Here is a 57,671-nt window from a genome sequence, read left to right as displayed (position 1 = left end):
TTTGGTTAGGGAGGTATCCTTTAAAAGGAATATTTGTAGATCATAAAAAGATGTATGAAGATACAAAGAAAATATTTAAAGAGTTGGAAATTGATGTAGATCCAAAAGCGAAAGTTTCAACATTATCTGTATCACAGATGCAAATGGTTGAGATAGCAAAGGCCTTTTCATATAATTCTAAAATAATAGTAATGGATGAGCCTACATCCTCTCTAACAGAAAAGGAAGTTGGACATCTTTTTAAGATTATCAAAAAGCTTACAGATAGAGGTTGTGGTGTTGTATATATATCACATAAAATGGAAGAAATAAAAGAGATTTGTGATGATATAACAATACTAAGAGATGGACAATGGGTTACTACAACTAGTTTAGAAGGATTATCAACTGATGAGATAATAAGTATGATGGTTGGAAGATCTTTAACTCAAAGATTTCCTGAAAAAACAAATATTCCTCAAGAAGTGGTACTTCAAGTAGAAAACTTAACAGCTAAAAATCAACCATCTATAAAAGATATAACATTTGAATTGAAAAAAGGAGAAATCCTTGGAGTAGCAGGATTAGTTGGATCTAAAAGAACAGATATAGTTGAAACTATATTTGGAATTAGAGAAAGAGAAAGTGGAAAAGTAATAATAAATGGAAAAGAAATAGAAAATAAAACTAGTTTAGAAGCTATAAAAAATGGTTTTGCACTTGTAACAGAGGAGAGAAGAGCTACAGGTATTTTTCCTCAGTTAAATATTGAATTTAATTCTTTAATATCTAATATGACTAATTATGAAGGGAAAAATAAAATTTTGAACTCTTCTAAAATGTATGGAGATACGAAATGGGTTATTGATTCAATGAGAGTAAAAACGCCAAACCAAAAAACTCCTATTGGGAATTTATCAGGTGGAAATCAACAAAAAGTAATAATAGGAAGATGGCTTTTAACTAGTCCGGATATACTGATGTTAGATGAACCAACAAGAGGTATAGATGTAGGGGCTAAATATGAAATTTATCAGTTAATGCTAGACTTGGCAAATAAAGGAAAAGGAATAATTATGATTTCTTCTGAAATGCCAGAGCTTTTAGGGGTTACAGATAGAATATTAGTTATGAGTAATGGAAGAGTAGCTGGAATTGTAAATACTCATGAAACAAGTCAAGAAGAGATTTTAAAATTAGCATCATTATATTTATAAGTTAGGGGAGGACAAAATGGAATTTTTTAAAGGTAAAGATACAAAAAAACTTCTATTGGATGGAGGGTTATATTTAGTATTGTTGATACTTATAGCAGGAATAATTATAAAAGAACCATCTTTTCTAAGTTTTAGAAATATGAGAAATATATTAACTCAATCATCAGTTAGAACAATATTAGCTTTAGGAGTAGCTGGAATAATAGTTACTCAAGGAACAGACTTATCTGTAGGAAGACAAGTAGGATTATCAGCAGTAATTTCGGCGACACTATTACAGGCAATGACTAATGTAAATAAAGTATTTCCTAATTTAGATACATTACCAATTCCAGCTGTTATAGTTATAATAGGAATTATAGGAGCATTTGTTGGATTTTTAAATGGATTTGTTGTAGCATACTTAAATGTAACTCCATTTGTTGCAACGCTAGGTTCGATGATTATAATTTATGGTGCAAACTCTTTATATTATGATTATGTTGGAGCTTCACCAATAGCAGGATTCTCAAAGAGTTTTACTAATTTTGCTCAAGGCTATTTTACAATAGCAGGATTTAGATTTAACTATCTGATTATTTATGCAGCATTAGCAGTATTGTTTATATGGATTTTATGGAATAAAACAACTTTTGGAAAAAATTTGTTTGCAGTAGGAGGAAATCCTGAAGCGGCTAAGGTATCAGGAGTAAATGTAAAAAAGACATTAGTGCTAGTTTATACATTATCTGGAATATTCTATGCTTTTGGTGGAATGTTAGAGGCTGGAAGAGTAGGAAGTGCTACAAATAACCTTGGAAATATGTATGAGATGGATGCTATAGCAGCTTGTGTTGTAGGAGGAGTTTCGTTTTCAGGAGGAGTAGGAACAGTTCCAGGAGTATTAATAGGGGTTATAATTTTTACTGTAATAAACTATGGACTAACTTTTATAGGAGTAAATCCATATTGGCAATATATAATAAAAGGATTGATAATAGTTATGGCAGTTGCATTAGATACATTAAAATACGTAAAGAAAAAATAGATATAATGAAAAGAATCTAGAGGAGCATGCCTCTAGATTCTTTTTTAATCTATATATTTGATGGTTTCTTTTAACTCTAAACTTTTTTTTATATTAATAACTCTTTGATTTTTACTTCCACGCCATTTTAAATTTAAATCCTTTTCTTCTATACAAAATTGTCCATCAATTAAGACATCACATAATTCAATAAGGGATAAAAGTTTAGGACTAGCAACAATAGTTTCCCAAGTGAATCCAGACCAAATCCAAATATCTTTTGTTGGAAAGTTTTCTTTAAACTTTTTTAGAAAAGATATAAGAGGCTCAATATTAGTAATGTATGTAGGATCTCCTCCTAATAATGATAAACCTTTAATACTTTTATCGTATTTTTTAAAGTGATTTAAAATTTCGCTTTCAATTTCTTCAGTAAATGGAGAGCCATAGTTTGGATCCCATGTATCTGAGTTAAAACAATCTTTACAATAGTGAGAGCATCCACTAACAAAGAGACTAACTCTAATACCTTCTCCATTTATCATATCTGTATATTTAATACCAGAATAATTCATAATCAATCTCCCATCGTTTTTACATATGTTTAACTCTGTTTATAACCTCTTTTTGCTTTCCTTTGTTAAAAGGTCTTGAGTCAGGTTGAGCTAAATAACCACAAACTCTTCTTATAACATTCATTTTAGTAGAGTCATGATTTCCACATTGTGGGCATTCAAATCCTCTTTCTGTTGCTAAAAATTCTCCATTGAAGTTACAAACATGACATTTATCAACTGGTTGATTAATTCCCATGTAGTGGATTCCAATTGATTGAGCGTATTTTAAAACTTGATATACAGCTTCTAAATTTTTCTTTAAAGAGTCAGTTTCAATATAACTGATATGTCCACCAGCAGCTAAAGTATGTCCAGGAGCTTCTAATCTTAATTTTTCAAAAGGATTTATTTTGATTTTAGAAGAAACATGGAAAGAGTTATCGTAATACTCTTTATCAGTGATTCCTTCAATTGGACCAAACTCTTTTAAATCTATTTGAGCAAATCTATCACAAAGAGATTCAGAAGGTGTAGAATAAAGAGCAAATCCTAATTTTGTTTCATCTTTAAATTCTTTAACTTTTTTAGAAATATATTCTAAAATTTTAAATGTTTTATCGTATGATTCTTCATCTAAGGCAAAGTTTTTACCATATATAAGTTCAGAAACTTCGCTAAGACCAATATAACCGATAGATACAGTAGCATATCCGCCCCAAATTAAATTTTTGATTGTTTCTTTAGCTTGTTTCTCAGAAAGAGCACCAGCCATCCAAAGAATTGGAGCAATTTCTGCAGGAGTATTTTCTAAATATTTAGCTCTGAATATACTGTTTTCTTTACAAAGATTTAAAATTTCATCTAATTCTTTATAGAATCCAGCTTCATTACCTCTATTTTTTATAGCAATTTTTGGTAAGTTAATTGTAGTAGCTCCAATATTAAATCTACCTGAGTATTTTTCATTTCCATTTTCATCCCACCAAGGAGATAAGAAAGCTCTACATCCCATAGGATAAACAACAGTGCCATTTTTAACTTGTTCTGGTGTAACGAATAAGATATCGGGATAAACAGACTTTGTCATACATTCAAAAGCAAGTTGAGATATATCCCAGTTTGAATCTTCGGGATTGAAGTTTAATCCATCACAAATAGCATAAACGATTTTAGGGAATATAGCAGTTTCTTTTTTAGCTCCAAATCCTTCCATTCTAGTTTTGAATACAAATTTTTGAACTAATTTACCTTCCCAAGATGTTTCAGTTCCTATTCCTATAGTAGTAAAAGGAGTTTGGCCATTAACTGTAGATAAACTATTGATTTCATATTCTAAACCTTGCATGGACTGTTTTACAGACTCCTCAGTCATGTCTACAGTATAATCAAAAGCGTTTGGATATTTTGCTTTTAAAGATTCGTTAGAGTAGTTGATATCAGTTGCAGAAATAATTGAATCAATTTCATTTTGAGTTAATCTTTCTATATACTTTAATCCCTTAGCAAAATGCTTTTTAAATGTTTTAACAATGTATGGAACTAAAGCTCTATCAAGATAAGGAATAGAGCATCCACCATAAGTATTCGAAGAAACAGAAGCGATAATTTGTACAATATGTCCAACTGCAACTTCAACAGAGTTAGGTTCTAACATTTTAGCATTACCGATATTGCATCCACCTTTTAACATTTGTTCAATATTAACTAGCTCACAATTTGTTTCTCTGAAAAGAAGATAGTCTAAATCATGAATATGGATTCTTCCACTTTCATGAGCTTCTTTTAAGTGTTTTGGAAGAATTCTATTTAAATAATAGTCTTTTGATGAAATACCAGCTAATAAATCTCTTTGAACTGAGATTGTTTTTCCATCTTTATTGGCATTTTCATTTAACATATCTTCATTTGAAGCATCAATTAATTCACCGATTTTTTTATATATAACTTGTTCTTTTTTTCTTAATTCATTTTTTATAGTACGGTACTCTTGATAAGAAAGTGCAATATCTTTTTCAGAAGAACCCATAAGTTTTTTTACAACAATATCCTGAATCTCCTCAACATGCATCTTAGGAATATCAAGATTTTCAATTTGAGACGCTATTTTCTCAATAAGTTCTATATTAACTGATTTTTCTTTTTGATTAAAAGCCATAGTAATTGCTCTAACAATTCTATTTTTATCAAAATTTGCAGTCGACCCATCTCTTTTAATAACTTCCTTCAAAAAAATCACCCCATTTTTTATTTTTTCTTCAACTATTATACACATTTTTATTTAATTCTACAAATCTGTAAAAAAGTAAAAATGAGTAAAAAAATGGTTAAAAAAAAATATTTGACAGTAAAAGATAGAGTTATTAAAGTAAAATAAAGTTAAAAAAATAATCAAACAAAAAAAAATCGAGCAAAAAAAATTCAAAGAAAAAAATAAAAAACACAATATATATTGTTTGTTTTAAAAAAATGACACAAGATATTGTGTTTTTTTAATTTTAAAGATTATATACTTTAAAAATATATAAAAAAGATTAAAAAAATATGATATAGTATTTTTAAAATACCAATATAAAGGGAGGGGTTTATATGTTTAGTAAGGATATTTATGTTTCAAGAAGAAAAAAATTAAAAGGGTTAGTAGAAGAGGGAGTAATTATAGTTATGGGAAATTCCGAATCACCAATGTCTTATAAGGATAATTCTTATAATTTTGTGCAAGATTCTACATTTTTATATTACTTCGGATTAAATTCTCCAGATTTAATTGGAGTAATAGATATAGATAATGAAAAAGAATATATATTTGGAAAAGAATTTACAATAGATGATATAGTTTGGATGGGACAACAAAAAACATTTAAAGAAAGATCAAAAGAAGTGGGAATTGAAAATTTTTTAGAAGATGAAGAATTAGAAAAACTATTAGAAAAGGCAAAAATAAACAATCAAAAGATTCATTTTACAAATCAATATCGTATAGAAAATACTTTAAAACTTTCTAATTTATTAGGAATAAAATTAGAGGATGTAAATAAGGAGTTCTCAGAAAAATTATTAGCAGCAATCATTGAAATGAGAAATTTAAAATCTGATTATGAAATTATAGAATTAGAAAAAGCTACAAATATAACAAGAGAAATGCATTTAACAGCTATGAGAAATGTAAAACCAGGAATGAAAGGTTATGAATTAGTTGCTTTATTAGAGTGTGCAGCTAAAAAATACAATGCTACAACTTCTTTTCATACTATTTGTACAACGAATGGTCAAATTTTACATAATCATTTTCATGAAAATATTTTTAAAGAGGGAGATATAGTTTTATTAGATTGTGGAGCAAGATTAGATAATGGTTATTGTGGAGATATGACAACGGTGTTTCCAGTTTCAGGAGAGTTCTCAGATATCCAAAAAGATTTTTATTCTCTTCTAATAGAAATGTTTGATAAAGCAGAGGAATGTACAAAGCCTGGAGTTACAAATAAATATGTTCATTTAGAGGTTTGTAAAGTTTTAGCTAAAGGTATGATTCAAAGAGGAATCATGAAAGGAAATGTAGAGGAGATAGTAGAATCAGGAGCCCATGCTTTATTTTTCCCTCATGGATTAGGACATATGATTGGATTAGATGTTCATGACATGGAAAATTTTGGGGAAAATAGAGTTGGTTACGATGACAAAACAAAAAGAGAGACAAAATTTGGATTGAAATCTTTAAGAATGGGTAAGGAATTAAAACCAGGATATGTTTTGACAATTGAACCAGGAATTTATTTTATTCCAGAATTAATTGAAAGATGGGAGAAAGAAGGAAAATTTAAAGAGTATATAAGTTATGAAGAAGTAAAAAAATACTTGAATTTTGGTGGTATGAGATATGAAGGGGATTTTTTAGTAACAGAAAATGGGAACAGAAGATTAGGGGATAAAATGCCAAAATATTATTATGAAATAGAGGATATTTTAAAAAATAACAATTAATCAGCTGTTATACGAACAGTTGTGTTCTGTAGTGGTAAACGTATAAAAAAAATAAATCTATTTAAAAACATGGTTGACATTTTAGTACGAATATAGTATTATTAATTGAAACCGATGATTAAGTAAATTTAATACCCCCCAAAAAATTTATTTAAATCTTTTTATTTTAACACTCCCCCGTGTTATAAAAAACTCCTTTTACCCCAAAAGGAGTTTTTTTATTGAAAAATTTTATAAAAAATCCTCCTTGTTAGAGGAGGATTAAATTACATTTCAAATATATTTGTTATTTTTAATTTATTTCTATCAGAAAGTTCAAACTCAATATAGGTATAAATATCTTCAATGCTATCTTGAGTTTTATTTTCAAAAGCGATAACACCTTCATTTAGACAATCTTGAATTTCCTTTTCACTTAAATCATTGTGTATACTATAGTAATTATTTTCAATCATAAAGTTATTTAACTCTTCCAAAGTTAAAATTTTTCCAATTAAAGAAAGTTCCTGTTTTAACATAAATTCCTCCTATAGATTTAGAACATAATAGCATAATGAATTCCAAAAGACTCATTATTTTTATTTGAAGTGTATTGGTCAACTTGAGAGAAATGATTATTTATTTGATAAGTATAACTTAGAGAAAGATTATTATTTAAATAAAATCTAATTTGGTTTTGCCATTGTAAAGAGTCGTGAGTTTGAATGTCTGCTTTAGAACTATTTTTAGCACCAAAATCATAATCTAACCATCCACTAAATCCAAATCTCATACCATTTTCAAATTTATAAATAGTACCACCATAGGCAATATTAAATAGATATCCATCCCATTGATCTTCATTTCTACCATAATTTTTATCAACATATCTAGCATATAAATTTGTTTTAAAGTAATCAAATTTTAAGTATTTCATTTCTGGAATTGATATGTAGTTACCAATACCTACGTAATATTTTCGAAGCCCTTCATTTTTTTCAGGATTATATTTGCTCTTTCCATGAACATTATCGAAATCAAATTGAGTAGCAATAAACCATTCAGATATTGGACCAATAGAAAGATCTTTGTTAATTAATCCATCTATAGAGAGTCTAGGAGATATTTCACCATACGTATAGTTGTCATCGACCCCATTTTTGTCACTTAAACTACGGCTTTTAAAAATATTAGATCTGTCAACAAACCAGTATAAATCTAAAAGATTATATCGAGTAGTTCCTTGTATTTCAAAAATAACATCTTTTTGTGAGGTCCCCCAACCATTGGGAAGAGCATTTCCCTTAATTAAACTAGCTTCTAAAACCGTAAAATTCCAAGGCTCATATTTAGCAAAAGATATTGTAGATAAACCAATTGAGCCTAAAAGTAAAATTTTTTTTAACATTTTTCCTCCGTGATTAATATTGTTGTATAAATTTATAAATTTCTTGTAATAGAAAATCTATATTTTCTTTTGTTAGTACACAAACTCTAAAAAAATTATTATTTAAATTATCAAAAGATTCAGCTTTTCTAATGATAATTCCTTTTTTAGATAAAAAATGATAAAGATCATTTGAATTATATTTTGAATTCAGAATTTCACATAAAATAAAGTTACTATTAGAGTTATAAACTTTAAAGTCTTTAAATTTATTTAAACCATTATAAAGTAAAGTGAAGTTTTCTTTAAAATTTTTATGACACATACGTATAAAGTCATAGTCTTTAAACATAGCTTCTCCCATAATATCGGCAAAAATATTTATATTCCATAAATTTGGAATAGAACTCATAGCATCTAAAATAACTCCTTTTGAAATAATAGCATATCCTAATCTGATACCTGGGGTTGAAAAAAATTTTGAAGTACCCCTTATGACTATTATTTCTTGACATATATCAATTAAATTTATAGCAGAAGTTTTTGAAAAGTCTGTGAATTCTATATACGTTTCATCGATCATAATAGGTTTTTTAAAATTTAAATATAATTTTTCGATATCTTTAAGAGGAATTAAAGTTCCTGTGGGGTTATTAGGATTACAAATAATAATCATATCAAAATTAGACTTCTGAACAAGAGCTATAATATCATCAATATTTATTTGAAAATTATTCTCTTTTTTATAAAAAAATTTAGTGATTTTAGAGTTGATATTTTTAAGTTCTTTTTCATATTCAGAATATGCAGGAGCTAATAGTAACGTATTTTGGGGATTAATAACTTTTATGCTAGAAGTTATTAATTCAGTTGCTCCACTACCTAAAATAATATTTTCTGGATTACATTTACAATACTCAGAAATACTAGCTTTTAAATCTGTATAATTAGGATCAGGATAGATAGTTGCTAAATTAAGATTATTCTTTAAGTTCTCTAACCCTTTAGGACTAAGGCCAAAAGGATTTATATTTGAACTAAAATCTATAATTTTATTTTCATTAATACCAAGTTCTTCAGATAGCTGATGAAGATTTGCTCCATGATTACTTTTCATAAAACCCCTCCATTATTTAAAATATATAACTATTTTAACAAATATAGTTTTTTTTTGCAAAAGAATGTTATAAAATATAGGTATAATAAAAATAAAAGGGGAATAGATTATGAGAAATCCAAAAGTAGTAGTAATAGGAGGGGGAAGTGGTTTATCTGTTGTTTTAAGAGGATTGAAGCATTTTCCGATAGATATAACAGCTATAGTTTCTGTTGCTGATAGTGGTGGAAGTAGTGGAATTTTAAAAAAAGAATTTAATATACCTGCTCCAGGGGACTTAAGAAATGTGATGATAGCGCTAAGCAATGTAGAACCTTTAATAGAGGAAGTTTTTCAGTATAGATTTAGAGAGGATTCTTCAATAGGAGCTCATCCATTAGGAAATCTATTGATAACAGCCATGACAGAAATAACAGGAGATGTACAAGTTGCGCTAAGAAGACTTAGAAAACTTTTTAATATTAATGGGAAAATACTTCCTGCAACTTTAGAAAAAATAGAATTAATAGCAGAAAAAACAAGTGGAGGATTTGTATTTGGTGAATCAGATATACCAGTTTTAGGAGAAAAAATAAAACGAGTTTTTTATGATGGAAAAGTAAATAGCCCAAAGGAAAATATTAAAGCAATAGAAGAAGCTGATTTAATTGTTTTTTCTATTGGAAGTCTTTATACAAGTATTATTCCGAATTTACTTTTAGAAAATATGCAAGAAGCTTTAAAAAAATCAAAAGCGCAAAAGATTTATATCTGCAATGCTATGGGACAAATGGGCGAAACAGAGAATTATAGTGTTGCAGATCATATAGAGTCAATAAATAGGCATGTAGGATTTGATATGATTGATAAAGTTATTGTAAATTCTGTTGAAATACCAGAGGAGATAGTGATAAGGTATAGAGAAGAAGGAAGTACTCCAGTGGAACTAGATATAAATAGATTAAAAAAAATGAGAGTAAAAGTTATAAAAGAACCTTTAATAAAAATTGATTCAGAAAAAAGAGTTAGACATTTATCATATAAATTAGCTGCAGTTGTATATTCTCAAATAGACAATTTAGAAAATTTTTATGAGGAATAAATATATAAAATAGGAGGAGAGAATGTTATTAAAAAAAGAAAATGGATGGAAGAATGAAAAGTTAAACAAAAATGATATCTTTGAATTTTGTCAAGGATATAAAAACTCTTTGGATTTGGGGAAAACAGAGAGAGAGTATGTTAAATTTGGTTTAGAATTAGCAAAACAAAATGGGTTTGTATGTGCTAGTACAAAGAAAAAGTTAAAGAGTGGAGATAAAGTTTTCTATGTAAATAGAGACAAAAATTTAGTTTTAGTAGTTATAGGAAAGGAAGAGATAACAAAGGGAATAAATTTTGTTGTTTCTCATATAGATTCACCAAGAATTGATTTAAAACAAAATCCATTATATGAAGAATTAGAGTTAGGGTATATGAAAACCCATTATTATGGTGGAATAAAAAAATATCAATGGGCTTCGATTCCATTATCATTACATGGAGTTGTTATATTAGAAAATGGTGAAAAAAAAGATATTATAATTGGAGAAAAGGAAGATGATCCTGTTTTTACAATACCAGATTTACTTCCACACTTAGCTGCTAAATATCAGGGAGAAAGACAAACAGCTGAAGTTATTAAAGGAGAGGAGTTGCAGATTATAGTTGGATCTATTCCCACAACTATAAAAAATGCAGATATAAAAGAACTAGTAAAATATCATATCTTGGAGGAATTAAATACTACCTACGGAATGATAGAAGAGGATTTTATATCAGCTGAGTTTCAACTAGTTCCTGCGTTTAAAGCAAAAGATATTGGTTTAGATAGATCTCTTATTGGTGGTTACGGTCAAGATGATAGAGTATGTGGCTACACATCTTTAAGAGCGATATTGGATTTAAAAGAGGTTCCAGAAAAAACAGCAGTTTGTTTTTTAGCTGATAAAGAAGAGACTGGCTCTCATGGATCTACAGGATTACAATCTAATTATTTAGAATATTTCACAAGCGATCTAATAAGTAAAGTTAAAGGTGATTATAGCGATTTAGATTTAAGAAAAACTCTTTGGAATTCTAATGCTCTTTCATCAGATGTGAATGCAGCAATGGATCCTATATTTAAAGGAGTTCATGAAGCTCAGAATGCAGCAAAATTAAACTATGGTATAGTTGTAACAAAGTTTACAGGTGCTAGAGGAAAGAGTGGAACAAATGATGCAGATGCTGAATATGTTTGGAGTATAAGGAATTTATTGAATACCCATGGGATAACTTGGCAAATTGGAGAATTAGGAAAAGTTGATGAAGGTGGAGGAGGAACTGTTGCAATGCTTTTAGCTGAGGTAGGGATAAAAACTATAGATGTAGGTCCAGCTCTTTTAGCTATGCACTCACCATTTGAAGTTTCATCAAAACTTGACGTTTATGAAACATATAGAACATATAAAGTTTTTTTTGAAAATATGATTTAATAAAGCAAAGCTCTCTATTCTAGACAATCATTTCTAGATTAGAGAGCTTTTAAAAGTTTGTTTGTTTTTTATAAAAGTTTTTTAGTTTGCTTTCCTTATAGTCAAAAAAATGATGTTATGAAATAGCGACTTTAAGGAAAAAAATATAAAAAGTTCATCATAATAAATTCCTCCCTCGAAGATAATATACAAAGACAAATATCCTGACTCTTTTCATTCTACTCGTAAACCTTCCCAGATAAAATCCAGTGGTACAAAATACTTTCGTCCAAATTACAGTGGCGGGGCCGTAGAGGAATCAAACCTCATTTCCTTATCTATGTATCCTGTTATATTATTAACATTAATATGACTATACTCTATGTAAGATATAAAGTCAATAGTGAAATTTAATAAAAAAAGTTTCCATTTTTTGATAACATGTGTTATCATAACATGTGTTATTATACTTGGAGGTGAAATTAGTGAGAATAGGAGATTTAAATATAGAGGTACCAATAATTCAAGGAGGAATGGGAATTAGGGCATCAATGTCAAGATTAGCTTCAGCTGTTGCAAACCAAGGAGGAGTGGGAGTTATATCGGGAACAGCTATTCCAGCTGACGAGTTTAGAGAAGAAATTAGAAAAGCTAAAGAGATGATTATAGAAAAAGGTGGAGCATTAGGAGTTAATATTATGGTTGCTGCATCGAATTTTGCAGAAGCTGTTAAAGTTTCAATAGAAGAAAAAGTTGATATGATAATATGTGGAGCAGGATTTTCAAGAGATATTTTTGAAACAGTAAAGGGAACAGGAGTAAAAATTGTTCCAATAGTTTCAAGTTTAAAATTAGCTAAAATTGCTGAAAAATTAGGCGCAGATGCTATTGTTGTTGAAGGAGGAAATGCTGGAGGACACTTAGGAACTGAAAAAGATTCATGGGATATAGTAGAAGAAATTGTAAATGGAGTTTCTATTCCTGTGTTTGGAGCAGGGGGGGTTATCACTCCTCATGATGCAGAAAGAATGATGTCCTTAGGTGTGGATGGAGTTCAAATGGGAAGTAGATTTATTGCAACAAATGAATGTGAAGTGAGTCAAGAATTTAAAGAGGTATATGTGAATTCAAAAGAGGGAGATGTAGTTCAAATTATGAGTTCTGCAGGTCTTCCTGCTAATGCAATTGTTTCTCCATATGTAAAAAGGGTAATTAACGAAGAAAAATTAACACCTAAGAAATGTACAAGCTGTTTAAAAAAATGTAGTAGAAAGTTTTGCGTAAAAGATAGTTTAATAAAAGGTCATGAAGGAAACTCTTTAGAAGGAATCTTCTTTGCAGGAAAAGATGCATGGAAAATAAATGAAATTTTATCAGTAAAAGAGGTTTTTGATTTATTTAGAGATAAAGTATTAAAATAATAAATAGTAAAAAAATCTAGTACCTAAATACTAGATTTTTTTTTAATTCATGATATAATCAATTGATAAAAATGAAATAGGAGGATCATAGTTGAAAGTTATATTTTTTATTCTAACTTTTTTTGCGGTTTTAGGAGCATTAGATAGGAGTTTTGGTAATAAATTAGGATATGGAAAAAAGTTCCAAGAGGGTATTTGTGTGGCAGGTCCTTTAATACTAGCTATGTTAGGTATATTATCAATAAGTCCTTTAATATCAAAATTTTCCAAGCCTTTTGTTGAAAAACTTTATCTTATGACTGGAATTGATCCATCAATATATATAAATTCTATTTTAGCAACAGACATGGGAGGATATTTTTTAGCAAAAGACTTAGCAATAAATAAAAATTTAATAGATTTTTCAGGAGTTATATTAGGATCGATGTTGGGAACAGTGGTTATTTTTACTATGCCTGTAGCTTTTGGAATTATTGATGATATGTCTAAGGAAAATTTTTCAAAAGGAATATTAAGTGGGGTTGCAACTATTCCCTTAGGATGTTTAGTTGCTGGAATAATAATGGGACTTGAACTTGTATTGATAATTCATAATTTAATTCCAGTGGTTATTTTTTCAGGAGTAATATGTGCAGGACTTTGGTTCTTTCCAGAAAAAACATGTAAATTATTTGATAGGTTTGGAAAAGGAATGACGATAGTAATAACTTTAGGTCTAGTATTAACAATTATTGAGACGATGTTTGGATATTCAGTTATTGAAGGTTTAAATCCTATAGATGAAAGTATGAAAGTTGTAACTAGAGTAGCTTTAACGTTAAGTGGAGCATATCCATTTTTATATTTTATAGAAAAATATTTTAAAAATACTTTAAGAAGAATGGGAAAATTATTAGGAATAGATGAAAGTGGAACAGCAGGATTTATGGCTTCTTTAGTTAGTAGTATTCCTATGTTTGGAATATTTAATAAAATGGATAATAATAGTAAAATAATAAATAGTGCTTTTGCAGTTGCAGGATCTTATGTCTTTGGAGGGCAATTGGGATTTGTTGCAGGAGTATCACCAGATAATGTATTGCCGTTTATAGTGGCTAAATTAGTATCAGGATTTAGTGCAATTTATCTAGCTAAAATTATGTTTATAAACAAAAAGGAGAGAAAAAATAACTTTGTTTTAAATAAAAGTTTTAAAATAAACTAGGAGGGATAAATTTGGAAAAAATTATAATGGAATTAAAAGAGAGATATGCAGAAATTTTTGAAGAATTAAAAGATTTAAACAAGTATTTGTTTGAAAATCCAGAATTAGGTTTAAAAGAGTTTAAAGCTAGAGATAAACATTGTGAATTATTACAAAAATATGGTTTTTTTATAGAAAAAGGGTATTGTGGAATAGAAACAGCCTTTTTAGCAAATTACATAGGAGAAAAGCCAGGACCAAGAATAGCTTATTTAGCTGAATATGATGCTTTACCAGAAATAGGTCATGGATGCGGACATAATATTTTAGGAGTCACGAGTAGCGCTGCAGGAATACTTTTAAGAGAGTTTGTGAATATTTACGGTGGAGAGGTTTTAGTAATTGGGACACCAGCTGAAGAAACAGATGGTGCAAAAGTTGCCATGGTAAAAGCAGGAGCTTTTAAAAATGTAGATTTAGTTATGATGGTACATCCCACTAGTGGAAATATTCACTTAAGAAGTACTTCAAGTCAAGCTATGGAAGCTTTAAAGTTTATATTTAAAGGGAAAACATCTCATGCAGCTGGATCTCCTCATTTAGGTGTCAATGCCTTAGATGGAGTAATAACTTTATTTAATACCATTAATGCTTTGAGACAACAGATTCTTCCAAGCGATAGAGTTCATGGAATTATAACAAATGGAGGAGAAGCTGCTAATATAATTCCAGATTTAGCTATAGCTAATTTTTATGTTAGATCAAGAAATAAGAAAGAGCTAGATATTCTTTTAGAAAAAGTTAAGAATTGTGCAAAAGGTGCTGCAATATCATCGGGAACAAAATTAGAAATAGAAAATTATGAAACAAGTTTTTTAGATTTAATAACTAATAAAACATTAATGAGTATTTATGAAGAGAGTCTAAAAGATATTGGAATAAAAAAAATTGAAGATTCAGAAGATAGTGGATCTACAGATGCAGGGGATGTAAGTCATGTTTGTCCAACTATTCATCCATATATGCCATTATATAAAGATGTAATTAGTCACAGTAGAGAGTTAGCTATGTGCACTATAGAGGACGGAGCGTATAAGGGAATGGAAGAAGCGGTGTTAGCATTGACTTTAACAGGGATTAAACTATTAAAAGATGAAAAATTAATTGATAGAATAAAATTAGAATTTGATGAAAAATAAAAAATAAAAAGGATTACTCAAATTTGAGTAATCCTTTTTATTAAAAAATTATTTTTTTGCTAAAAGATCCCTTATTTCTGTTAAAAGAATCTCCTCCTTAGTAGGAGCAGGTGGAGCAGGTGGCACATCGTCTTTTTTACGAAGTTTATTAATAGCTTTTACCATAATAAAAATACAAAATGCAATTATTGTAAAATCAATAACAGATTGTATAAAATTACCATATTTAATTGCAGATTCTGGAATTGTTCCTTGGGCAGGTTTTATAACAAATTTTAGATTACTAAAATTAATTCCGCCTAAAATTATTCCAAGAATAGGCATTAAGATATCGTTGACAATAGAACTTACAATTTTTCCAAAAGCTCCTCCGATTATAACCCCAACAGCTAAATCTACTGCATTACCTTTAATAGCAAACTCTTTAAACTCTTTTAAAAACATTTTAATTCCTCCTTAATTAAGAAATCTCAATAGCTTTAATTACATCGCAATCAAGGGCGTTACGGTATAGACTTAACACTGTAGGAATTCCATCTGATTCATCAGCTTTAGATACCATGAATTCTCTAATTCTAATTTTATGACATTTTTTACATTTATATATATAGTATAGCTGGCACATTTCATTACCATAGTCATCAGTAAAATTCTTTTTAGCTAGTCCTAAGAATTCAAAATCGTGTACAAAATGTAGCATAAGATTTCCCTCCTTTTATAAAAAGTATTATGTTAAATATATACTAAATAAAAGTTTATTTCTTTTTCTAGCTAAAAAAAATTATAGTGTTTTATTTACTCTTTTTTTGAGAGCTACTATTGTTCCTGTTAAAAAAGTCATAAAATCTGCAAAAGGTAGAGAAAGCCAAACACCGTCAACACCTATAAAAGTAGGAAGAGTAAAAATTCCAATAGTAATAAAAATAAAACTTCTACCAAAAGATAAAAAATTTGCGAAAGTAGCTTTTTCCATGGATTGTAAATAAGAGATATTAATAAAATTAGCACCTAAAAATATAACTGCAGATGAATAAATTAAAAGACCTCTTGAAGCTAATTTAACTAATTCTAAATCTCCATTGAAAAATTCAATAATAAAATTCCTTTCAAAGTAAACTAAAAAAAGAATAGATAATGCTACAATAAGAGAAATTTTATGACCTAAAATTAAAGTAGCTTTTATTCTTTCAAGATGTTTTGCACCGAAATTATAACTTATAATAGGTTGTATTCCTTGGGCTAACCCATTAAAAATCATTCTAAACACATAAAAAATATAGGCGATTATACTAAATGCTGCTACTCCAATTTCTCCAGTTAGAACCATTAATGTGGAATTAAATAAAATTGTAATGACAGCTACTGCAAATTCTAAAACAAAAGATGAAAAACCATTTAAACAAATTCTTTTTAAAATTTGAAAATTAAGTCTTTCTTTTATAAATTTTATATTACAGTCCTTTTTTAAAAAATATGATAATAAAAATAAAGCAGATGCCATTTGTGCTATTCCAGTAGCATAAGCTGCACCATACATGCCCCATTTGAATTTTATTATAAAAAGAGCATCTAATACAATATTAACAATAGCACCTATTCCCATAGATGCCATGGCGAAATTAGGACTATTATTATTTCTTACAACAGCGTTTAAAGAGATTGAAAGCATAAAAAATATACTAAAAATAACACCAGGAATTAAATAAGATTTTGTTAGATAAAAAAGTTTATCACTGCTTCCTAATAAATATACTATTTTGTTTTGAAATATGAGAGTTAATGAGCAGATAATAATATAAGATATTATGTTTAAAGTAATCATATGTGAGAAATAACGATTAACTTCTTTTAAATTCCCTTCGGCTTGCTTTATTGAGATAACGGTTGCCCCTCCAGTGCCAAACATTAAACTTAAAGCAATAGTTAAGGTGATTATAGGGTAAGCTAAATTAATAGCAGCTAATCCATCACCTCCAATACCTCTTCCAATAAAAATACCATCTACAATAACATAAAAAGCTGATATTAACATTCCCATAACAGCAGGAAAGGAAAAATTAAAAAATAACCTGCCAATAGAATCTTTTTCTAAATCAATTGAATGAAATTTCATTATCTACTCCTTTTAAAATTTTACATCGAGCTAGATTATAGCATAAAAAAAAGAGACTGGTAAGTCTCTTTTTGATTTATATTAAGCAATGAAGATTGGTGTATTAACATGCTCTAAAATATTTAATCCCATTCGATTAGTTATTTTTTCTAAAAAGAAAGAGTGACTAAGATTTCCCATGATTAAAAGAGAGGACTTATTAAGTTCAAAGTAAAAGTCTTCAATGCTATCTAAAGAAGGAGAATAGCCTCTTAAATGAGGTAAAACTCCTTTATCGTGTATAAGTTCTAAAAGAGTATGTTCTTGTTTTTTATAGTCCCATGTAAAAACATCTATTTTTTCTAAATTTATACTAGAAAATAAACTCAAAAAATTGTAAACACTTTTATTAACCTTAATTCCATCATCAGATGTAATACATATATTTTCAAAACTAAGAGGTTTTCCTCTTAAAACAATAATAGGTCTATATATAGTTTTTAAAATTTCTAAGAAAAGATCTCCTAAAAAAAGTCCCTCTTGATATACAAGAAGATCATTTAATCTTAAAAGATTTTTTAAATTTTCTGTTGTAACTTGAACGATTGTAAGAAGATGAGCATTTAATTTATGTTCAATTAGTTTTTCTTTTGTTTTATCTAAAAAGTCATCTTGCAATTCGGAAAAATCTTCAAGAAGATTAGCTTCATCTTCAGAGTTGTTGATAAATGGATTTACATTTAATGCATAAACAGGGGTTATTTCAAATCCGAATTCCTTTTTTAATGATAAACAACTTTCAATAATTAAATCTAAATTATCTCCACTTTTAAAAATAACAAGTGCTTTTTTCATAAAAACCTCCCAAAATTTAATAATCTCTATAATTATTTTATGAGAAAATAGTATATTTCCTTTTAAATTTTAAAAGAAATCCATTGGATTTCATAGTTTTCAATATCGATGTAATAAAAACCATATAAATTATTATTGCTAATATTTAATATTAAATTTATAAAAAGTGAAATTTGTAAAGATGCTATTATAGAAACAATAAAACAGAGATTTCCTAATTTATTTTCAATACCACTGCTGTGTTCTTTGGGATAAATTTTTTTTAAAATAGGATATTCTGGTAAGATACAAGCAACTTGACCAAAGTATCCAGCAACAGCACCGTAAATTAATGGGATTTTAAAAAACTGACATTGGTTTTCAATATTTAACTTAGTTTTAATATTATCACAACAATCAAAAACCACATTAACATTTTTAAATAAAAAATTAAAATCACACTCTTCGAATTTATTACAAAATACTTCTACTTCAATGCATGAATTCACAGAATTTATATATTTTTTTGCTTCAATAGCTTTAAAAGACCCAATATTTTTTTGTGTTGATAAAAGTTGTCTATTTAAATTAGAGGTATCAAATGTATCGAAATCGAGTAACTTTATTTTTTGTACCCCTAATCTGCTTAAAAAGTCTACGACAAACCCTCCGAGACCCCCTAAACCTATAATTAAAACAGTTGTTGTATTTATTTTAAATTGATCATCTTCAGTAAATGAATTTAAATTTTTTAAGTATCTTAAATCCATTATCCACCTCCAACAGGAGGAAAAATAGAGATTATATCTCCATCTGAAATTTCAACATTAAGTGAAGAATGGAATCCGTTGACTAGAAATATAGAAACATCTTCTTTTAATATTGAAAATAATGTAAGAAGCTTTTCACCAGTTATTCCAGGTTCAAAAGGTATTTTAATAATAGCAGATCGTCCTTTTCTTAAAGAGGCAAAAAGGCGAATTTCTAACATAAATCCTCAAGTCCTAGTTTATAAAGAGTTTCTTTTGTAGGAAAAGCATCAACCCAACCACGAGCTTCATAATATTCAGGGAGCATTATATTAAGCTTGCTTTTATGACCTTTTGAAGGACCGTTAGTAATGCTATCGTTTAAAAGACGTTTAGGAAGAGTATCATCTTCAGGCTTCATGCCAGCTTTTTTATTAAAAACTCTTTCTAAATTATAAATTCTTTCTCCAGCGTCTAAAAGAGTAGAAACAGTGTGATTAGTTCCAGTAGCAGCGTTTAAAAAATTTGTATAATCTTCTGCATTTAAAGCAAAAGAGGTAAACAAACACATACCCATAGAATCAATAACAGCTGTTAAATCTTGAAAAGTTTTAGTCCACATTGCTTTATTATCACTAACAGTTCGATCTAATAGTTCTGGATGAGCTAAAATTTCAGGAGATATCATATAGCCTCTAACATGACATCCTCCTCTGTTACTAGTAGCATAGTTAAGTCCAATTCCTTGGATTCCACGAGCATCATAAGCAGGGAGCTCTTGTTTTTTTACAGACATTGACATCTCTGGATGATTATAGTGTTCACAAAGTCTTTGAGAGCCTAGAGACATTAACTTTCCAAGAGAAGTTTTAGCAAATCCAATTCTTTTAGTCCATTCTACAATAGCTTTTTTATCCCCAAACTTTAAAGGAATACCTTCACATTCATCTTCAGAAATAATTTTTTTATCATATAATTCCATAGCAGCAGCAATAGTACAAGGAACAGATATTGAATCTAATCCAAGTTCATTACACCAAAAATTGGCCTCGTTTATACTAGGAATATCATAAACTCCACAATTTCCACCATAAGCCCAAAGAGTTTCATATTCAGGACCACCAATTTCTTTTCCTTCTCTTTCAACAACTCTTCCACAACCAATAGGACATCTATGGCAGTTGTATGTCTTTTTTAAATATTTGTCTGTCAGAGTTTCTCCGCTTATATTTTCAGCATTTTCAGAGTAAGACCCTAACCAGTTATTTGTAGGAAAACTTCCTGTTTCATTTATAATATTAACAAGAACTGCAGTTCCGTAAGTGGGTAGTCCGCTTCCTGTTACACCATCTTCTTTTATTTTTTTCATAGCAATTACTAATTCTTTTCTTAATGCGTCAGGATTATTAACAGGTATAGAGTTTTTAGAAGCTTTTACAACAATAGCTTTTAAATTTTTTGACCCCATAACGGCACCGACTCCTGATCTACCAGCAGCACGATCACCATCATTAATGATAGCTGCCATAAGAGAAAGATTTTCTCCACCAGGACCAATATTTAAAGTTGATGCTTGAGGATAAAGTGTTGTAAAAAAATCTTTAGTTTCACTACTTGTTTTTCCCCAAATATTTTCAGCATCTAGAAGCTCTACTTTATCATCATTAATAGATATGTATTTAGGAGTTGTACTTTTTCCCTCTATAATAACTCCGTCAAATCCAGCATATTTTAATTTTGCACCCCATTCTCCTCCTGAATTTGAACAAGCTATCATACCGGTTAAAGGAGATTTTGTGACAACAACATATCTTCCGCCTGTAGGAACAGAAGCTCCAGTTACGGGCCCAGTCATAATAACTAGTTTATTTTCAGGAGATAAAGGATCGATAGATGGATCAATTTCATCTAATAAAATTTTACTTCCTAATCCCCTTGCTCCAATAAACTTTTTAGCTAAATCTAAATTTAAAGATTCAGTATTTATTTCACCTGTGTTCAAATTGACTCTTAATAGTTTACCATTATATGACGTTTCCATAAAAATACCTCCATAAAATAATATTGGTGATAAAATTGCTATTATTGCGAGTATACCTCATAAATATTGGATTATCAATAGCAATTGAGAAGAAAAAATATATATTTGAAAAAAAATATGTTAAGATAGATTGACAATAAAAATTGGAGGGGGAAAATGGAGTTTTTATTAACAATAGTTGTTGCTGTAATTGGAGGAAAAATTGCAATTAAGTTGAAAATACCAGCAGGAGCAATGATAGGGGCAATGATTTTGGTTTCAGTATTTAATCTGGTTTTTGGAATAGCGACAATGCCTCAAGAATATAAAATTTTAACACAAATAGCAACAGGTTCATTTATAGGAGCAAGAATAAAAAAAGAAGATATTTTAGGTTTAAAACAAATTTTTAAACCAGCAATAATAGTAGTTAGTTGTATGGGAATAATGAATTTTATTTTAGGATATATTTTATATAAAAATTCATCTTTAGATTTAACAACAGCATTATTTTCTACAGCACCAGGTGGAATGATGGATATGAGCTTAATAGCTCATGAACTGAATGCAGATTCAGCTAAAGTTGTAATTTTTCAATTAGTTAGGCTAATATCTGTAATTGGAGTAATTCCTATTTTTTTGAAAAAAATAATAAAAAAAAATGGAATAATAGAGTTCCCAGTAAATACTAAGAAAGAAGAGGGAAAAATTATAAAACATGGTTTAGAAAATATTTTTTTAACTTTGCTAGTTGGAGTTTCAATTGGATATATAGGATATTTATCAAAAATACCTGCAGGAGCTTTAAGTTTTTCTATGATAGGAGTAGGGATTTTTAATATTATTTCAAATAAAGGATTTATGCCAATTCCCTTAAGGCAATTGATTCAAATGTTTGGAGGAGCCTTAATAGGAATTAAAGTTTCAATTAAGGATATTTTAGAAATGAAAGAACTTTTGCATTTAGTAATTATTGTAATAATTGGTTTTTTGATAATGAATATAATTATAGGAATGTTTATATATAAAGTAAGTAATTTTAATATAGCAACCTCACTTTTTTCAGCAGCACCAGGTGGAGTTTCAGATATTTCTATAATTGCTAGTGAAATGGGAGCAGATACTCCTAAAGTTGCAATCATACAACTGGTAAGATTAGTTTCTATAGTGAGTTTTTATCCAGTGTTGATACAAATTATTGTAAAATTTATAGAATAAAAAAAGAACTCTTTTCAAGTTGGTGAAAAGGGTTCTTTTATATTTGATAAAATTTAAAGTAATGGTTTAATTGTATTTTTGAGTTCATCGCAATCGGTAAATAAAACGCTGTGGAAACCTATTTTTTTAGCTTCTTCAATATTATCAAAACTATCATCTATAAATAGAGTTTCACTAGGGTCTAAATTATATTTTGAAAGTAAAATGGTATACATAGAATGATCAGGCTTTAAGGTATTTACTTGATATGAAATTACTCCACCATTACCTATTCTTAAAAAATCATACTTATTATACATCTTTTCATAAACATCTTTTTGAAAATTAGAAAGATAATAAATATTATATCCATAGTCTTTTAGACTTTTTAAGAGATTAACATTTCCTTCTATAGGAGTTAACATTTCATGCCATTTTTCTAAAACTAATGAAATTTCATTTTTCAATTCTGGAGCTTTTGTTTTAAAAATTTTTTCAGCTACTTGGTAATCAATAGAACCTCTATCAAGCTCTTTCCACTCTTCGCTCAAAAAAATTAATTTGTATAACCTTTCTTCAATATTTTTTTCTAATCCTAATCCTTTTAAAAAATCTTGTGGATGAAAATCTAGCAGAACATTACCAATATCAAATACTATATTTTTCATAATGCCTCCTTCAAAAAATAATTTAGGGTTATTATAAACATACCTCATAAAAGAAAAAACATCAATAGTAATTTATAGAAAATCTTTTTCTTTTACAAAAAGCTTTTTTATATTTTTTAATGATCCAAAAATGATAACCTTGTCATCAGTTTTTAATATTGATTCTCCGTTTACAATAATTGTAGAATCATTATCTCTTAGAATGGTTAGTATTTGTAGGTTATAGTTACTTCTAATGTTTGAATCTTTTAATTGTATGTTAATTAATTCTTCAGGTAAATTAGTTATAGTAATTTCTGCAATAACTTCAGATTTAAAAATTCCAAGAATCATAATTGGATTGTGCTGGTTTTTAAACATAGTTTTTATTCCTATTTTGCTGATAAATTTATCAAAATTATTTTTTACAAAATTTACCCTAAGAAGAGCATACCAAATTATTATTAAAATTATAATTGCTAAGATTGCTTTTAAGATTAATTGAAAGCTATACCCATCATTTAGCCGCATAAAAAAATTTATTACCATAGAAACGATTGTGACAGAAAAAATATAACCAAAAAGAATAGTTATAAACGCCAATTTTCTTCTTTTTCTAGAAGAGGTAATAAGTTCACTTTCTACAGTTGTAAAACCACAAGTGGTAAGCATTGATATAACTTGAAATCGAGCTGTTTCCTCGGTAAGACCAGTTAGTCTAAAAAGAATAGTAAATATCTCACAAATTAGAAGATATGTCAGCATTAAGCTAAAAAATGCTAAAATAGCGAAGTCAGCACTCATAATACCACCTATAAAATTTATTTAATATTAAATAGTTACTATTAAAAAAATAAAATCCTTTTAATCAAAATAAAAAAATGTGATATAATAAAATTAAAAATCTAGTTGGGAGTCTTGATTATGAAAAAAATATTATTATTTGTGGCAATTTTATCTTTAGTTGGATGTATGAAAAAAGAAGTTAAGTTTGGGGATGAAAATTTAGAATTAAAAGGCACTAAATTATATTATAAAGGAAAATTATTTACAGGTTTTGTAACCCAAGAAGTTCCTTTTACAGATAAAGTTATAAAAATTGAATATACAGATGGGGTTATAAAAACTGAAAAATAAGATATTCGAAAGGATATCTTTTTTTTTTAAAAGGAATAGAATAAAATTTTTAGAAAAAAATACTAAGTGAAATTTCTAGGAGGAGTTTATGGAATTAAAATTTAAATTTTTAGGAAAATCTTGTTGGTATATAGACATAGATAAAAAGTTTAAAATTGCATCAAATCCATCCTTTGATGAGAAAAAAGGAAGTGATATTAAATTTATTCAGGCAACGGATGAATCGTTTAAAAATATTAAACTTTGGTTGATCACAGAGTGTAGTCAAAATAATTTTGATGCAGAGGGAGCTAAAATAATTGAAGATGATGCAAAAATTATAACTAGAAAAGAATGTGGACAATTTCTAAGAGATAAAAAAAATGCAAATATCTATTATTTAGATTGGTTTAAAAAGAAAGAGTTAGAGATAAAAGGTTATAGAATTATAGTTGAGGTAATACCAACATATAAAGGTGGTGGGTTTTTATCAAATCCTGTACAAGGGAAAGCAAATGGATATTTATTAACTATTATCGATAAAGAAGGGAAAATTAAAAGAATATATATAACAGGAAATACAATATATCAAGAAAATATTATAAAAACATTAATTTATTATCCTATAAATATTTTAATAGCTAATATAGGCCATATAAAAAATAGTTATTTCACAGGAGAAAAAACAATGGATTTAGTAATGTTAAATAGTTTTATTAGAACATTAAATCCAGAAGAGATTATAACAATATTTCCTAAAGGAGAAAACGCTAGAAAAGAGCTGAAAAAATATATTGATTTAATAGAAGTAGGAGAAGAAAAAGAGATATAAAAAAGGATGAAGAATTTTCTTCATCCTTTTAGTTTTTACATAAACATGCTAACTCCAGGTCCTATTGGTAACCCTAAATAAGTCCAAGCAATAAACATAATAGTCCATCCAATTAAGAATACTAATGAATATGGAAGCATCATTGCAATAATAGTTCCAATTCCCATTGACCCTTCTTTTTCCTCATATTTAGAAGCGAATCCAACTATAATAGGGAAATAAGACATAAGTGGAGAAATTATATTAGTTGTAGAATCTCCAATTCTATATGCTAACTGAGTATACTCAGGAGTTAATCCTAATTCAACAAACATAGGGATGAATACAGGAGAAAGCATTAGCCATTTAGATGAAGCTCCACCAATAAATAAGTTAACAAAAGCTGTTAAGAATATTAGTCCAACTGCAGCCCAAATTCCAGAAATACCTAAATCTTTTAGAACATCAGCAAGTTTAACTGCAATAACAATTCCAATATTTGATTTAGAGAATACATATACGAATTGTGCTGAAACGAATATGATAACTAAAACTTGTCCACAAGATGCCATAGCTTTAGTCATTGATTTTATAACATCTTTATGTGACTTAACAGTTTTAGCAGCAACTCCATAAGCAAGACCAGGAATAAAGAATGCCAACATAAGAATATAAACAATTGAATCACTAAAGAATGGCTTTAAAATTTCCATAGTTCCAGGTTCTCTGTTGTTTTCAGCAACAAATTTAGAAATCTCTTCAGATGTTAATCTAAAAATTGCATTTTCAGGTATAACCATAAATAAAACAACTATAATAAATCCAATGGTAGCTAATCCAGCAGCTCTTAGACCCTTTTTCTCTTCTGGGCTAATTTGATCATTTAAGTTAATATCAACCTTAGGCCCTTTATATTCACCTAATCTAGGTTCAACAACTCTATCAGTTATCCACGCACCAACAGCTGTAATAAAGAAAGTTGAAACGAACATAAAGAAGAAGTTAGCTGTAGGTGTAACAGAGTATCCAGGTAAAACAATCTGTGCAGCAGAAGTAGTAATACCTCCTAATAACGGATCAGTAGTACCAATTAAAAGGTTCGCAGAAAATCCACCAGAAACTCCGGCGAAAGCAGCAGCGATACCTGCAAGTGGATGTCTTCCGAAAGATAAGAAAATAACAGCTCCAAGTGGAATAAGTACAACATATCCAGCATCAGATGCAATATTTGACATAACTCCAGCAAAAACAACTATAGCAGAAACAAGTTGTTTAGGAGTTGATATAACAATTTTTTTAATAATAGAGTTTAATAATCCAGTTCCCTCAGCTAATCCAACTCCAAGCATTGCAACAACAATTGAACCTAATGCAGCATGGCCAGTAAAGTTTTTAACTGTTGAACCGAAAATTCCTCTAATTCCGCTTCTTGTTAAAAGATTTTGAACATAAGTTGTTTTTTCAATAACTTGTCCAGTAGTTCTTGAGATTTCTTTATAGTTTACAGAAACGCCAGTGTAAGAAAGTATCATAGAAAATATAATAGTTATCACAAAGAAACCAAAGAACATGGCTACTGGATGAGGTAACTTATTTCCTGTAACTTCTACAAAGTTTAAGAATTTCTCAAAAAAACTCATTTTTTTTGTTGTAGAATTTGTAGACATTTTTTCCTCCCTAATAATAAAGTGAATTAATGGAATATGTGTAAAAATTGAAAAATTTTTTTCACAATTTCCATTTATGAAATATATCGAATCTATTTATGTGGTATAGACTCAACTGATTTTAACATAATTTGTTCCATAAAGCAATATAAAATTCAAAAAAAAGAAAATAAAAAACGCATTTAATTAATCAATAAATGCGTTTTATAAACTTATAGTTTTTAAAATAAACAACTTATTTAGAAAAGTTACTAGCGTTTTCTCCAGCTATTTTCCCAAAAACAGTTATATCAACAACAGCGTTTCCACCTAATCTATTAGAACCATGAATTCCACCAGTAACTTCTCCAGCAGCAAAAAGTCCATTTATAGGGGTGTTATTAGATAAAACTTCAGCTTTCTCGTTGATTTTAATTCCTCCCATAGTATGATGAACAGCTGGAGCTACTTCAACACTATAAAAAGGTCCTTCAGTAAGAGCAGTAGGTAAATTTTGTCTGTCAAATTCAGGATCTTGTCCTACTTTAACACTTTCGTTATACTTTGAGAAAGTTTTCTCTAATTCTGTAGCTGGAATATTTAATTTTTTAGCAAGTTCAGAAAGAGTATCACCTTTAGTTAAGTAACCTTTTTTATCATAACTATCGATAGCTTTTAAACTTTTTTTAACAGTTTCGTCAAACATAAGATAGGCACTTTCACCTTTTTGTGCAAGCTCAGCTTTAGAAACAACGTCTCTAGTATCTAGTTCATTAACAAATCTTTTTCCATCTCTATTAACAAGAATTGCTCCATTCCCTCTAACAGCTTCAGTTATCATAACGCTATTAGTAGGAATAACTGTTGGATGAGTTTGGATTTGATCCATATGAATTAAATCTACATCAAGAGGTTTAGCCATAGTAATACCATCTCCAGTTGCACCTTTATGGTTTGTAGTTCCAAATCCTTTTAAAGATGATACATTTTCAACAATCATTTCTGAATTTGCTCCAAAACCACCTGTAGCAATAATAACAGCTTTAGAATTGATTGTATATTTTTGACCAGTTGGAGCTTTAACAACTATTCCCTTAACAGCTTTACCATCATAGATGATAGATTCAGCAAAAGTTGATAGTCTAATATCAACTCCAGATTTTTTAGCACTTTCAGAAAGAGCGGCAACAACATTAGGACCAACAGGAGCACCTCCAGTAGGTCGATGAGTTCTATTAACACTTTGACCACCCATTCTTCCAAGATCAGATAAATCAGCGCCTTTATCCATTAACCAATCTACAATTTCAGCTGAAGAGTCAGCCATTTTAGTAACTAAAGTTTTATCATTAGTATTTTTTCCCCCTTTCATAGTATCTTCTATGAAAATATCAACGGAGTCATTGACACCTTTAGACTTTTGAACGGATGTTTCAGCAGCGTTAAGGCCACCTGTAGCATAATTAGTATTACCACCTAGAATAGCGGCTTTTTCAACTAAAATAACATTAGAACCATTATCTTTAGCGGCAATAGCAGCAGTAAGACCAGCTCCACCTCCACCTATAATAACAACATCTGTAGTAACATCATTATAAACTATAACTTTTTTTTCTTTAGGAGTTAGCTTAGCTCCTGATTCTTTGATAGCTCTATCAACAGCTCTTTTTAAGCCTACACTAGTAGAAGTTGCACCTGCTACATTATCAACTTTAGTTGATTGAGTTTCAATAATATCTGAAATTATAGACTTCATTCCATCTCTTGTAAAATCACTTTCTTTTTCTTCTAAAATTTCAATATTTTTAATTTCGTTATTATTAATATCCACTTTAACTTTGATATCCCCATTATATCCCTTAGCTGACGAAATAAATTCTTTTCCTTGAACTAAAGTTGTTGTTAAAAGTAAAGAAGCTAAAATGCTAACATACTTTTTATTAAAAAATTTCATAAATATATTCCTCCCTCGATTTATATGAATAATAATACTAATATACAATAGTAATAGTTTAAAATAAAAGTGAATAAAAATCAAGAAAAATATAATAAAAAATGACGGAAAGTACAAATTCCGTCATTTTTTATTATGTTTAAACTATTTTTTTTCCATGATATTCAGTGTTAGGAATTAATTTGTTAACTTTTTCAAAATTTTCGTATGTCACTCCACCACAAACTACAATTTTTATTTTATCTTGAGCGATATTAATGAATTTATTTAAAAGATCAGCTCCCTCAAAAGCAATAGCTTTTTTACCAGATGTTAAAATACGATCGACTCCAAGTTCTGCTAGTTTCAAAATTTCATCTTCTGGATTATCGATTTCATCAATAGCTTTATGGAAAGTAATACTCATTGGTTTTGAAAGAGTAACTAACTCTTTTAAAAGAGTATAATCAATTTTTTTGTCTTTTGTTAAAACTCCAAATACAACTCCTAGAACTCCAAGTTCTTTACAAATTTTGATATCTTCTTTCATAATTTCGATTTCAGATTGAGAGTAGCAGAAATCTCCTCCTCTAGGTCTAATCATAACAAAAGCTGGGATAGCTAATTCTCTAATTTTTTTGATTGTTCCATAAGAAGGGGTTGTTCCTCCTTCATATAAATTTTCACAAAGTTCAATTCGATTAGCACCTTTTTCAATAGCTAAAAGAGCTTCACTATACGAACCTACACATGCTTCTAAAGTTATAGGGGATTTAATTATTTCAATTGAATCATTAGGAAGAATAGTTCCCCCTTTTAAAACTTTTCCAAAAACACCCTCACGAGGCATTATACAATCTCCAACTCGATGATATATTTTACAATGATGATGACACTGTTTACCTTTTTGAGTTATTTCAAGAAGAGAATCTCCAATTTTTAAAATACTTCCCACAGCAAGATTTTTTAAATCAATTCCTTGAATGATTAAATTTTCCCCAAAAGCACCAAAATCAACATTACCACCTTTTTTATTAAAATCCTCGATTTTTTCAACTTCTAACAGACTTATTTGTCTATGCCAGTTTCCCCCATGAGCATCTTTTTCAAGACCAAAATTTTCGATAAGAACTCCTTTGTCCACAACAGTTTTTTCAGTCCCCTTATTCTCACTTATACAAATTGCAATAACCTTTCCCATATCATCCTCCTATTTTATTCATCCCTTTAGATTCAATATCTTCAACTATATCAGTTTTATCCATGCGATGTTCTTTTGGTTTTATATTATATATAGCTTCTTTTATAATAGAAGCCAGATCTTCTATGGATATATTATTTTTTAAATATGGTAATAAATCAATTCCCTTATCATAATGTAAGCATAGCTTTAAAAATCCATTAGATGTAACTCGAACCCTATTACAAGTATCACAAAATCTATTAGAAAGAGGACTAATAAATCCAATTTCTCCTATAAATCCAGGAACTTTATAATATAAAGCGGGACCATCTGTTGAATTAGTTAAACTTTTTTCTAAAGGATAATTATCTTTTATTAAGGATAGAATTTCTGAGTTTTTTACAGAAATAAATTTTTTACCTTCTCCAATAGGCATAATTTCAATAAAACGTACTCCTATATTTAAATTTTTAGTTAAATTTACAAAGTCTAAAATTTCATTATCATTAATGCCTTTCATAATAACGACATTTAATCTAACTTTTTCAAAATTTTTTAAAGAAGCTTCTTTTATAGTATTAAAAACTTTATAAAAATCTCCCCCACGAGTTATTTCGTTATATTTTTCTGGAATTAGACTATCTAAGCTTATATTGATTCTACTCAAACCATTTTTTTTAAAAGTATCTAGATTTTCTAAAAGATTAAATCCATTAGTGGTAATTGCTATTTTTTCAATTTTTTGGATATTATTTATTTTTTTTAAAATTTCTTGAAAATCTTTTCTAATTAAGGGCTCGCCACCAGTTATCCTAACTTTTTTTATACCAATTAAAGAAAAAGCTTTAACAATTCTCTCTATTTCTTCGCTATTTAATAAATCACAATTTTTATAAAAGCTTGTATCTTGTTCAGGAAGACAATATTGACATCTTAGATTACAATGATCTGTAATAGATAATCTTAAATAGTTAATTTGTCTTTTACTTTTATCTAACATAGGATCTCCTTTATATAATGATTGGAATTTTAGTTATCATAATCTTTTTTAAATTCAATTTTAGCATTTAAAAACTCCTCCATTTCTTGTAAAAGTTGAAAAAGAGTAGCTCGATTTTCAAACTCAGCTCTAGTTTTAGGAAGAGGAAAATTTGAAAAGAGTTCTTTTAAATCTTTATGCTCTTTTATCAATGGGGTTGTTTTTTTATTAACTTCAACATTTTCAGATACTTTACTTATGAAGTCTGCAATAATAATACTATATTCATGGGTGATATATAATCTTTTAAAACAAGTTCTCATTCTAGTTAAAATTCGATACTGTCTTCTTCTCATTGAAAAGAAATTAAGATGTTCGTTACATTTATCAAAAAGAGAGTTATCATAATCTAATAAAGAAAATTTTCGTCCTTCTTCAATAGTTGCTTTTAAAGCTCTAAAATTTTTATCTTCATCTACAGAAACACAACTACATTTTAGACTTTCAGAAATATCTGAAAGTATTTGTTTAAGAAGAGAGTCAACCTTTATTTTAATAGAATCAATAGTTTTTTCATTAGTTGGCATGTAAAGATTTAAAATATTTCCAATAAATAAACCAAGAATTAAAACATAAAATTCATTGAGTAAAAATTCTATAGATATTGATTTTTCACTTAGAATATGTGTAGCTAAAACAGTAGTGACTAAAAATCCTTGTACAATTCTAAATTTGATGCATAAAGGCATAAAAAGAAGTATAAAAAGACCTAAGGTAATATAATGATAACCTAAAAATGAAGATAATAAAATAAAAAGAGACATCCCTAAAATAACAGCAAAAAATCTCTCAATAGTAATTTTAATACTATCACTTTTAGTTGCTTGTATAGAAATAATAGCGATAATACTTGCTGTGAGACCATATTTTATGCCAAAATAATCAGCAAGATAATATGCTAAAAATGAAGCTAAAGCAGTTTTTATAACTTTATGATCAAAATATTTAAACATAATAACTCCTTAATTAAAAATACTAAATTTGAAATTTTCCGCAATTTCCTCAAGAACAGCAATTCCACCAATGGAGTTACCTTTAAGATCTAGAGCAGGGCCAAAAACACCGATTCCCATTTTTCCAGGAACAACAGATAGAATTCCACCTCCTACACCAGACTTAGATGGAATTCCAACTTTAATAGCGAATTCACCAGAACCATCGTACATACCACAAGTAACCATAAGTGTTTTAACTATAGTAGCAATATGCTCACTAACGATACGTTCACCATTTTCTAAAACACCGCCTTTAGCAAGAAATAGACCTATTTTAGCAAGATCTATAGCAGTGACTTCAATGGAACATTGTTTAAAATAAATATCTAAGACTTCTTCAACATCTCCAGTGATTAAACCTTCTCCTTTTAAGAAATAGGCCATTGAACGATTTTTATTACCAGTCTCTTTTTCACCTTGGTATATTTCTTCATTAACTTTTAAATTATTATTACCTGAGATTAATTTGATGAAATTAAGAACTCGTTCAAATTTTTCTGTACTATTTTCACCTTTTATCATAGAGCAAACTTCAATAGCACCAGCATTAATCATGGGATTAAAAGGTTTCCTCATTCTACCAGTTTCTAATTTTCTAATAGAGTTAAAAGCATCACCACTAGGTTCCATTCCAACCTTAGAAAAAACATATTTTTCACCTCTATCAAGCAAAGCTAACATCAGAGTTAAGGGTTTTGAAATGCTCTGAAGAGTAAATTTAATATCTGCATCACCAGCTATAATAATTTCACCAGAAGTATCAGTTATACAAATACCTAAATGATTTTTATTAGCACTAGATAATCCTGGGATATAGTCAGCAACTTTTCCTAGTTCGCAAACATATTTATTTCTATTAATAACGCCTTCTAAAAAACTTTTCATAAGTATCCTCCGCAATTATTCTTTATCTTTATCTAATTATATATAAAAAAAAGCAAAATATCAAAAAAATAATAAACTTATTTAAGTTCTTTATATTTTTTTCTAAATTGTAATGGAGTATAAAGAAATTTTCCCTTGAAATTCAAAGAAAATTTACTAGAGTTTGAAAAGTTTAATTTATAAGCTATTTCAGTTATAGATAGCTCTGTTTCTATAAGAAGAATGGATGCATACTCAAGTTTTTTATTTATAATGTATTTAGAAGGACAAGTGTTATAATTTCTCTTAAAAAGTTGAATTAAAGTATTTTTATTAAAACCAAATATATTTTGCAATTGAGTTATTGATAAAGTAGGATTTTCTAAATTATTGTCGATAAATTTAGTTATTTTAATAATGCTATCTTCTGAAAGAACCTTAAAGTTTAAATTTTTTTGTTCATTTAAAAGTTCTAAGATTATTTTAGTTAAAAAGTTTAAAACAAGAATTCTATTGTTTTTTAAACTATTTAAATTTTCAAATAAAATAGAAGATACCTTATCAATTTTCCAAGGAAGTTTTTTCATAGAATAATTAATCTCTTTAATATTAAAATCTTTTAGAAAGTTATCCTTAATATGTATTGTTAAATAATTAATATCATTTGTTAAAACCTTATATTGTCCCAAAGATATACCATTAGTTATTAAAGCTTCGTTTTCATTTAATATAATAGTATCTTTTTTAAAGCCTATTTGTCCAAGTTCACAAAATCGAATTGTAAGGCCAAAACTAGAAAATAAAGAGGGATTGAATTCTTGGAAAAAATTTTTTTTAATTAAAATAATGTCGCAATATTTATCAGAGTATATTTCATAAAATTCTTTTTCTGAAGAAAAATATTCAAGTTTTTCTTGAAACATCTCTTTATTGAATTCGTATACATTTGAGATTAAAGATATATTTTTAGTTAAAAAATCTATTATAGAATAAGTGTATCTACCCTCTTTTTTTATGTTTTCAATACTTTGAAAAGAGTCTAAATTGTAGATAGTTCTATTTCTATAGTACTCTAATGCTAGTTTGAAATTTTTTTCTTTTGTCTTGTTAGTTATAAATATTAAAGATTCCTTGGTATTTAAGATATCATAAATATTAAAATTTTTATTTAAAGCTTTTTCATGAAAAAAGGTGATTATTTCTAGTTGATCTTCTAAAAAAAATTCTTGAACACTTTCAATAAAAAATTTATAAAGATTGAGAACTTTTAAATACTCGTAAAAAAGAGTTTTATTATTATTTTTTATTAAGTCTTCTAATTTATATATAATATTTTGATTCATTAACTCACATCCTAAATTTTATTTATTATAATATATTATATTTTTTTTAAAAACAATCTTTTTATTTTAATAAAAGTGAAAAAAAGTACATTTTTTTTATAAATTTAAAAAAAATATGTACAAAATTTGAAAAAAACCAATTTATAAAAAAATATTATGACGTTTTGTTTAAAAAAAAATGAATAAAAGCTATTTTTTATAAAAAGAAAAAACCTTATACTTTTTAAAGTTAGAAATATTTATAAAGGAGGAAAATAAGTGAGCATAAAAGTCAATAAAAAAGAGTATGACTTTGTAGAAAATAAAACTCTTTTAGACTTTTTAAGTGACTTAGATATAGCAATTCCAACATTATGTTATGATGAAAGAATAGAGCATAATGAACAAGAGTGTGGAATATGTGTTGTAGAAGTAGATGGTAAATTAGAAAAAGCTTGTAAAGCTAAACTAAAAGATAACACAATAATAAAAACCCACAGTGAATTGGTACTTAAAAAGAGAAAAGAGATATTAGGTAAAATAATTGATAAACATGCTTTAGATTGTTTAGGGTGTAAAAAATCTGGAGAATGTAAATTACAAGATTATTGTTATGAATATGAAATTCATACTAGCAAGAATGGTTACGAAGAAAATTTAAAAATAGATAATTCAAACCCTTTTTATACAATAAATCCTAATAAATGTATAGCTTGTGGAAAATGTGTAGAAATTTGTAAAACTCTTCAAGGAAGTAATATATTAGAATTAAAAGAAAAAGATGGAAGAAAATATGTAGGTACTAAACTTGAAGAAAAAATTAATAATACTAAATGCATGTCTTGTGGAAATTGTGTAAGTATTTGTCCTGTAGGAGCCTTACTTCCAAAAGAAAAAGAAAAATTTAGACATTGGGAAACAAAAAGTGTCAGAACAACATGTTCATATTGTGGTGTTGGATGTCAAATAGATTTTTTAGTAAAAAATAATAAAATAGTAGAAGCTAAACCAGCAAATATAGCTCCTAATGATGGATTATTATGTGTAAAAGGAAAATTTGGATATAAGTTTGTTAATCATCCCGATAGAATAAATACTCCATATATAAGAAAAAATGGTGAACTAAAGCCTGCGTCTTGGAAAGAAGCATACACTCTTATTGGAGAAAAAATGAGAGAAATAAAAGATAATTATGGATCAGATTCTTTTGGAGGATTAACATCAGCAAGATGTACAAACGAAGATAATTATATATTTCAAAAACTTTTTAGAGCGGTAATAGGAACTAATAATGTAGATCATTGCGCTCGTCTTTGACACAGTTCAACAGTTGCCGGGTTAGCAACTACGTTGGGAAGTGGAGCTATGACTAATAGTATTGAAGAAGTTGTAGACTCAAAAGTTATCTTTATAATAGGGTCAAATCCTCGAGAAAACCACCCTGTTATTGGAGCTAAAATAAAAACAGCTAAATTAAATGGCGCAAAAGTGATTGTTGCCGATCCTAGAATGATCGATTTAGCTGATGATGCAGATGTATTTTTACAATTAAATTTAGGAACTAATATTTCTCTTATTAATGGTATGATTCATGTAATAATAAAAGAAAAATTATATAATAAAGAGTATATAGAAAAAAATACAGAAAACTTTGAACACTTAGTTAAATTAGTCGAAAAATATACACCAGAATATGCAGAAAGTATTTGTGGTGTACCTAAAGAATTAATAGAAAAAGCTGCAAGAATATATTCAAGTGATGTAGCCTCTATTTTTTATGCCATGGGAATAACACAACATAAAGCCGGAACAAATGGAGTTATGAGTTTATCAAATTTAGCTTTATTGTGTGGAAATATAGGTGTTAAATTTGGAGGGATTAATCCTTTAAGAGGGCAAAATAATGTTCAAGGATCATGTGATATGGGAGGATTACCAGATTCATATCCAGGGTATCAAAAAGTATATAATCCTGAAGTAAAATCTAAATTTGAAAAAGAATGGAAAGTAAAATTAAATGATAAAGTAGGGTACACTATACCAGAAATGATGCATAAAGCTTCACATAATGAATTAAAATGTTTATATATAATGGGTGAGAATCCAATGGTTTCAGATCCGGATATAAATCATATAAAACACGCTTTAGAATCTTTAGAATTTTTAATTGTTCAAGATATATTTATGACAGAAACAGCTCAGTTAGCAGATGTTGTTTTACCAGCCTTATCTTTTGCTGAGAAAGATGGAACATTTACTAATACAGAGAGAAGAATTCAAAGAGTTAGAAAAGTTGTAGAAAGAGAGGGCGTTGAGCCTGATTGGAAAATTATAAATAATATTATGAATGTTTTAGGTTATAAAGAGATTTATAATTCTGCAGAGGAAATAACAAAAGAGATTGCAAAGGTAACTCCACAATATAAAGGATTAAATTATACAGTGATAGATAAGATAGGAATTCCTTGGCCTATAAATGAATCAGGAGAAGGAACATCTATTCTACATAAAAATAATCCTATGAGAGGAAAAGGACTTTTTGTACCATCAGAACAAGAACTTTTAGGAGAGAATCCGTGTAGTCAATATCCTTATTTATTAACAAATGGTAGAAATCTATATCACTATCATACAAGAACTATGACAGGTAAAGTAGATGGATTAAACGAAAAATCTCCAGATTCATACATTGAAATACACCCACAAACAATGAAAAAATTAGGCATAGTAGAGAATGAAATTATAAGAGTTATATCCAGAAGAGGTGAAATTAAAACTAGAGTAACTTCAAATGACGGAATTTTAGAAGAGTTATTTTTTATGCCATTCCATTTTGCAGAAGGAGCTTGTAACGTATTAACTGGAGCTGATCGTGTAGATGAAAAATGCGGAATTCCAGAGTTAAAAGTTACAGCAGTAAAAATAGAAAAGTTGATTTAGTGGAGGAATTATGAATTTTCAAATAGAAATTGATGGGATTTTAACAGAAATTAAATCTACACAAACAATACTAGAAAGATGTAAAGAGTTAGGTATAAATATACCAACTCTTTGCCATCATGATGATTTAGGATCTCAAAAAGTTTGTGGAATATGTATTGTAGAATGTGATGGAGAAACTTTAAAATCTTGTGAAACTTATCCTAAAGATAAAATGGTTATAAAAACAAGAACTCCAAAAATAATTAAAGAAAGAGAAAGAATTTTAAAAAATATTATGAAAAATCATCCTAATGATTGTTTAACTTGTGAAAAATCAAAAGGGGATTGTGAATTACAAAATATATCTTTTGAATATAATATAATAAATAGGAATTTAGAGAATATAAAAAAATACCCACTAGATAGCGGTTCCTCAGGAATAACTAGAAATATGAATAAATGTATTTTATGTGAAAAGTGTGTAGCTGTTTGCAAAAAAGTCCAAGGACTTGAGATTTATGAAGTTGTTGAATTAAATGGAGTCAAAGAGATAATTATAAAAGATGGAAAAACATTGGAAGAAAGTAAATGTGTTTCTTGTGGTCAATGTGTTAAAGTCTGTCCAGTAGGGGCTTTGACAGAGAAAAATAGTGTAACAGAATTAAATAAGTTATTAAAAAGCTCTGAAAAACATATTGTTGTTCAGATGGCTCCTGCAATAAAGCATACTATAGGAGAAGAGTTTTTTCTTGCTCCAGGAATAGATGTAACATCTAAAATGGTAGGAGCTTTAAAAAAACTAGGCTTTGACAAAGTTTTTAGTACAGATTTTTCTGCAGATGTAACAATAATGGAAGAAGGAAGCGAATTAATTCAAAGAGTAATAAAAGGTGATGGTAAATTACCAATGTTTACTTCATGTTGTCCAGGATGGGTAAATTATGTGGAACAATCTTATCCAAGTTTTATAGAAAATTTATCAACTTGTAAATCGCCTCAGCAAATGTTTGGTGCATTAGCAAAATCATATTACTCAGACACATTAAATATTCCTAAAGAGGATATATACGTTGTTTCAATTATGCCTTGTACAGCAAAAAAAGGTGAAAGTGAAAGAGCTGAGATGCAAAAAAATGGAATTAAAGATGTAGATTTAGTAATAACAACAAGAGAGTTTGCTAAGTTAATAAAAATGAATAACATAGATTTTAATTTAATGCCAAATAATTTAACCTATGATTCTTTTATGGGATTAGGATCTAGTGCTGGAAGGATATTTGGATCTTCTGGTGGTGTAATGGAAGCGGCACTAAGAACAGTAAGTCATATTTTAACAAATGGACAATTAAATCAAATAGAGTTTCAGAACTTAAGAGGATTTGAAAATGTAAAGTCTGCAGAGATAGATTTAGGAGAAAAAATAATTAAAGTTGCAGTTATAAATGGAATAGGTTCAGCAAAAAAAGTTTTAGATGCAATAATAAATAAAGAGGTTTCATTTGATTTTATAGAAGTTATGGCTTGTTATGGTGGATGCATAAGTGGCGGTGGAGCACCTATCCCAGATAATTTAGAAATAAGAAAATCTAGAATGAATGGAATGTATCTATTTGATTCAACTTCAAATTTACGAAAATCACATGAAAATGAAGAAGTATCTAGCCTTTATAAAAACTACTTGAAAGAACCTTGTGGTCATAAAAGCCACCATATTTTACATACTACATACTCTAAAAAGTAAAAAATATGAAGTATGATAAAAGTGTAGTTTTATTAGCAGGTGGAAAAGGAAGTAGATTAAATTATATTGATAAAAGTTTTTTAAAATTTAATGGAAAAACATTTGTTGAAATTATTATTGAAAAACTTTCCAAATTTTCAGAAATTATAATAATATCTAATTCCCCAGAAAAATATTTAGGTTATAATTTAAAGGTTATAAAGGATGAAATAAAAAATGTAGGTCCATTGGGAGGAATTTTAACAGGATTAAAAAATGCCACAAATGAAGAGTGTCTTATTTTATCTTGTGATACACCATTTTTAGAAGAAGAGTTTTTAGAATATTTAGGAAGATTCAAAGGTGATTATGATATTTCTATACCTATTCATAACTCTTTTAGAGAACCGTTATGTGCATTGTATAAAAAAAGTAGTATGGATGAAATAATAAATTGTATTAATAATAAAGAGTTTAAAATAGCTAATATTTTTAAAAATTTAAAAATAAATTGGATAAATATTAATGAGTTTGAAAATTTTAATAAAATTTCAAGCAGTTTTTTCAACATTAATACTTTTGAAGATTTAAAATTAATGGAAAAAATGTAGGATAAATTTTAAAATTTATCCTATTTTAATTTTTTCCTATTTTAGTATAAAAAAAAGTAAAATAAAACAAAAGGAATAAAAAAAGTTGTAAAAAAACTAGTATAATAGTATAATTGTTCATATTTTATGAGGAGGGATTGAGATGAAAAAATCTATATTTTTAGCGGGAGTATTGTTATGTGCAAATATTTACGCAGGTGAAATATTAATGGGAACAACAACATCATTAGATGACACTGGATTTTTAACTGAAATTTCAAAAACATTAAAAGAAAAAAAAGGTGTCGAATTAAAGTGGATAGCAAAAGGAACTGGTGAAGCTTTAGAGTTGGGAAAAAGAGGAGATGTAGATATTCTTTTTACTCATGACCCTGGGAGAGAAAAAAAGTTTATAGAGGATGGTTATGGAGTAAGAAGGTACCCTTTAATGTATAATTATTTTGTTGTTGTAACAGATAATGAGAAAGATTTAACAAACTATCCTAAAAATTTAAATGAATTATTAAATAAAATTTCTAAGGAAAATTTAACGTTTATATCAAGAGGAGATAAATCTGGAACTCACTCTAAAGAGCTTTCAATGTGGAAAGAAGCTAAGGTTGATAAGGATTTTAAGAATTATAAAGAAGCTGGACTAGGAATGGCAAAAACTTTAAATTTAACTTCTGAATTACAAGGATTTACTTTATCTGATAGTGGAACATTTTTAAAAGTTAAAGAAAACTTTAAGTTGCAAGAGGTACCATTAAATGAAAAAGAACCTTTGAAAAATATATATTCAATTTTAGAGCTTTCAGATGTTAAAGATAGTAAAAAAGATGATATAAAAATATTTATAGAGTTCATGCAATCTAAAGAAGCTGAAGAAATCATGAAGAGTTATGGAAAAAATGAATTCGGAACACCATTATTTTTTGTAGGTAAATAATGTGGAGAGGGAGATAATAGATATAGTTTTACTCTCTATATTTGTTACAGGAATCGCAAGTATATTAAGCTCAGTAGCTGGTTTTTTTATAAGTTTATGGTTGTTTTTTAAAAAAGGTAAGGGATTTAAAAAAATATTAGAGTTTTTTAGGGCATTAACTGGAGTTCCTACTATAATTTTTGGATTAATAGTTTTATTAGCTCTTTCAAGAAGAGGTATTTTAGGACCATTAAATTTATTATTTACTCCAACGGCTATAATAATAGCACAATTTTTATTACTATTACCATTGGTAGTAACCTTGTGTTCGGAGCTTTTAGAAAGTGAAGGAATAAAAATTCTAACAACTTGTAAAATATTACATATACCTAGAAAAAAATTAAATCAAGTTTTTTTTAGAGAGTTAAAATCAAGATTTTTAGGAATATTTTTGATAGCTTTTGCAAGAGGAATTTCTGAAGTAGGGTCAGTTATGCTTGTGGGAGGAAATATTAAAGGATCTACAAGAGTAATGACAACTTATATTGCACTTTCTACATCTATGGGAAATTATAATACTTCATTAACAATAGCGTTGATATTATTTACTCTCTCTTTTTTACTAAATTTTTTAATAAAATGGGTGAAAGAATGATAGAAATCAAAAAATTAAAAAAGTATTATGATAAAAAATTAATTTTAGAAATAGAAAATCTAAAATTCTCAGAGAGAAAAATTTATTCAATATTAGGGAGAAATGGGGCTGGAAAGAGCACACTACTAAAAATTTTAGGTGGTATTTTATCTTCTGATGAAGGAGAATTAGAATATAATGTTGATAATACAATTCTATGTACTCAAGAACCACTTTTTTTAAAAGGAAATGTTATTTATAATTTAACAGAACCATTTAAATTAATTGATGAAAAAATAGATTTAGAACAAATCTTAGAATTATTAGATATATTTCAAATAGCAAATTTAAAAGAGGCTAAAGTTAACAATTTATCTGGAGGAGAAAAAGCAAAAGTTCAATTTATAAGAACAATACTTTATAATAAAAAGATAATGTTATTTGATGAGCCAACGGCAAGTATGGATAAAAAAAGTAGCTATTTAGTAGAGAATATATTAAAAAATATGAGAGATGCAGGGAAATTAATAATTATAATAACTCATGACTATGAGCAAGCAGTAAGAATAAGTGATTGTATTTATGAAGTAGATGAAGGAAAATTATCTCTAAAATAAATTTGATAATGTTTAAATATAAAAGTTGTGTATAAGGAGTAATATGTTAAAAAAAAGTAATGTATGTGAAGAAGCACCGGTAGAACTTCTAGTAAATAGGGAGAAATTAGTAACTTTTATGTGTTCACCTTATGATTTAGAAGATTTAGCATTAGGACATCTCTATACAAGAGGGATAATAAAAGAAAAAAATGAATTAGAAAGTGTAGCCGCTTGTAAAGATGCAAAACTTATAGCAACTTATACTTCGAATGAAGTAAAAGATGATTTATTTACAATTCCAAAAGTAGTTTTAAGTGGATGTGGAAATGGAGCACTTTTTGATGAAAAAATTATGGAAAAAGAAAAAATAGAATATCTAGAACAAATATCACTAGAAAGAATAAAAAAGGTTGCTAGAGAAATGTTAGAAAATGCAATTATGTATAAAAATAGTGGTGGAATGCATTGTGCAGCAATTGGAAATATAAAAGAGGAAATAGTAGTCAGAGAGGATATAGGAAGACACAATGCTGTTGATAAGGTAATTGGAGCAGCCTTAAATAAAGAGTTTGATTTAAAAAATTCCGTTATTACAACAACAGGAAGATTATCTTTAGATATGGTACTTAAAGCTGTTGCAACTAAAATACCTGTTGTTGCTACAATAAGTATTCCTAGTAGTTTAGCAATAGAGCTAGCTGAAAAGTTAGGAGTTTGTTTAATCGGAAGAATTGGAAAAAATGAACCAATAATTTATACATATAAAGAGAGAATAAAATAATATTATATCTAGAAAGTTAAGTAGATAATAATAGATTATTAATATTTCTAGTTATTATATAAGAATTTCCAATGATATTATTATTACAGTTGAGTATAGGAGTTTGTTGGTTAATAAATAAATATCAGGAGGAGTAATGAAATTTTTTAAAACTATAAGCTTAAAAGAAGCTATAGATAAGATAGAAGAAAAATTAGATAAAAAATTAGAAATAGAAGAGGTATCAATAGAAAAGGCTTTAAATAGAGTTATAGCAGAAGAAGTAGCTTCAAATATAGATTTACCATCATTTAATAGATCTACTGTAGATGGATACGCGGTTAAAGCAAAAGATGTTCATGGAGCAAGTGAATTTTCTCCAGTTTTATTAAAAAATATTGGAGATGGCAAAATGGGAGAAGAGAATGCCAATTCAATAGATTTAGGAGAGTGTATGTATATTCCAACAGGTGGAATGTTGCCTAACGGATCTGATGCAATGGTTATGATAGAAGATTGTGAAAATCTAGGAGAAGAGGTACTTATAAATAAAGGTGTTTCTGAATTTTCAAACATAATCATAAAGGGATCAGAAGTAAGATATGAGGATTTACTGGTTAAAGTAGGAGAGAGAATAACATCAAGTCACATAGGAGTTTTATCATCTGTTGGTGTATCGAAAGTCAAAGTTTACAAAAAAATAAAATTTTCTATAATTTCAACAGGTGATGAAATTATAGAACTAGGAAAACCTTTAAAAATAGGTGAAGTTTATGATATAAATACAAATGCTTTTAGAGCTCTAATAGAAGAAGGATTAGGTGAAGTGACAACTACATTTTTGGTTAAAGATAATTTAGATACACTATCCTTAACGTTAGAAAAAGCTGTAAAAAATGCAAATGTTGTACTAATATCTGGAGGAAGCTCAGTGGGAGTTAGAGACTTCACTGAAAGAGCAATTGAAGATATTGGTGGAGAGATATTTATTCATGGACTTTCTTTGAAACCTGGAAAACCTACTATAGTAGCAAAATATAAAAATAAATTTATTTTTGGAATGCCTGGACATCCACAGTCTGGAATAAATGTTTTTAAAGCCTTAGTAGAACCGATATTTTTGAATAGAAAAAGAATTAAAATATATGGAGAATTAGGGGAAAATATTTATGGTGATCCTGGAAAAACATGCTTTATAAATGTAAAGTTGAAAATAGAAAGCCAAAAAATATTGGTTTACCCATTAATGAGTAAATCTTCGATGATAAGACCACTTTTAGATGGTGATGGATATATATCGATACCTGATTATAAAGAGGGACTTTATAAGGGAGAATTAGTGGAGGTTTTATTAAATGACTAAAAGAAATATTTATATAGATAATATTGATGTAGATATAGCTTTAGAAAAATATTTTTCTGAGATACCATTAAAAGTAAAAAGTGAAAAAATATCAGTTTTAGATTCAGTAGGAAGAGTTACATTTAAAGCTATTTATGCAAATTATTGTTCACCGACATATGCAGCAAGTGCAATGGATGGAATTTTTATATTTTCTCAGAAAATAAAGGAAGCTACAGAAGTCAATCCAGTGTATTTAACTAAAAACGACTTTATATATGTTAATACAGGAAATCCTTTAGATTTATCTTTGGGTGATTGTGTTGTTATGATAGAGGAGTTAATAAATTTATCTGATGGAAACTTTAAAGTTATAAAAAATGCTAAGCCTTGGCAACATATAAGACCGATAGGTGAAGATATTATAGCTGGAGAAATGTTAATGAAATCTAATCATAAAATTTTACCTCAAGATTTAGGGGCCCTTATAACTGGAGGAGTAAAGGAAATAGAGGTTTATAAAAAACCAACTGTAGCAATTATTCCAACTGGAGATGAAGTTATTGATATATTTAAAGAAGAGTTCAAAGAAAAATCAGTAATAGATTGTAATTCATATATTTTTTCTGCACAAATAAAAGAATGGGGTGGCGTTCCATATATTCAAGAAAGATTAAAAGATGATTACAATGAAATGAAACAAAAAATAAGTGAGTTTTCTAAAAATTACGACATTGTAATAATAAATGCAGGATCGTCGGCAGGAAGTAAAGATTATGCAAAGAGTGTAATTGAAGAAATAGGAGAAGTTATTATTCATGGAGTTGCAATAAAACCTGGAAAACCAACAATATTGGGAAAAGTTAATAATAAGCCTGTCATAGGAATACCAGGATATCCAGTTTCAGCATTTTTAGCTATGGATATTTTTGTAAAGCCTCTTTTGGAGAAAGTAACTAGTATTTTTAATGTAGAAAATTTTATAGAAGGAAAATTAGGGAAAAGTATAGTATCATCCTTAAAACATAAAGAGTTAATAAGAGTTACACTACATAAAAGTTTAGATGACTATATAATCATGCCTTTAGCTAGGGGTGCTGGAATTACAACAAGTTTATCTAAGGCAGATGCTATTTTAGAAATTCCTAAATCAATTGAAGGTATTGAAGCAGGAGAAAGAGTCAAAGTAAAGTTATTAAAACCGTTAAAAGAAATAGATGATAATTTAGTTTCAATAGGAAGTCATGACATTGTTATGGATTTAATAGGGGATTCTATAAAACTTTGTTCTACTCATGTAGGCAGCTTTGGTGGAATATTAGCAATTAAACAAAAGAATACAGATATTGCACCAATCCATATGTTAGATGAAGAGAGTGGTGAATATAATATTTCTTTTATAAAAAAATATTTTCCAAACGAAGATATGACTTTAGTAAAGGGTGTTGAAAGAATTCAAGGATTAATGGTGGAAAAAGGTAATCCATTGAATATAAAGAGTATTGAAGAGTTATTTAAGAAAAATATTAGATTTGTAAATAGACAAAGAGGATCTGGAACAAGAATACTTTTAGATTATTGGTTAAAAAAAGAAGGCTTAGATTTTAGAAAATTAAATGGATATGATTATGAGGTAGCAACACATTTAGATGTTGCCATGGCTATAAAAAATGGAATAGCAGAAGCAGGGTTAGGAATAATGGAAGCTGCAAAAATAGCTGATTTAGAATTTATTCCTTTATCCAAAGAGGAGTACGATTTCTTGATTAGCCCAGAAATAAAAAATGATAAAAAGATCCAAGAATTTATTGAATTTTTAAAATCAGACTTTTTAAAAGAGAAAATTGGTAATTTAGAAGGATATAGTTTAAATAAACCAGGAAAAATAATAGAAATAAAATGCTCGAGATAATCTCGAGCATTTTATTTTTAAAGATTGAAAAAAATATCGATAGTTTCATCATCTGGTTTCTCTCCAAAAAGAGACCCTAAGATAAATACTATTAAACTCATAATAATAACTGGTACAATTTGATGTAGCCCAGAAAAAGTAATTTTAAATACAGAAAAATATATATACGAAGCTACTCCAAAAATCATAGATGAAATAGCACCTAAAGCATTAGCTCTTTTCCAATATAACCCCATAATAATCGGACAAAAAAATGCAGCTTCTTGACCAGCTAAAGCAAAAAGATTTATCCAAACTAAAAGATCTGGTGGATCAAGAGATAGAAGAAAAACAATTATACCTATAAAAAGTGAAGTAAATAGTGATAATTTTTTAATTTTTCTATCTCCTGGATTTGGATTAATATAGTTAATGTATAAATCTTTAACAATAGTAGCAGAAGATAAAATTAAAAAGGAGTCAACTGTTGACATAATAGCAGCTAAAGGGCCACCAATAAATACTCCTGCTAAAATAGGATGAAGTTTTGAAATAGCTAAAGTTGGAATAATTTTATCTCCAATAGTTATCCCAGGAAGTATTGCCACTCCCATTACGCCAATAAGATGCATAATAAGCATTAAAATTCCTACAACAGAAGTTCCAATAATCATTGCATTATGCATAGATTTGCTATCTTTGAATCCCATGCATCGAACAGAAGTTGCAGGTAATCCTAAAATTGCAACACCAACTAGCATCCAAAAGGAAAGAATAAAAGGTTTAGCGATAGCTCCACCAGAATCAGGTGTCAATAGTGCTGGGTTTGTATGTTCAATAGTTCTCATTATATTTTCCATTCCGCCACCAGTTTTTAAAAGTGTAACAAATAGAATTCCTGAGGCAATTAACATAACTCCACCTTGAATAGCATCGGTTAAAGCAACAGCTCTAAAACCACCAATAGTAGTATACGTTATTATAACAAAGGAGAAAATAATTAATCCTACAATATATGGAAGACCAGTTACACTTTCAAAAAGTCTAGCACCTCCTACAAAGTTAGCAACAACTGTACCTATAAAGAAAACTAACATAATGACAGAGCCTAAAATAACTACAATATCGTTTTTATATCTTGCTCGAAGTAGATCAGTAATTGTAAGACCTCCAATTTTACGAGATATTATAGCCAAACGTTTTCCAAGTATGCCCAAAGTTAAAAATGCAGTAGGAGTTTGAATGCAAGCCAATAAAACCCATCCAAGGCCAAGTTTATAGGCTACACCAGGACCACCAATAAAAGAGCTTGCTCCAATATAAGTGGCTATAATAGTCATGGCAAGAACAAATCCACCCATATTTCGACTACCAATAAAATATTCCTCCATAAAATTAACTTCACCATTATTTTTGATTTTGTTAACTTTCCAAGCAACTCCTAACATTAAAAAAAGATATAGAATAATAGGTAAAAGTATAAGCATTAATCCTCCTGATCTAAATTAATATCTTTGAAAAAAAGTTTAACAGCTATAAAAACTAAGATATTTATAACAATTAAACCCAAAACACATGAATAAAAAAACCAACTAGGTAAGCCCCAAATAAATTTGTTGGTATCTACTTTATATATGTATGCAAAATAATACCACCAACAAAAATAAAATAAATATAAAATGCATGTTATAATTGCTTCCTTATTAATTTGTTTAATATTTTTACTCATAAAAACCTCCTCAACGTAAAAAAAGAGAGCAGAGTATGCTCTCTTTAAAGTTTTAGATACTATTGTCTCTCGCTTTTTAATTTTTCAGCCATAGCTTTAGCAATATTTTCTAATTTTCTTTGATCCTCTAGAGTTGGTTCTCCCTTAGCTTCAACAGCATCAGCAATAACCTCTAAACCAGGAAGAGCATCAGCAAAAGCCTGTATTCCTCTTACTCCTCCACCGCTCCATAGCATATTTCCGAAAATTCCAAGATATCTATTTTTTAAACCGTAATTTCTTAATTTATGTAAAAGTCCTTGTAAAACAGGATAAACATCATTGTTATGAGCTGCAGATCCAATAATAAGCCCTTTATATTTCCAAATATCGCTAATAATATAAGAGTGATCAGTTTTTGAAGCATCGTATATTTTTATATTTTTAATTCCATTCCAAGCTAGTTCTCTAGCAATAACATTTGCCATTTTTGCAGTTGTTCCATAAAGAGTACCGTAAACAATTACAACTCCTTCTTCTTCAGGGGTAAAACTTGCCCAATTTGCAAAGTGATTAATAACAACAGAGATATCTTTTCTCCATAAAATTCCATGTGAAGGACAAATATATTTTATTTCAAGTCCTCCTAATTTATTTATAGCATTTAAAACTTGAGGACCATATTTCCCTACAATATTAGAGTAATATCTTCTCATCTCATCTTCATAAAAAGAGAAGTTAATTTCGTCGTCAAAAATTCCACCATCTAAAGTTCCGAAACTTCCAAAAGCGTCATTAGAGAATAAAATTTTATCAGTCATATCGTATGTAACCATTGATTCAGGCCAGTGAACCATAGGGACCATAGCAAAAGTTAAAGTATGATGACCTAAACTTAACTGATCTCCTTCTTTTATACATATAAATTTTGATTCATCAAAATCAGGAATAAAAGCTTTAATCATCTTTAATGTGATTACGTTTCCAATAAGTTTAGCTTCAGGGAAGTGAGCCATAACTTCACCTAAAGAACCAGAGTGATCTGGCTCCATATGATTAACTATAATGTAATCTAGAGCCTTTCCTTTTAATATTCCATTTATCTTTTCAATAAATAACCCAGCAGTAGAGAAGTCAACTGTATCAATTATACAAGTTTTTTCATCGTTTATTAAGTACGAGTTATAAGCAACACCTTGCGGTAATGGCAAGTAATTTTCAAATCTTTCAGTTTTTCTATCGTTAGTTCCAATCCAGAAAACTTTTTCTGTAATAGGCGCATGATAATGCATATTTTCCTCCTTGATATTTTAATATATATTAACTCACTATATTTTAATCTAAAACTTCTAAAAATTCAACTATAATTGCAAAAATAAACAATAATTAAATATAGGTTAACAAAAACTATACAAAAAAAATATAAAAAGCACAGTGGATAATTAAATAATGTAGAAAAAAATAAAAAAAGTTTTACGAAAATTACAAGTGGTGATATAATCAATCTAAAGCTAGATACACAAAAATTACAAATAGGGAGATTTTATATGAATCCAATATTTTTACAAATAGGAAGTTTTAAATTAAGCTATTATGGACTATGCTATGCAATAGCGTTTTTTATAGGAATAGAGCTATTAAAAAAAGAAGCTGTTAAAAAAGGAATTACAAAAAATGTTATAGAAGACTATGCTTTTGTAGCTATGTTATCAGGTTTATTAGGAGGAAGATTATACTATGTATTATTTAACTATAGTTATTATTTTTCTCACCCACAAGATATAATAGCTGTGTGGAAAGGTGGAATGGCAATTCATGGTGGTATATTAGGAGGATTTATAGGAACTCTAATATACGCACATAGAAAAAAATTAAACCCTTTTTTATTAGGAGATATGGTAGCACCATTACTTCTTCTAGGACAAGGAATTGGAAGATTTGGAAATTTAGCAAATGGAGAAGTTCATGGAGTACCTACTTTTACACCGTTAAAAGTAATATTTAATTTAAAGCCAAGTTTTTACCAATGGTATAATAATTATAATTTGATGAGTTTATCTGAAAAAGCACAATATAAAGAGTTAGTACCTTGGGGATTAGTATTCCCAACATCATCCCCAGCAGGAGCAGAATTTCCAAATTTACCACTTCATCCAGCAATGCTATATGAAGCAGGACTTAATTTTATTGGTTTCTTTTTTTTGTATTTCTTTATGAGAAATAAAAACTATGCTACAGGAACTATATGGTGGGCATATATAATAATTTATAGTATAAATCGTATAATTGTAAGTTTCTTTAGAGCAGAAGATTTAATGTTATATGGTTTTAGAGCCCCACATGTTGTGAGTTTTATAATGTTGTTAATTGCTACAATAATTATAATAGTTATTAATAAAAAATCAGGGAGTGATAAATAATGAAGAAAATCTTAGGACTACTATTAATGATTTCAGTTTTATTTGGAGGATGTTCAAGCTTAACAACAAAAAATAAAAGATTAGTAGGAAAGGAATATATTTTGATTCAAGAAAATTCTATTCCAAATGTATTAATAGGTTTTGACGAACATAACTTTTATGGATTCTCTGGACTGAATAATTATTTTGGAAGATATGAGAAAAAAGGAAATAAAATAAAATTAGAAAAATTAGGATCAACTTTAATGGCTGGATCAGATAAAGTTATGAAAATGGAAACAGAATATTTACAAAAATTAGATACAGTTGAAACAGTTAGAATAGAAGATGATATATTAATTTTTACTTTAAAAGATGGATCAACTTTACAATATAAGGAAAACAAAAAAATTAATAAAAGTTTAAAATAATGATATAAAGAAAAAGGCGAAAATTTTTTCGCCTTTTATATTTTTATAAAATAAATAGAGAATATTAAAAAGTAATTAATCAATACAAATCTTTCTAGAATTACCTCTAATATCAACTTCAATAATCTTTTCAATAACTCCAGATCTATGACCAATTAAATAATTTGTCATATTAGCAGCAGAACAAGAGTGATTAGGTATAATCTCAATTTTATCACCAATTTTTAGAGTTGTAGATCCTTCCTTTTTTACTTTTGCAACTTCTTCAGATAAACCAATAATAGTAAGTTCAGGATGATTTTTAATTATTCCAAATCCTTTAGTTAATGAATTACCGTGAGCTCCTTGATCAAGACCTAAACATTTGCTACCACAATCTAAGATAAATAAATCTTCAGAAGGATGAGATACCACTGTAGCTAGAACACTTAATGCACAATCATCTTCTGTAGCAGCACCTAATGCAACTTGTATTGCATCAAAAAATACATAGTTTCCAGGTCTAGAAATTGTTATTTCAGATGATTTAATAGCACTTTCAAAGGTAGGAGTGGTTCCAGTAGCTACAAATTCAACGTCAGCTCCATTTTCAATTAAAAGCTTTTTTGCTAAAGTCATTGTACTAATCTCTTTTTCAGTTATTTTATTTATATAATCTTTAGAAAAACCATAAACTTGTCCTGTGTGAGTTGAAATTCCTTTAAAAACAAGATTTGGATATTTTTTTAGTGTATTGTATAGTAAAACACTATCCTCAGGAGAAACTCCAAATCTATTTAGACCACTATTTATAATTATCTGATAATTAATTTTAGTATTATTTAATTTTTTAGAAAGTTCTATCGCAGGAATTTCATTGTCAAAAGCAACAAAAAGATCACATTCTTTGCTAAGATTGATTACTCTATCTAAATTCGTATCTCCAATAACAGGATAAGCAAGCATAACTTTTTTAACTCCACTTTTTTTGATAACTTTTTCAGCTTCATCTAAAGTACCAACTAAAACTCCTTTTGCACCTTTATCAATTTGCATTTTTGTGATTTCACTACTTTTATGAGTTTTTAACATTGGAAACAATTCAACAGAGTTTTCATCAGCTAATTTTTGATATTTATTTATATTATTTTCAAGAGTAGAAAGATTAACCAAAAAACTAGGCGTTGTAAGTGATGCTATATTTTTTTTATTCATAATAAAAACCTCCAATTTAATTTCTAATAAAATATACACTAAATACAAATTAAAGTCAAACTTTATTTTTTTAAAAAAATAAATTAAAAATTTATTAAAAAGGAAAAAAGAAGAAATTTTGAAGAAAATGATATTACTAAATTTTGAGAAAGAGGTAAAGAAATGGAAAGAATTGAAGAAAAATTAAAAGACATTGAAAAAGAATATTTAGAACTTCAAGAAGGTATAACAGAATACTCAAATAATAATTTAAAATCAGCAGATTTAAAAAAAAGAGGATCAAAATTTGGAATTTATGAGCAAAAAGGTAAAAAAATGATGTTAAGATTAAAAGCTGTAGGTGGAGAGCTTTCAATTGAGAAATTTAAATCATTGGCAAATATAATGGAGAGAGAAGAAATTCCGTATTTGCATCTTTCTACAAGACAAAATTATCAACTGCATGAAGTTGATTTTGAAAAAGTAAAAGAGACAATAGAACAGTGTAATTCAAAAGAGATGTATTTTAGAGGTGGAGGTGGAAATACTTTTAGAAGTATTTTAGTTTCAACATATACAGGAGTGGATAAAAGAAATATTTTTGATGTAATGCCGTATGCTAGAATGGTTGAAAACGAAGTCTTTTTCATGGATAAAGCTTTTGATTTTGGAAGAAAATTAAAAATTGGATTTTCAAATTCATTAGATGACGAGTTTGTTATGGCTGTTCAAGATATGGGATTTGTAGCAAAAGAGATAAATGGTGAAAGAGGATTTAAAGTTTATTGTGGTGGAGGAATGGGAAGAGGAAGTAAAATAGGTCATGTTTTAATAGAATTTTTGCCTGAAGAGGATTTACTAAGAGCAGTAAAAGCTTTAATAGATTTATTCTATGATCGTGGAGATAGAGTTAATAGAATGCAAGCTAGATTAAGATTTCTAGTTGAAAAAATGGGATTTGAAGGTTTTAAAAAACTGTATTTAGATTATTTTGAAAAAGAAAATATAAAAAATGGGAAAATATCTAAAATAAATTATGAAAAGAAAATAAGAGAGTTAAAACATTTTGATACAGTTGAAAATTCTGAGGTATTCAATTTATGGAAAGATATTTGTACAAAAGATACTAAATTCAAAGATGTAGTTTCTTTAGTTTTATATGTAAAAAATGGAGATTTAACAGCAACAGATATAGAAAAACTTTATGTGTTAATGAAAGATATAAATACTCCAACAATAAGAGCTACAATAAATCAAAATTTAGTTATTCCATTAGTTCATAGATCAGCTATTCCTTATATTTATAAATATTTAAATGAACAAATTCCAGAAATAGTAACACAAACTATATCTATAAGAGGACAAATTAGAGCGTGTGTTGGGGCAAAAGTTTGTATGATTGGAGTTCAAGATTCAGCTTCGATAGCTGACGAAATAGGAGACGAATTAGATGATCTTGCAAAAGAATTTCCTCAATATAGAAAAATAATATTTAAAGAAGCAAAAAATATTAGAATTTCAGGATGTCCTAGTTCTTGTGCTGGAGTGCCTGTGGCACCATTAGGATTTATAGGATTAAAAAAGAAGATAAATGATAAATTAGTAGATTGTATGCAAGTTTACATGGGAGGTATTCTAACAGAATCTATTCAATCATTAGCATTTGAAATTCCAAATTTAATTTTACCAATAGATGAGATTCCACTTCTTGTAAAATCTTTATTTAGAGATTATCTAGAAGTATTACAAGTTTATGATATTACTTTTAGTAATTATATGTATGAAAGAAGATTAGAAGAGTTTTAAAAAATAAAGTGACGATTATATTAAATCGTCACTTTTTATTATTTTTGCACCTTTTTTTTCCATTTCTTTAAGTGCTTTAAAAGAGTCTTCTGATGATAAGTTTACACCTTTGCATCCATCTTCAATAACACTAACTTTAAATCCTAGTTCTAAGGCGTCTAAAACAGTATATTTAACACAATAATCTGTAGCTAGACCTAATACAAAAAGTTCAGAGATATTATTGGCTTTTAAAAGATTTAAAAGTTCTGTATTTTTTAATTTTCCATTATCAAAAAATCCGCTATAAGAATCTATTTCAGGATTAGTTCCTTTATAAATAATATTTTCAATTTTTATAAGATTCGGATGAAAATCAGCTCCAAAACTTTCTTGAACACAATGCTCAGGCCACCAAATTTGTGGGAGATTATTTAGAGTGCCAAGCTCCCCTACAATACCGTTGGAGTTTTTAGCAAAACTTTTGTGGTTAGATGGATGCCAATCCATTGTGGCAACAATAAAATCATTGTTTTTAGCAAAATAACTAATAACCCTATTAGCTATTGGAATAATACTAGCTGCATTTTTAACAGCTAAAGATCCTCCTTCACAAAAATCATTTTGAATATCAACAACAATCAAAGCTTTCAAGATAAAACCTCCCAATAATGTATTTTTCACAGTATAACAGTTAAATAAAAAAATGTAAATTAAAAACAACTTGGAAAAAGGATTTCTATTTGCTATTATGGTATATATAAATATATAATAAAAAAATTAGGAGGGGGAATATGAACGTAATATTAGGAGTACTATTTTTTGTTCTAGGAAGTTTAGCAGTTTATATTTTTCAAAAAAAGAAATATAAAAAGATGACAGAAGAGGATTTAGTCTGTGAAATGGTACAAAAAACATTTATTAGAGAAAAGTTTTCAGATCACAATGAACATAAATTGGTAAAAGATCTATTAAAGAGTGATGCATTTATAAAAGAGTTATCTTTAACTGCAAAATTTAAAGGTATGATAGTAGGATATATACTTTTTACAAAAGTAAAAGTAGGAAATGAAACCTTATTAGCTTTAGCACCATTAGCAGTATTACCAAGATTTCAAAAAAAAGGTATAGGGAAAAGTTTAGTAGAAAAAGGACATAAAATAGCAAAGGATTTAGGATATAAAGGAGTTGTGGTTTTGGGTCATCCAGATTATTATAAAAAATTTGGTTATGAGCCTGCTTCGAAATGGGGAATAAACTGTCCTATTGAAGTTCCAGATGAAAATTTTATGGCAATTGAACTTTATCCAGGAGCTTTATCTAATGTAAAGGGATTAGTTGAATATCCTAAAGAGTTTGGAATAAATTAATAAAGGGGAAGTGAAGTGATGAGTTTTAATGACTATGTTGAAAGAAAAGGAAGCGATTCAAGAAAATGGGATTTGAAAGGAATGTATGAAATGGCATCTTATGTAGATGAAAGTAGCATTCCTATGTGGGTTGCAGATATGGATTTTAAAGCTCCAGAATTTGTTCAAAAAGCTTTAATAGAAAGAATTGAGCATGGGGTATTTGGTTATAATATTGCAAAAGAATCTTATTTTGAAAGTATTAAACTTTGGTTAAAAAATAAAAATAATTGGGATATAAATCAATCGTGGATAGTTCCTACAAGTGGAGTTGTACCAGCATTATGTTATGCAGTAAAAGCGTTTACTGAAGTTGGAGACGGAGTGATAGTTCAAAATCCAGTTTATCCTCCATTTAGAGGTTCAGTAGAACTTAATGCAAGAAATGTAATAAATAATCCATTAAAATTAATAGGTGATAGATATGAGATGGATTTTGATGATTTAGAAGAAAAATTAAAAGAACCTAAAAATAAAATGATGATTTTATGTAATCCTCATAACCCAGTTGGAAGAGTTTGGAAAAAAGATGAGTTAGAAAGAATTGTAACATTGTGTTTAAAATATAAAAAAATATTAATTTCAGATGAAATTCATAGCGATTTAATACTATTTAATAATAATTTCACATCGATGGGAACTTTAAATGATGATATAAAAAATTATTTGGTAGTTTGTACTTCAATAAGTAAAACATTTAATTTAGCAGGATTAAAGGCATCAAATATAATTATTCCAAACAATAACTTAAGAGAAAAATTCATAAATGAAATGCTTAAAGTTGGTTCAAAACCATCTCCAAATATTTTTGGAGCAATAGGAGTTGAATGTTGTTATTCTGCTGAGGGTGAAAAATGGCTAGAAAATCTAATAGTGTATTTAGAAGAAAATTATCTATATTTAAAAAAATATTTAGAAGAAAAATTGCCTAAAATAAAATGCTTACCTTTAGAAGGAACATATTTGGCTTGGATAGATTTAAGATCATTAAATTTAACAAATGAAGAATTAAAAGTTAAGTTAGAACAAGAAGCTAAAATTGTAATAGATGGTGGAGAAATTTTTGGAAATGAGGGAGTTGGATTTATAAGATTAAATTTTGCTTGTCATAGATCTATTTTAGAAAAAGCTTTAGAAAGAATAGAGAGAGCGCTAAAAAATTATTAAAATAAAGAAAAGCAAGGAAGTAGAAATTTCCTTGCTTTTTATTTTATACAACTGTACAAATTTCATTGAAATTAAGTCTTTTTTCTCTTGGGTTAAGAGTCTTAGTTTCATCAAAATATCCTATTGATAGTAACATTACAACAGTTTTATCCTCATCAATATTAAACAATTCCTTAACTTTTTCTTCGTTAAAACCAATCATAGGATGAGTATCAACACCGTGATCTTTGGCACAAAGCATTAAAGTCATAGCTAAAAGAGATACGTCTCTTACAGCCATAGCATTTCTTTTAACTTCAGTAGGGTATAAAACAGTTTCACACATATTAATAAGTTGCCCAACTTTTTCTTCTTTTAATCCTAAATCAATTTTAATATTCCACATAGGATTATCCCTACCATATCCAAAAGTATCTCCAACTAATATAAGAGTCATAGATGCTTCTTTTATCTTAGGCTGATTACAAGCTGTAAATAGTTTTTCTTTAGCTTCAGAAGATCGAACGGCAATAATTTCCCATGGTTGCAGATTAAAGGCAGAAGGAGCTAGAACTGCTTCATTTATAATCTCTTCAAAAAGTTTTAAATCAAGCTCTTTATTTGGATCAAAAAAATTAACACTTCTTCTTTTGGTAACAACGTCTTTAAAATTCATATTAACACCTCCACAAGATACTTAATTTATTATACCAATGTTGAGGGAAAAATCTTTTTTAATTATTTAATAACAACTCGTGGAATTCTGTTATTAATAAGGGTAGTATATTCATAGTGATCCATTTTCAAAAAGTCATTAGATTTTTCAAAATCTCTATAAACTTCAACTAAATCTCCTGTTTTTATGGAATCATCAACAAGAATAAAAGAAGTATCCATACTAATATGAATGATAGGAAACTCTTTACTATTTACATGACATAAAATATTTGTATTTTTTTTAGAAAAGCCATCACCATATCCAAGTTTAATTTTAGCAACCTTATGATAGTTTTCTACGGGTATATTTTTAATACGTTCGTATCCAATAAAATTTAAACTTGAAAAATCTTTTATATCATATATGGGGCCGGAAAGAGACCAAGAACGTTTGATATTATTATTATAAATTCCAGGATCTAGCATCCCCAGTAAGCTAATTCCACATCTTACATGGGTAGAACCGTCACCTAATCCCAAAAGAGTTGCAGCACTATTTTGAGAGTGAATAATATTAAAGTACTCTTTACCAATGTATTCAATTGAATCTAAAAATTTATTTTGTACGCTAATAGTTTCTTCAGTATTGGAACTAAAAAAATGAGTCATAGCTCCTTGAAAATGGATATTATTATTTATAATAATATTTTTAACAACTTCAATCTCCTTTTCAGTAAAACCATTTCTAGCAAAACCAAAATCAAATTTTAAATGGAGTTGTAAAGGATCTACTTTAATTCTAATCAACTCTTGAAGTTCCTCTATACTATTTACAACCATTTCTAAATTTTTAAAATTTTTTAAAAGAGAGAAATTTTCAATAGTTTCAAAAATTAAAATTTTAATTTTGGAGATGTTTAATGAAAGTATTTCAAAAGCCTCTGACTCTCTAGCAACAGCAAAATAAGTACATCCAGCGTCCACCAAAATAGGAACTACTTCTTTTAAACCATGACCATAAGCATTTGCTTTAACAACAGCTATGATTTCTTTTTGAGTGCTCATTTTGATATAATTGAAATTATGAATTATATTATCTCTAACAAGTTTTATATAAAAACTATCTTTACCCATTAAAATTCCCCCTGTTTTATAAATCTATATTGTTATTATTACCATATAATTCTTTAAATTTCAAAAAAAATATTATAAAATAACGAAAAAGGAGATGATATTATGAAAATTGAAATTTTAAAATCAGCAAAAGAAGCTCTTGGAAGAAGTTTTAAAGGTAAAAATGTTGTTGTAATAGATGTTTTAAGGGCCACAACTGTTATGGTAACAGCTTTAGAAAATGGTGCAAAATGTATATATCCCTTTAAAGAAATTGAAGATGCTAGAGATAAATGTAAGTTAAGTCAAAATGGACTTTTGGCTGGAGAAAGAAAAGGAATGAAAATTTTAGGATTTGATTTTGGGAATTCTCCTCTAGAATTTACAAAAGAAAAAGTAGAAGGAAAAGAGATTTACATGACAACTAGCAATGGAACAAGAGCAATAGAAAATTCTATTGATGGAGATAATTTATATATAGCTTGTTATTTGAATATTTCTGCTGTTGTAAATAAA

Annotated in this window: 54 protein-coding genes, 1 pseudogene and 1 riboswitch (2 of these 56 running past the window's edge); of the genes and pseudogenes, 26 read left to right on the top strand and 29 right to left on the bottom strand. The window is 28.1% G+C overall.

What is annotated here, in order from left to right:
- Together mglA and mglC are read left to right on the top strand one after the other, a co-directional pair.
- On the top strand, positions 1–1,196 hold the 3' portion of the coding sequence (gene mglA, locus NON08_RS10535; protein ID WP_256691539.1) for a galactose/methyl galactoside ABC transporter ATP-binding protein MglA. It extends 301 nt beyond the left edge of the window; 1,196 of the gene's 1,497 nt are visible here — the last part of the coding sequence; its start codon lies off the left edge, out of view; the stop codon is at positions 1,194–1,196.
- Positions 1,197–1,212: 16 nt separating this feature from the next.
- Complete coding sequence (gene mglC / locus NON08_RS10530) at positions 1,213–2,223, top strand: galactose/methyl galactoside ABC transporter permease MglC (protein WP_023049652.1); 1,011 nt, start codon at positions 1,213–1,215, stop codon at positions 2,221–2,223.
- 44 nt (positions 2,224–2,267) lie between these two features.
- Here mglC and nrdG read toward each other — a convergent pair whose 3' ends face one another.
- A complete protein-coding gene (gene nrdG, locus NON08_RS10525; protein ID WP_256691538.1) occupies positions 2,268–2,777 on the bottom strand; it encodes an anaerobic ribonucleoside-triphosphate reductase activating protein in 510 nt (169 codons plus the stop codon).
- Between the two features lie 19 nt (positions 2,778–2,796).
- Positions 2,797–4,986, bottom strand: a complete 2,190-nt coding sequence (nrdD, locus tag NON08_RS10520) for an anaerobic ribonucleoside-triphosphate reductase (protein WP_256691537.1) — start codon at positions 4,984–4,986, stop codon at positions 2,797–2,799.
- Positions 4,987–5,345: 359 nt separating this feature from the next.
- Between nrdD and NON08_RS10515 the strand changes: the two genes are divergently transcribed.
- Complete coding sequence (locus NON08_RS10515; protein WP_256691536.1) at positions 5,346–6,740, top strand: aminopeptidase P family protein; 1,395 nt, start codon at positions 5,346–5,348, stop codon at positions 6,738–6,740.
- Positions 6,741–7,006: 266 nt separating this feature from the next.
- Here the strand turns inward: NON08_RS10515 and NON08_RS10510 are convergent, their stop codons facing one another.
- Genes NON08_RS10510 through NON08_RS10500 form a run of 3 tightly spaced genes read right to left on the bottom strand, consistent with a single transcriptional unit; the run spans position 7,007 to position 9,223 of the window.
- Positions 7,007–7,258 (bottom strand): hypothetical protein, encoded by a 252-nt coding sequence (locus tag NON08_RS10510; protein ID WP_256691535.1) that lies wholly within the window; start codon positions 7,256–7,258, stop codon positions 7,007–7,009.
- A 17-nt stretch (positions 7,259–7,275) separates the two neighbouring features.
- Positions 7,276–8,127: an outer membrane protein OmpK gene (locus tag NON08_RS10505; protein WP_256691534.1), complete on the bottom strand. Its 852-nt coding sequence runs from the start codon at positions 8,125–8,127 to the stop codon at positions 7,276–7,278.
- Positions 8,128–8,140: 13 nt separating this feature from the next.
- A complete protein-coding gene (locus NON08_RS10500) occupies positions 8,141–9,223 on the bottom strand; it encodes a pyridoxal phosphate-dependent aminotransferase (protein WP_256691533.1) in 1,083 nt (360 codons plus the stop codon).
- 109 nt (positions 9,224–9,332) lie between these two features.
- Between NON08_RS10500 and NON08_RS10495 the strand changes: the two genes are divergently transcribed.
- From NON08_RS10495 to NON08_RS10475, 5 genes are all read left to right on the top strand, one after another.
- A complete protein-coding gene (locus tag NON08_RS10495) occupies positions 9,333–10,304 on the top strand; it encodes a gluconeogenesis factor YvcK family protein (protein ID WP_256691532.1) in 972 nt (323 codons plus the stop codon).
- Between the two features lie 22 nt (positions 10,305–10,326).
- A complete protein-coding gene (locus NON08_RS10490; RefSeq protein WP_256691531.1) occupies positions 10,327–11,718 on the top strand; it encodes an aminopeptidase in 1,392 nt (463 codons plus the stop codon).
- Positions 11,719–11,893: 175 nt separating this feature from the next.
- Positions 11,894–12,072, bottom strand: a riboswitch (cobalamin riboswitch).
- A 110-nt stretch (positions 12,073–12,182) separates the two neighbouring features.
- Positions 12,183–13,118: an NAD(P)H-dependent flavin oxidoreductase gene (locus NON08_RS10485; protein WP_256691529.1), complete on the top strand. Its 936-nt coding sequence runs from the start codon at positions 12,183–12,185 to the stop codon at positions 13,116–13,118.
- Between the two features lie 91 nt (positions 13,119–13,209).
- Positions 13,210–14,322 (top strand): ethanolamine utilization protein EutH, encoded by a 1,113-nt coding sequence (eutH, locus tag NON08_RS10480; protein WP_256691527.1) that lies wholly within the window; start codon positions 13,210–13,212, stop codon positions 14,320–14,322.
- Between the two features lie 26 nt (positions 14,323–14,348).
- Positions 14,349–15,500: a M20 family metallopeptidase gene (locus NON08_RS10475; RefSeq protein WP_256691854.1), complete on the top strand. Its 1,152-nt coding sequence runs from the start codon at positions 14,349–14,351 to the stop codon at positions 15,498–15,500.
- Positions 15,501–15,548: 48 nt separating this feature from the next.
- On the opposite strand, the gene mscL is transcribed toward NON08_RS10475, so the two are convergent.
- The 7 genes from mscL to NON08_RS10440 form a co-directional block, all read right to left on the bottom strand.
- Complete coding sequence (gene mscL, locus NON08_RS10470; protein ID WP_256691526.1) at positions 15,549–15,944, bottom strand: large-conductance mechanosensitive channel protein MscL; 396 nt, start codon at positions 15,942–15,944, stop codon at positions 15,549–15,551.
- Between the two features lie 16 nt (positions 15,945–15,960).
- Positions 15,961–16,200 (bottom strand): hypothetical protein, encoded by a 240-nt coding sequence (locus NON08_RS10465; protein ID WP_256691525.1) that lies wholly within the window; start codon positions 16,198–16,200, stop codon positions 15,961–15,963.
- Between the two features lie 81 nt (positions 16,201–16,281).
- A complete protein-coding gene (locus tag NON08_RS10460) occupies positions 16,282–17,613 on the bottom strand; it encodes an MATE family efflux transporter (protein ID WP_256691524.1) in 1,332 nt (443 codons plus the stop codon).
- Between the two features lie 81 nt (positions 17,614–17,694).
- Positions 17,695–18,447, bottom strand: a complete 753-nt coding sequence (locus NON08_RS10455) for a hypothetical protein (protein ID WP_256691523.1) — start codon at positions 18,445–18,447, stop codon at positions 17,695–17,697.
- 62 nt (positions 18,448–18,509) lie between these two features.
- Positions 18,510–19,196 carry a HesA/MoeB/ThiF family protein gene (locus NON08_RS10450; RefSeq protein ID WP_256691522.1) on the bottom strand — a complete coding sequence of 229 codons (687 nt, stop codon included), beginning with the start codon at positions 19,194–19,196 and terminating at the stop codon, positions 18,510–18,512.
- Positions 19,196–19,417 (bottom strand): MoaD/ThiS family protein, encoded by a 222-nt coding sequence (locus NON08_RS10445; RefSeq protein WP_256691521.1) that lies wholly within the window; start codon positions 19,415–19,417, stop codon positions 19,196–19,198. The genes NON08_RS10450 and NON08_RS10445 overlap by 1 nt, the downstream gene beginning before the upstream one ends.
- A complete protein-coding gene (locus NON08_RS10440) occupies positions 19,411–21,216 on the bottom strand; it encodes an aldehyde ferredoxin oxidoreductase family protein (protein ID WP_256691520.1) in 1,806 nt (601 codons plus the stop codon). The genes NON08_RS10445 and NON08_RS10440 overlap by 7 nt, the downstream gene beginning before the upstream one ends.
- A gap of 156 nt (positions 21,217–21,372) precedes the next feature.
- Here NON08_RS10440 and NON08_RS10435 point away from each other — a divergent pair, with 156 nt between their 5' ends.
- Positions 21,373–22,413 (top strand): AbrB family transcriptional regulator, encoded by a 1,041-nt coding sequence (locus tag NON08_RS10435; protein ID WP_256691519.1) that lies wholly within the window; start codon positions 21,373–21,375, stop codon positions 22,411–22,413.
- A 53-nt stretch (positions 22,414–22,466) separates the two neighbouring features.
- Here NON08_RS10435 and NON08_RS10430 read toward each other — a convergent pair whose 3' ends face one another.
- Complete coding sequence (locus NON08_RS10430; protein WP_256691517.1) at positions 22,467–23,060, bottom strand: HAD family hydrolase; 594 nt, start codon at positions 23,058–23,060, stop codon at positions 22,467–22,469.
- Positions 23,061–23,132: 72 nt separating this feature from the next.
- Positions 23,133–23,843, bottom strand: a complete 711-nt coding sequence (locus NON08_RS10425; RefSeq protein ID WP_256691516.1) for a TrkA C-terminal domain-containing protein — start codon at positions 23,841–23,843, stop codon at positions 23,133–23,135.
- 120 nt (positions 23,844–23,963) lie between these two features.
- On the opposite strand from NON08_RS10425, the gene NON08_RS10420 reads away from it, so the two are divergent.
- On the top strand, positions 23,964–24,176 hold the full coding sequence (locus tag NON08_RS10420; protein WP_256691515.1) for a hypothetical protein: 213 nt from the start codon (positions 23,964–23,966) through the stop codon (positions 24,174–24,176).
- An 88-nt stretch (positions 24,177–24,264) separates the two neighbouring features.
- Positions 24,265–24,987 (top strand): hypothetical protein, encoded by a 723-nt coding sequence (locus tag NON08_RS10415; protein WP_256691514.1) that lies wholly within the window; start codon positions 24,265–24,267, stop codon positions 24,985–24,987.
- A gap of 35 nt (positions 24,988–25,022) precedes the next feature.
- Here the strand turns inward: NON08_RS10415 and NON08_RS10410 are convergent, their stop codons facing one another.
- The 8 genes and pseudogenes from NON08_RS10410 to NON08_RS10380 form a co-directional block, all read right to left on the bottom strand.
- A complete protein-coding gene (locus NON08_RS10410; RefSeq protein WP_256691513.1) occupies positions 25,023–26,633 on the bottom strand; it encodes an AbgT family transporter in 1,611 nt (536 codons plus the stop codon).
- A gap of 235 nt (positions 26,634–26,868) precedes the next feature.
- Complete coding sequence (locus NON08_RS10405; RefSeq protein ID WP_256691512.1) at positions 26,869–28,566, bottom strand: flavocytochrome c; 1,698 nt, start codon at positions 28,564–28,566, stop codon at positions 26,869–26,871.
- Between the two features lie 139 nt (positions 28,567–28,705).
- Positions 28,706–29,311, bottom strand: a complete 606-nt coding sequence (locus NON08_RS15055) for a copper homeostasis protein CutC (RefSeq protein WP_319941562.1) — start codon at positions 29,309–29,311, stop codon at positions 28,706–28,708.
- Positions 29,312–29,341: 30 nt separating this feature from the next.
- Positions 29,342–29,746: pseudogene (locus NON08_RS15050) on the bottom strand (MOSC domain-containing protein); the annotation flags it as partial.
- Between the two features lies 1 nt (position 29,747).
- Positions 29,748–30,728 carry a GTP 3',8-cyclase MoaA gene (gene moaA, locus NON08_RS10395; protein WP_256691510.1) on the bottom strand — a complete coding sequence of 327 codons (981 nt, stop codon included), beginning with the start codon at positions 30,726–30,728 and terminating at the stop codon, positions 29,748–29,750.
- Between the two features lie 29 nt (positions 30,729–30,757).
- On the bottom strand, positions 30,758–31,720 hold the full coding sequence (locus NON08_RS10390) for an aromatic acid exporter family protein (protein WP_256691509.1): 963 nt from the start codon (positions 31,718–31,720) through the stop codon (positions 30,758–30,760).
- Positions 31,721–31,729: 9 nt separating this feature from the next.
- Positions 31,730–32,647 (bottom strand): glutaminase A, encoded by a 918-nt coding sequence (gene glsA, locus NON08_RS10385; protein WP_256691508.1) that lies wholly within the window; start codon positions 32,645–32,647, stop codon positions 31,730–31,732.
- A 77-nt stretch (positions 32,648–32,724) separates the two neighbouring features.
- Positions 32,725–33,969, bottom strand: coding sequence for a helix-turn-helix domain-containing protein (locus NON08_RS10380; RefSeq protein ID WP_256691507.1), 1,245 nt, complete (start codon positions 33,967–33,969; stop codon positions 32,725–32,727).
- Between the two features lie 258 nt (positions 33,970–34,227).
- Between NON08_RS10380 and fdhF the strand changes: the two genes are divergently transcribed.
- The 9 genes from fdhF to NON08_RS10335 all read left to right on the top strand — a co-directional run bounded on the left by fdhF (position 34,228) and on the right by NON08_RS10335 (position 45,355).
- Positions 34,228–36,888 (top strand): formate dehydrogenase subunit alpha, encoded by a 2,661-nt coding sequence (fdhF, locus tag NON08_RS10375; protein ID WP_256691506.1) that lies wholly within the window; start codon positions 34,228–34,230, stop codon positions 36,886–36,888.
- A 10-nt stretch (positions 36,889–36,898) separates the two neighbouring features.
- Positions 36,899–38,611, top strand: coding sequence for a 2Fe-2S iron-sulfur cluster binding domain-containing protein (locus NON08_RS10370; RefSeq protein WP_256691504.1), 1,713 nt, complete (start codon positions 36,899–36,901; stop codon positions 38,609–38,611).
- Between the two features lie 5 nt (positions 38,612–38,616).
- Entirely contained in the window at positions 38,617–39,201 is a 585-nt protein-coding gene (locus NON08_RS10365) for a molybdenum cofactor guanylyltransferase (RefSeq protein WP_256691503.1), read from the top strand.
- A 142-nt stretch (positions 39,202–39,343) separates the two neighbouring features.
- A complete protein-coding gene (locus tag NON08_RS10360) occupies positions 39,344–40,129 on the top strand; it encodes a substrate-binding domain-containing protein (RefSeq protein WP_256691502.1) in 786 nt (261 codons plus the stop codon).
- A 1-nt stretch (position 40,130) separates the two neighbouring features.
- A complete protein-coding gene (locus tag NON08_RS10355; RefSeq protein ID WP_256691501.1) occupies positions 40,131–40,763 on the top strand; it encodes an ABC transporter permease in 633 nt (210 codons plus the stop codon).
- A complete protein-coding gene (locus NON08_RS10350; RefSeq protein WP_256691499.1) occupies positions 40,760–41,359 on the top strand; it encodes an ATP-binding cassette domain-containing protein in 600 nt (199 codons plus the stop codon). The genes NON08_RS10355 and NON08_RS10350 overlap by 4 nt, the downstream gene beginning before the upstream one ends.
- 43 nt (positions 41,360–41,402) lie before the next feature.
- Positions 41,403–42,122, top strand: coding sequence for a formate dehydrogenase accessory sulfurtransferase FdhD (gene fdhD, locus NON08_RS10345; protein ID WP_256691498.1), 720 nt, complete (start codon positions 41,403–41,405; stop codon positions 42,120–42,122).
- Between the two features lie 136 nt (positions 42,123–42,258).
- Positions 42,259–43,464, top strand: a complete 1,206-nt coding sequence (locus tag NON08_RS10340; protein ID WP_256691497.1) for a molybdopterin molybdotransferase MoeA — start codon at positions 42,259–42,261, stop codon at positions 43,462–43,464.
- Positions 43,457–45,355, top strand: coding sequence for a molybdopterin biosynthesis protein (locus NON08_RS10335; RefSeq protein ID WP_256691496.1), 1,899 nt, complete (start codon positions 43,457–43,459; stop codon positions 45,353–45,355). The genes NON08_RS10340 and NON08_RS10335 overlap by 8 nt, the downstream gene beginning before the upstream one ends.
- Positions 45,356–45,372: 17 nt before the next feature.
- Here NON08_RS10335 and panF read toward each other — a convergent pair whose 3' ends face one another.
- Genes panF through NON08_RS10320 form a run of 3 tightly spaced genes read right to left on the bottom strand, consistent with a single transcriptional unit; the run spans position 45,373 to position 48,334 of the window.
- Complete coding sequence (gene panF, locus NON08_RS10330) at positions 45,373–46,821, bottom strand: sodium/pantothenate symporter (RefSeq protein WP_256691495.1); 1,449 nt, start codon at positions 46,819–46,821, stop codon at positions 45,373–45,375.
- The gene (locus NON08_RS10325) at positions 46,821–47,063 is read right to left on the bottom strand and encodes a YhdT family protein (protein ID WP_256691494.1); all 243 of its coding nucleotides are present in this window, start codon (positions 47,061–47,063) and stop codon (positions 46,821–46,823) included. Before NON08_RS10325 ends, panF begins: the two co-directional genes overlap by 1 nt.
- Positions 47,064–47,122: 59 nt before the next feature.
- On the bottom strand, positions 47,123–48,334 hold the full coding sequence (locus NON08_RS10320) for an FprA family A-type flavoprotein (RefSeq protein ID WP_256691493.1): 1,212 nt from the start codon (positions 48,332–48,334) through the stop codon (positions 47,123–47,125).
- Between the two features lie 255 nt (positions 48,335–48,589).
- Here NON08_RS10320 and lgt point away from each other — a divergent pair, with 255 nt between their 5' ends.
- The gene (gene lgt / locus NON08_RS10315) at positions 48,590–49,462 is read left to right on the top strand and encodes a prolipoprotein diacylglyceryl transferase (protein ID WP_256691492.1); all 873 of its coding nucleotides are present in this window, start codon (positions 48,590–48,592) and stop codon (positions 49,460–49,462) included.
- Entirely contained in the window at positions 49,462–49,872 is a 411-nt protein-coding gene (locus tag NON08_RS10310) for an META domain-containing protein (RefSeq protein ID WP_256691491.1), read from the top strand. The genes lgt and NON08_RS10310 overlap by 1 nt, the downstream gene beginning before the upstream one ends.
- A gap of 75 nt (positions 49,873–49,947) precedes the next feature.
- On the opposite strand, the gene NON08_RS10305 is transcribed toward NON08_RS10310, so the two are convergent.
- Positions 49,948–51,066, bottom strand: coding sequence for an alanine racemase (locus NON08_RS10305; RefSeq protein WP_256691490.1), 1,119 nt, complete (start codon positions 51,064–51,066; stop codon positions 49,948–49,950).
- A gap of 162 nt (positions 51,067–51,228) precedes the next feature.
- Here NON08_RS10305 and NON08_RS10300 point away from each other — a divergent pair, with 162 nt between their 5' ends.
- Positions 51,229–52,851: a nitrite/sulfite reductase gene (locus NON08_RS10300; protein ID WP_256691489.1), complete on the top strand. Its 1,623-nt coding sequence runs from the start codon at positions 51,229–51,231 to the stop codon at positions 52,849–52,851.
- 15 nt (positions 52,852–52,866) lie between these two features.
- On the opposite strand, the gene pncA is transcribed toward NON08_RS10300, so the two are convergent.
- Positions 52,867–53,484, bottom strand: a complete 618-nt coding sequence (gene pncA / locus NON08_RS10295) for a bifunctional nicotinamidase/pyrazinamidase (RefSeq protein WP_256691487.1) — start codon at positions 53,482–53,484, stop codon at positions 52,867–52,869.
- Between the two features lie 140 nt (positions 53,485–53,624).
- Here pncA and NON08_RS10290 point away from each other — a divergent pair, with 140 nt between their 5' ends.
- Together NON08_RS10290 and NON08_RS10285 are read left to right on the top strand one after the other, a co-directional pair.
- Positions 53,625–54,200, top strand: a complete 576-nt coding sequence (locus NON08_RS10290; protein ID WP_256691485.1) for a GNAT family N-acetyltransferase — start codon at positions 53,625–53,627, stop codon at positions 54,198–54,200.
- Positions 54,201–54,218: 18 nt separating this feature from the next.
- The gene (locus tag NON08_RS10285) at positions 54,219–55,406 is read left to right on the top strand and encodes a MalY/PatB family protein (RefSeq protein WP_256691853.1); all 1,188 of its coding nucleotides are present in this window, start codon (positions 54,219–54,221) and stop codon (positions 55,404–55,406) included.
- A 43-nt stretch (positions 55,407–55,449) separates the two neighbouring features.
- Here the strand turns inward: NON08_RS10285 and NON08_RS10280 are convergent, their stop codons facing one another.
- Both NON08_RS10280 and NON08_RS10275 read right to left on the bottom strand, forming a co-directional pair.
- Entirely contained in the window at positions 55,450–56,061 is a 612-nt protein-coding gene (locus NON08_RS10280; RefSeq protein ID WP_256691484.1) for a nitroreductase family protein, read from the bottom strand.
- Between the two features lie 62 nt (positions 56,062–56,123).
- Positions 56,124–57,176: an alanine racemase gene (locus tag NON08_RS10275; RefSeq protein WP_256691483.1), complete on the bottom strand. Its 1,053-nt coding sequence runs from the start codon at positions 57,174–57,176 to the stop codon at positions 56,124–56,126.
- 102 nt (positions 57,177–57,278) lie between these two features.
- Between NON08_RS10275 and NON08_RS10270 the strand changes: the two genes are divergently transcribed.
- Positions 57,279–57,671: the 5' portion of a 2-phosphosulfolactate phosphatase gene (locus NON08_RS10270; protein ID WP_256691481.1), read on the top strand. It continues 318 nt past the right edge of the window; 393 of the gene's 711 nt are visible here — the first part of the coding sequence; its start codon is at positions 57,279–57,281; the stop codon falls past the right edge of the window.

This window comes from Cetobacterium sp. NK01 (genome assembly GCF_024506395.1).
GTDB classification, from domain to species: domain Bacteria; phylum Fusobacteriota; class Fusobacteriia; order Fusobacteriales; family Fusobacteriaceae; genus Cetobacterium_A; species Cetobacterium_A somerae_A.
Note: the sequence above shows the minus strand (reverse complement) of the source record. Positions and strands in the feature narration are given on the sequence as shown.

What these genes read in the sequence shown, in the direction of transcription:
- mglC (WP_023049652.1), top strand. Translation starts at nt 1,213, where the DNA reads ATGGAATTTTTTAAAGGTAAAGATACAAAAAAACTTCTATTGGATGGA.
- nrdG (WP_256691538.1), bottom strand. Translation starts at nt 2,777, where the DNA reads ATGAATTATTCTGGTATTAAATATACAGATATGATAAATGGAGAAGGT.
- NON08_RS10515 (WP_256691536.1), top strand. Translation starts at nt 5,346, where the DNA reads ATGTTTAGTAAGGATATTTATGTTTCAAGAAGAAAAAAATTAAAAGGG.
- NON08_RS10510 (WP_256691535.1), bottom strand. Translation starts at nt 7,258, where the DNA reads ATGTTAAAACAGGAACTTTCTTTAATTGGAAAAATTTTAACTTTGGAA.
- NON08_RS10505 (WP_256691534.1), bottom strand. Translation starts at nt 8,127, where the DNA reads ATGTTAAAAAAAATTTTACTTTTAGGCTCAATTGGTTTATCTACAATA.
- NON08_RS10500 (WP_256691533.1), bottom strand. Translation starts at nt 9,223, where the DNA reads ATGAAAAGTAATCATGGAGCAAATCTTCATCAGCTATCTGAAGAACTT.
- NON08_RS10495 (WP_256691532.1), top strand. Translation starts at nt 9,333, where the DNA reads ATGAGAAATCCAAAAGTAGTAGTAATAGGAGGGGGAAGTGGTTTATCT.
- NON08_RS10490 (WP_256691531.1), top strand. Translation starts at nt 10,327, where the DNA reads ATGTTATTAAAAAAAGAAAATGGATGGAAGAATGAAAAGTTAAACAAA.
- NON08_RS10475 (WP_256691854.1), top strand. Translation starts at nt 14,349, where the DNA reads ATGGAATTAAAAGAGAGATATGCAGAAATTTTTGAAGAATTAAAAGAT.
- mscL (WP_256691526.1), bottom strand. Translation starts at nt 15,944, where the DNA reads ATGTTTTTAAAAGAGTTTAAAGAGTTTGCTATTAAAGGTAATGCAGTA.
- NON08_RS10465 (WP_256691525.1), bottom strand. Translation starts at nt 16,200, where the DNA reads ATGCTACATTTTGTACACGATTTTGAATTCTTAGGACTAGCTAAAAAG.
- NON08_RS10460 (WP_256691524.1), bottom strand. Translation starts at nt 17,613, where the DNA reads ATGAAATTTCATTCAATTGATTTAGAAAAAGATTCTATTGGCAGGTTA.
- NON08_RS10455 (WP_256691523.1), bottom strand. Translation starts at nt 18,447, where the DNA reads ATGAAAAAAGCACTTGTTATTTTTAAAAGTGGAGATAATTTAGATTTA.
- NON08_RS10450 (WP_256691522.1), bottom strand. Translation starts at nt 19,196, where the DNA reads ATGGATTTAAGATACTTAAAAAATTTAAATTCATTTACTGAAGATGAT.
- NON08_RS10445 (WP_256691521.1), bottom strand. Translation starts at nt 19,417, where the DNA reads ATGTTAGAAATTCGCCTTTTTGCCTCTTTAAGAAAAGGACGATCTGCT.
- NON08_RS10440 (WP_256691520.1), bottom strand. Translation starts at nt 21,216, where the DNA reads ATGGAAACGTCATATAATGGTAAACTATTAAGAGTCAATTTGAACACA.
- NON08_RS10435 (WP_256691519.1), top strand. Translation starts at nt 21,373, where the DNA reads ATGGAGTTTTTATTAACAATAGTTGTTGCTGTAATTGGAGGAAAAATT.
- NON08_RS10430 (WP_256691517.1), bottom strand. Translation starts at nt 23,060, where the DNA reads ATGAAAAATATAGTATTTGATATTGGTAATGTTCTGCTAGATTTTCAT.
- NON08_RS10425 (WP_256691516.1), bottom strand. Translation starts at nt 23,843, where the DNA reads ATGAGTGCTGACTTCGCTATTTTAGCATTTTTTAGCTTAATGCTGACA.
- NON08_RS10420 (WP_256691515.1), top strand. Translation starts at nt 23,964, where the DNA reads ATGAAAAAAATATTATTATTTGTGGCAATTTTATCTTTAGTTGGATGT.
- NON08_RS10415 (WP_256691514.1), top strand. Translation starts at nt 24,265, where the DNA reads ATGGAATTAAAATTTAAATTTTTAGGAAAATCTTGTTGGTATATAGAC.
- NON08_RS10410 (WP_256691513.1), bottom strand. Translation starts at nt 26,633, where the DNA reads ATGTCTACAAATTCTACAACAAAAAAAATGAGTTTTTTTGAGAAATTC.
- NON08_RS10405 (WP_256691512.1), bottom strand. Translation starts at nt 28,566, where the DNA reads ATGAAATTTTTTAATAAAAAGTATGTTAGCATTTTAGCTTCTTTACTT.
- moaA (WP_256691510.1), bottom strand. Translation starts at nt 30,728, where the DNA reads ATGTTAGATAAAAGTAAAAGACAAATTAACTATTTAAGATTATCTATT.
- NON08_RS10390 (WP_256691509.1), bottom strand. Translation starts at nt 31,720, where the DNA reads ATGTTTAAATATTTTGATCATAAAGTTATAAAAACTGCTTTAGCTTCA.
- glsA (WP_256691508.1), bottom strand. Translation starts at nt 32,647, where the DNA reads ATGAAAAGTTTTTTAGAAGGCGTTATTAATAGAAATAAATATGTTTGC.
- NON08_RS10380 (WP_256691507.1), bottom strand. Translation starts at nt 33,969, where the DNA reads ATGAATCAAAATATTATATATAAATTAGAAGACTTAATAAAAAATAAT.
- NON08_RS10370 (WP_256691504.1), top strand. Translation starts at nt 36,899, where the DNA reads ATGAATTTTCAAATAGAAATTGATGGGATTTTAACAGAAATTAAATCT.
- NON08_RS10365 (WP_256691503.1), top strand. Translation starts at nt 38,617, where the DNA reads ATGAAGTATGATAAAAGTGTAGTTTTATTAGCAGGTGGAAAAGGAAGT.
- NON08_RS10360 (WP_256691502.1), top strand. Translation starts at nt 39,344, where the DNA reads ATGAAAAAATCTATATTTTTAGCGGGAGTATTGTTATGTGCAAATATT.
- NON08_RS10350 (WP_256691499.1), top strand. Translation starts at nt 40,760, where the DNA reads ATGATAGAAATCAAAAAATTAAAAAAGTATTATGATAAAAAATTAATT.
- fdhD (WP_256691498.1), top strand. Translation starts at nt 41,403, where the DNA reads ATGTTAAAAAAAAGTAATGTATGTGAAGAAGCACCGGTAGAACTTCTA.
- NON08_RS10340 (WP_256691497.1), top strand. Translation starts at nt 42,259, where the DNA reads ATGAAATTTTTTAAAACTATAAGCTTAAAAGAAGCTATAGATAAGATA.
- NON08_RS10335 (WP_256691496.1), top strand. Translation starts at nt 43,457, where the DNA reads ATGACTAAAAGAAATATTTATATAGATAATATTGATGTAGATATAGCT.
- panF (WP_256691495.1), bottom strand. Translation starts at nt 46,821, where the DNA reads ATGCTTATACTTTTACCTATTATTCTATATCTTTTTTTAATGTTAGGA.
- NON08_RS10325 (WP_256691494.1), bottom strand. Translation starts at nt 47,063, where the DNA reads ATGAGTAAAAATATTAAACAAATTAATAAGGAAGCAATTATAACATGC.
- NON08_RS10320 (WP_256691493.1), bottom strand. Translation starts at nt 48,334, where the DNA reads ATGCATTATCATGCGCCTATTACAGAAAAAGTTTTCTGGATTGGAACT.
- lgt (WP_256691492.1), top strand. Translation starts at nt 48,590, where the DNA reads ATGAATCCAATATTTTTACAAATAGGAAGTTTTAAATTAAGCTATTAT.
- NON08_RS10310 (WP_256691491.1), top strand. Translation starts at nt 49,462, where the DNA reads ATGAAGAAAATCTTAGGACTACTATTAATGATTTCAGTTTTATTTGGA.
- NON08_RS10305 (WP_256691490.1), bottom strand. Translation starts at nt 51,066, where the DNA reads ATGAATAAAAAAAATATAGCATCACTTACAACGCCTAGTTTTTTGGTT.
- NON08_RS10300 (WP_256691489.1), top strand. Translation starts at nt 51,229, where the DNA reads ATGGAAAGAATTGAAGAAAAATTAAAAGACATTGAAAAAGAATATTTA.
- NON08_RS10290 (WP_256691485.1), top strand. Translation starts at nt 53,625, where the DNA reads ATGAACGTAATATTAGGAGTACTATTTTTTGTTCTAGGAAGTTTAGCA.
- NON08_RS10285 (WP_256691853.1), top strand. Translation starts at nt 54,219, where the DNA reads ATGAGTTTTAATGACTATGTTGAAAGAAAAGGAAGCGATTCAAGAAAA.
- NON08_RS10280 (WP_256691484.1), bottom strand. Translation starts at nt 56,061, where the DNA reads ATGAATTTTAAAGACGTTGTTACCAAAAGAAGAAGTGTTAATTTTTTT.
- NON08_RS10275 (WP_256691483.1), bottom strand. Translation starts at nt 57,176, where the DNA reads ATGGGTAAAGATAGTTTTTATATAAAACTTGTTAGAGATAATATAATT.